Below are 57,671 nucleotides of genomic sequence, written 5' to 3'. Positions count from 1 at the left end.
TTGTTTCTATGCAACCGTCAAGACGATGACACGAAAGAATGGTGGGATGAAAGCCTCCAAAAAGCATCCGTCAATCAGTCAAAAAAATACGTTAAAACAAATACTTATAACGCGTACCCACTTTCATTATTTCTAGTTCTGGAAAAGCTTATTTCTTTATTTGCAGATCGCGCCCCTAGGGTACACCCCTAAACTCACGGTTCCCAAACGGGCAACTATCCGGGCGCGGCCAGAAGGACCGATGGCGTTCCCGGGCGGTTGCAGACCGTTTATGAACAAGGTCGCGAGACCTGCCTCTTTTTAGAAGGGAGCTCCACGAATGAACAAGACTCTGATCGTTGCAGCAGCTGCAGCATCGTTCGCTACCGTCGCTCACGCGCAAAGCAGCGTCACGCTGTACGGCGTGCTGGACGCAGGCATCACCTACACGAGCAACGTCCAGCCGGCACTCGGCCAAGCTGGCAAGTCGCGTTGGGCAATGGGTTCGGGCATCGACCAGAGCCGCTTCGGCCTGCGTGGTTCGGAAGACCTCGGTGGCGGCCTGAAGGCAATCTTCACGTTGGAAAGCGGCTTCAACATCGGTAACGGCAAGTTCGCGAACGGCAACGGCGGCATGTTCAACCGTCAAGCTTTCGTCGGCCTGTCGAGCCAGTACGGCACGGTCACGCTGGGTAAGCAATACGACGCAACGCAAGACTTCCTCGCGCCGCTGACGGCAACGGGCTCGTGGGGCGGCACGTACTTCGCGCACCCGCTGAACCTCGACCGCCTGAGCACGAACGGTGATGTCGCATCGAACAACACGATCAAGTTCACGAGCGCGAACTACGCTGGCCTGCAATTCGGTGGCACGTACTCGTTCTCGAACAACACGAACTTCGGCAACAACCGTGCGTACAGCGCAGGTGCTGCATACCAGTTCCAAGGCCTGAAGCTGGGTGCTGCATACTCGCAAGCTAACCTGGGTGACGGTACGAACGCAAACGGCGCAACGTCGTCGGCAATCGGCGGCATCGCTAGCCAAGGCCGCGTCCGCACGTACGGTGCTGCTGCTGCGTACGCATTCGGTCCGGCACAAGTCGGCGCTGCATGGACGCAAGCGCGTCTGGACAACAACGCAGTTGCTCTGGGCACCCTGCGCACCGACAACTACGAAGTCAACGCCAAGTACAACCTGACGCCGGCTCTCGGCCTGGGTGCTGCTTACACGTACACGAACGCGAAGATCAACAACGGCAGCACGCACTGGAACCAGTTCGGCCTGCAAGCTGACTACTCGCTGTCGAAGCGCACGGACGTCTACGCACAAGCTGTGTACCAGCGTGCAGCGAAGAACGGCATCGGCGCGTCGATCTACAACGGCGACAGCTTCGCGAACAACCTGCCGAGCTCGTCGATCAACCAAACCGCAGCAACGGTTGGTCTGCGTCACCGCTTCTAAGCGTGACGGCTGGGTAACCAGTCTCGCAGCATCGAAAAAGGCGCCTTCGGGCGCCTTTTTTTTCGACTGTGAAGTGCGTCGACGACAATCCGGATCGTGGAGGCGCAAAAAAAGCGAGGCACACCTCGCTTTTTCGTATTCGGGGCAAGTTGCGGCTGTTCGATGGATCAGCGCGTATATTCGCCGTTGGCTTCCGGCTGGAACACGATCGCCGCGACCTTCATCAGTTTTTCGACGCCACTGGGTTGCAGCACCTTCACCAGCTGACCGCGTTGCGCGCCCAGCAGCGCCATGCCGACCGGCGAGAACACGTTCAGGCGTCCAAGTTCGAGATTGGCCGCATCCGGATAAACGATCGTCCAGGTGGTCTGTTCCTGGGACGCTTCGTCAAGCAGCGTGATCTGCGAGTTCATCGTGACGACGTTTGCCTTGATGGCGTCGGGCTGCACGATGTCCGCGCGCTCGAGCAGCGTGTCGAGCATCGCCTGGAAGCGCGGGTTGTGCTCGGCGTGCTTCTCGAGACGAGCGACATCAAGTTCGGTCAACTGGTAAAGGCGTTGTTTCATGGCAGTTCTCCAAATGATCGGCATGGGGCAGGCGTGGCGTGCCTATGGGGATCGCCCGGAGCCTGTCTGACCTGGCTCCGGAAGGAGGCCGTGCCGTCAGATCAGGCGCCGGGCAGGGGCGAGCGGTGCCTGGGCCGTGCGTCGAAGGCAGAGGTGCGCCGGATGGCCGGCGTGCGCGCGCACGCCGGCGGGGCCGGACGGCGAAACCGAGGAAGGCGTGAGCGCGTGCATGGTGGATACGGTATCGACAGGCGAATAAAACCTTACGATTCTACAACACAACCTTCCGAATTGGTGATCGGGTTGTCGGCCTTTCGTCAGGCATTGTTGTGAAAATGATTTAAGTGATAGAGATCTTGCGTGACGAGAGCGGGCGATTTTTTCCGAAAATGCAACGCAGTATGTTCAAACCAAGGGTTTCCCCTTGGTATGGCGAGCACTACACTTGATCCATCGCTTCAGACAGTCCTGCCGGAAGCGACGCCAAAAGAGAACATATTTCGGAGGTCCATCATGAAGTCGATCATCTACGCAGCGATCGCTGCATCCGTCCTTGCCGCCCCGGTCGCATCGTTCGCGCAGTCCGAGCAGGGCTTGACCCGCGACCAAGTGCGCGCCGAACTCGTGCAACTCGAACAGAACGGCTACAAGCCGCTCGCAAGCGATGCGCAATATCCGCAGAACATCCAGGCCGCGGAACAACGGATGCAACCGAACCAGCCGATGCTCGCCCAGGCCGACACGAGCGGCTACGGTGCGGTGGCGGCAGGCGCAGGCCAGTCGGGCCGCCGCATGACGCGTGAAGCGCCGAACCCCGTGAACTCCGTGTACTTCGGCAACTGAACATCCCCGGGTCTGCCCGAGCACAGCATGTGACCGACCGGACGCGCGCGACTCGCGCGCGTCCGCGTCAGCCGAGCAGAACCTCCGTCGCCGCATTCCGGCGGCTTTTCCGCCCAGACGCTCACGCGTTTGGGCCTTTTTTGCTGAGTCGGGTCAGGCGGACGTGACCGTCGGCGTGCCGTGGATATAGTGTTCGAGCTGGCTGATCGTGAATTGCTGGTCGGCAATCACACTTTTCACCAGGTCGCCGATCGAGATCAGGCCGATGAGCTTGCCGTCCTGGAGGACGGGCAGGTGGCGCATCCGGTGTTCGGTCATCAGCGCCATGCACTCGTCGGTGGATTGCGACGGTTCGACGTAGCGCACCTTGGCCGTCATGATTTCCTCGACGCGGGTGGCTTTCGATGAACGGTCCTGCAGCACGACCTTGCGCGCGTAGTCGCGCTCGGTGACGATGCCCGCGATGTCGTCGCCGTCCATGACCAGCAACGCGCCGATTCCTTTTTCCGCCATCAGCTTGATGGCGTCGTAGACGAAATCGGCTTTCTTGACGGTGTAGATCGTGCGGCCGGAATCCGGCTTGGCTTTGAGAATTTGCGCGACGGTCGTGCTCATTTGCTTTCTCCGTGTGCGGGACGATGCAGGGAAGGCAGGGCGTGATGCGCGGCACCCGACGGGCCCAGTATAGCCGGGCCTGCTGCGGCAGTCGCGTGACGTTTCCAGATTAGCGGTAAACTCCGGTCACGCACTATCCACACAACTCCTACATTCCTGATCGTTTCGATTGAATTCATGATGTCTTCGCGTCCACAATCGCCCGCGCAGGGCAATGGCCAGGCCGACGAGTGCGTGACGCTCGTCGCCACCGCGTCGCTGCCCACGCGCTACGGTACGTTCACGTCATACGCGTTCCGCGTATCGGGCAGCGATGCCGAACATCTCGCGCTCGTGATGGGTGACGTCGCCGGCGATCAGTCCGTGTTGACGCGGCTTCATTCCGAATGCCTGACCGGCGACGTGTTCGGCTCCTACCGCTGCGATTGCGGCGAGCAACTCGATCTCGCGCTGCGTTACATCGCGGCGGAAGGCCGCGGCGTGCTGCTGTATCTGCGCGGTCACGAAGGGCGCGGCATCGGCCTGAGCAACAAGATCCGTGCGTATGCGTTGCAGGAGCAAGGGCGCGACACCGTCGAGGCGAATCTTGACCTCGGCTTGCCCGACGATGCCCGCGAATACGACTCGGCCGCAGCCATCCTGCGGATCCTCGGCGTGACGTCGGTGCGACTGATGAGCAACAATCCGAAGAAGTTCGATACGCTCGTGAAGCACGGCATTCCCGTCTGCGAACGTGTGGCGCTCGCGGTACCCGTACGCGAGGAAAACGAGCGTTACATCCGGACCAAGCAGGCGAAGTTCGGGCATTACTTCGAGGAAAACGAGTAACGGAAACAAGGGGCTCCGCGGAGCCCCTTGATCCATCTGGTTTTCGCACGTCAGAGCCTTTCTGCTAAAGGGTTTGAGCCGAAAGTTGCGTTTGTCAGATGCCTTGTCTGCATTTGACCAAATAGGCGAAAACTTGGCACTCTGGCGTAACATTTTTCTGCGCCAGACCGAAAAAGCTACGCTGCGGTCTCGGCCTACAACAAAAACCTACGCCGACCGCTGAAGAGATTCGACGCACGCACCTCGAGCAAGTTGCCTGCGGGCCAACACATGACCTTTGACGGATTCCCGGGCCTCCGCTTCCAGGCCAGCGAGAGCCGTCGTTCCTGGATCTACCGATACAAGTCCCCATTGACGACCGGATGCGTCAGGTGAAGCTCGGCGAGTGGCCGGCCATGGGATTTTCCGCGGCGATTTCCGCATGGGAGCAAAAGCGAGCGGAGCGCGATGTCGGCGCCGATCCTGCTGCTGCAAAGCGCGAGAAGCTGTGGTTGCCAGTTCCCGCGCCCTCGACGCATACACCGTCAAACAGGTGTGCTTCGACTATATGGGCGGCCAGAAGCAGAGTTGCATGGCGACAAGGACGAGTACAAAAAAATGAAGGCTGGTCAGAGCAAGGACCATCGATGGACCTATTCAGGTATTTGTTATGCCGATCACATTCTCGGAAACTAAGTGGTGGTTGTGTGCGGCGGCGCTTTCGATTGCCGCAAGCGCGTTCGCAGCGACCGCAGCACCTAACTCGATCCGGCTATCAAATGGCCGTGAGATGCAACAAGACGGTAAGCACTTGGTCGAGGTTGATGTTGGACACCACCGCTCAGCGACGGTGCAATTGCCGCCGGCACTTCGTCGGGCCGTAGCTTCCGCATCGAGTATTGGGTTCCCATCGGCGAGCTCGAAGGTCGTCGACGGGAAGGAATTCGTATTGGTTGTTGTGAATCAGTCGTCCAGCAACAATCCGATGGGCTTCTGCGGCTCGGGAGAGGAGGGTACTCTCTACGTTCTCCAAATGAAGGGAAATGTCGCCGCCTCAAAGTATGCGATGCCCGTGCAAAGCTGTTTGAATAGCGTGTCGCTCGACACTGACGTGAACAATCGCTCACCGTACCTTGCGATCGAATGGCTCGACGGCTCGCCCGGTTTCAAGGTTGCATGGACCAATATCGACGATGCTGGTCCCGCCACCCGAGAATATCGTTACAACGGCAGTACATTCGTCGAAAGCAAGAAGTAGTTTTTGCCGAGACCGGCTTGCAAAATTTCTATGACTTCGTCGGCACTGAGCGGGGTAGCATGGTCGGGTCGTCGAGCTCACTTGCAATCAGGCGTCGTACCTCTGAAAGTTGTGCGGTTGCTGCGAGATTGCGCGCACGGCCCGGCGCATCCCGAGCCTCTTCACATCCCGATCACGGTAGAACCCGCATTGAAGATCGAAACCGAACGTTTGACGTTGCGCCGCTGGCGACCGGACGATGCCGGTGCGCTGGCTGCGATGCATGCGGATCCCGACGTGACCGCGTGGCTCGCGCGCGGCCCGATGTCCGTCGATGAGGCGGAAGCCACCATCGAGCGCTTCGAAGCGCATTTCGATGCGAACGGTTTCGGTGTATGGGCGATCGAGCGTCGCGCGGATGGCGCGCTGATCGGACTCTGCGGTCTGTCGCGCGAACTTCGCGACGCGCACCCGATGGCACCGTGTGTCGAGATCGTATGGCGCCTGGCCCGCTCATCGTGGGGGCATGGTTACACGAGCGAAGCGGCCGCCGCGGTATTGGCCGACGGATTCGGCCGGATCGGCCTCGGCGAAATCTTCGCATGGACGGCCGCCGCCAATCAGCGATCGCGACAGGTCGCGCAGCGGCTCGGGATGGCGCGGCAGCCGACGCGCGATTTCGATCATCCTGCGCTCCCGGAGGGACATGCACTGCGGCAGCACGTGGTGTACGTCACGCACGCAACGACCATTCATCTCGACGGTCGCGTCAGCACATGACGGTGGTCTGGGCACGCCTGCCCGTCAACGTCACTTCGCGTTCTACAGCGCGACCGGCAGTATCTGCGTCGTTAAATGTCCGTCCGGAGGCATCCCGTTGCGCATTGATCGGCGTCACGCGCGATAACCCAAGTGCCGCAGCGCATGCGCATGCAGCTTCGGATGCCGGGCGATCGTGCAGATGGCAGGCGCTCAACTCTTCGGCCGTCGGCGACTCACTGCACGCGACGGACAGCGCGTGAATTCGAAGCGATGGTCCAGCCCTTCGGAGCCGAACATTACGCCGGAAAAAGCGTTGTGATCGTCGAAGCCTGCGAGTGCCGATAGTTCGAACGCGTTGCGGGATATGCGTTCGGCCCTGGCGAGGATGGCGACGAGGCGGGCAATGACGACATCGGCTACGTACAAGCGCTTCGTTGATGAGAAGCTACGCGGATGGCCACACGAGTGTACGCGTGGTGAATGACAGGCCCTCGGATACCGCCCTCATTAAATCGCGCGGGCAAGAAAAAGCCCGCTACTGGAGCGGGCTGAATCCATGTTTGGAGACATGGAGGAGACGGATGTAACTTTAAGGGAAAACCCGAGGGCTCGCAAGTCCTAGTTGTAATTGTGCAACGCAACCAAGCCGCCGCTTTCTCTCACAAACGAGCTTTCACATTCCGCCCGCTCGAGCATGTGCGGCAAGCGCACCGAACCGCTCCTGCGCAACCGGTACTGCATACTTGTCGCGCATTTCCGTCTCGATCCACGCGCATGCCTCGCGCGCGCAGTCGGTCAGCGCGTGCCGCGTCGCGTGTCCGTCGATCGCATAGACGAAGCGCACGCCCACCTCGTCGTCGGCGACTTTCCGCTGCAGCTGCTCGAGCTGCAATTGCGGCCCGTGCCGTTGCGACAACGCGCACAGCTCGTCGAAGTGATATTCGAGCCAGTCGGCGAAGAACAACGCATCGCTGTGGCAGCGCAGACGGAACGCCGCACTCCGCGAAGGGCGCTGCGGGGTGCCGCCAACGGCCTGCGACTCGCCGGTCGGCGCCAGCGCCGCATCGACGGGCGCAAGCGGCTGCCCGATCTGCCGGTACGGTTCACGGTCGCGCAGCGCATGCCACAGCAGTTCGTCGCCAGCGGCCCCGGACGGCTGCATCGTCAGGTCGTGCCGTCCGTCGCCGAGGGCGGCGACGTCGCGGATCACGAGACGCAGCGAGCAGAGCGGCTCGTCCGCTACCAGCAGCGTCGCCGCGCGCGGCAACCCGCACACGAGCGGCGCGGCGCCGGTCGCCCGGAACACGAGCCCGTGGCGATCGAGCCGCACGAGCGGCAGCGGCCGCGGAAACGACGGGTAGGTGACCGTGATGCGGGCGCCGCCGGCTCCCGTCAACCCGGGCATCATCGCGCGAAAGACCTGAGACTGGTCCAAGGTGGTTCTCCTTCGTTACGAAGCCGCCCGGCCGGACTACGCGCGTTCCGGCTCAGGCGGCGATGGCCTGCCGGGCGGCCCGTCCCGGCTCAATTCCAAGTGCGGCAAACGTTTGCGGATCGATGTCGATCCAGCACGCGACAACCAGACGGCCATCCACCTGCTTCGGGGGGCCTGCCCGGTGCGCGTGCACGCCGATCCGGCGGAACAACCTTTCCATGCTCGCGAACGTCACGCCGATCAGCTGCCGCGCGCCCAGCTGCGCCGCGCATTCGACGACCGCGGCGAGCATCGGACGCACGGCCCACTCGGCATTGCCCGCGCCGCCTTCGTCGCCGGTCGCCGCGAACCGCGACAGCTCCCAGACGGCCGCCGATTGGGGCAGCGCGACGTCGTCGGCGATCAGGTCGGCGAACAGCGACTTCAGCAAATACGGGCGCGTGGTCGGCAACAGGCGTGCACATCCGCACACTTCGCCGCCGGCATTTCTCGCGAACACGTAGACGGTATCGTCGCGATCGAACTGGTCGCGCTCGAAACTTTCGTTCGCCGACGGGAGCGCCCAACCGAGCTGTTCGACGAACACGCGGCGCCGATAGCGCCCGAGATCCGCTGCAAGTTCGGGTGGCAACCGCCCTTCCTCGTGAACGAAGGTCCGCATGGTGTCCTCGGATCGGTACTTTGGTATGTACGCATTACATCGCGCGTCCCGAGGCGGCGGTAACTAGTAACTCTTACAGGGTGGGGGCAGGCCGATACCATTCGACCGCTGGTATCGGTTTCTTGATCGACGGGATTGAAATACGGGCGGCTTTTGCTTATAAAGAGCGCCAGTCTTGCGGAAATGTCAGAGGAAAGCGCGGCTGGTTGTCACTGGAGCGTAGGACCGGCATGATAGGCGGCGTTGCGATCGAGCAACGACGCCGCGACCGCGGCCGGCCAGTCGATGTGCGCGAGCCGTGCGGCGAGCGCGGCGGCGGTGCGGAACATGCCGAGATCGGCGCCGGCGGCGTCGACGGCCATGATGTTGCTGCGAACGTCGCCGCCCGCAATCACGAACGTGCCCGTTGCGCGCTCGAGATACCAGTCCCAGCCGACCGTCAGGTATGCGACGCCGGCACTGGCCGGGCGATGCCATTCGGTGTAGCCGGCCAGGCGTGCGTCGATGGCGCTGTCGCGTAGTTCGGTGAGCAGCGATGCATCGAGGCCGCTCGCGACGTGGTCGAGGACGAGCGTGGCCAGCGCGCTTTCGGACAGGCGCACATAGCCGTCCGGAGACGGGCCGCGGACCGGATGCAACAAAGGTGAAGTCATGCGCGGAATGTATCAGCCCCGAACCGGTGCTGGCACCTGACAGGTATGACAGCGTAACGTTGTCGGAGAACGAATGGAACTGCGCTGGCAGGATGCCTACCAACAATTCAGCGCCGCGGAAGACGAGCAGCAGCTCTTCCAGCGGATCGCCGCCTATTCTAAACGCCTCGGCTTCGAATATTGCTGTTACGGCATTCGCGTGCCGCTGCCGGTGTCGAAGCCGGCCGTCGCGATCTTCAATACGTATCCGGACGGCTGGATGGCGCACTATCAGGCGCAGAACTACATCGAGATCGACTCGACGGTCCGCGACGGCGCGCTCAGCACCAACATGATCGTCTGGCCGGACGTCGACCGGATCGATCCATGCCCGTTGTGGCAGGACGCGCGCGACTACGGGCTGGCGGTGGGCGTCGCGCAGTCGAGCTGGGCGGCGCGCGGCGCGTTCGGGCTATTGAGCATCGCACGTCATGCGGACCGGCTCACGCCGGCCGAGATCAACATGCTGACGCTACAGACCAACTGGCTCGCGAATCTTTCGCATTCGCTGATGAGCCGTTTCATGGTGCCGAAGCTGTCGCCGGAGTCGAGCGTCACGCTGACCGCGCGCGAGCGGGAGGTGCTGTGCTGGACGGCCGAAGGCAAGACCGCATGCGAGATCGGCCAGATTCTCAGCATCTCGGAGCGCACGGTCAACTTCCACGTGAACAACATCCTCGAAAAGCTCGGCGCGACCAACAAGGTCCAGGCGGTCGTCAAGGCGATCGCGGCAGGACTCATCGATACGCCCTGACGGGGTGCCGGCCGCGCGGCCACCGTGCCGCGCCGGCCGCCGCCGCTCATTCCATCATCGGCTCCGCTTCCTTCGCGGTCCAGCTCACGCTGGAAATGCTCTTCTCCATGCTCATCCGGCTCGCGATCTGCTCGAGCTTCTGCTGATCCTTCGGGTGCAGCTTCAGCGTCGCTGTCACTTTCAGCCGGTCCGGTTGCTCGGGCACGTCCTCGCTCGTCAGGCTCTGGAACGACAGCGGTTTCGCGTACATCGAGTTCGACAGCAGCGTGCGGATGTGCACTTCGTCGGCGGCCAGGCAGATCACGGTGATCTGGTATTCGCGCACGAGATCGGCGTTCGACACGGGGGTCGCGTTGATCGCCTGGCTGACGCCGCGCAGCACCGTGTTGGTGAGCAGCACGACGCCCGTGCCGGCGAGCGCCGGCACGTAATGGCCGGACCCGGCCAGCACGCCGACGGCGGCCGAACACCACAGCGTCGCGGCCGTGTTGATGCCCTGGATCGAGCCCTTGTCGCGCATGATCACGCCGCCGCCGAGAAAGCCGACGCCCGACACGACGTAGGCGGCGATCTGCGTGACGCCGGCCACGCCGTTGCCGGTCAGCACGCCGAGCGTGACGAACAGGCAGGCGCCGCTCGCGACGAGCGTGATCGTGCGCAGGCCCGCCGTGCGTTGCCGCATCTGGCGTTCGAGGCCGATCGCGACGCCGCAGGCGAACGCAGTGAAAAGACGGAGTGCGAAATCGAGAGTCATGGTTGTCCTGCCGTGCCAAGTGCGCATGCCGGCCCGCGTCGCGGCGGCGCGAGGCCGAACGCGGCACGATGGCCGTCGTCGCGCGGTACTGTACCGCGCGAATGCGTCATTCAGTGTGAAACGGGGGGGGGGGCGTGCGGGCTCGCGGAACGCGAGCCGCGGCAGGAGAACTGCGGCGGACAGGCGTTCAGGCGGCAAGCGGCGCACGCAACGAAGTGCTGCAACTGTCCACGATGGTTCCTGAAGGAAGAATGCGCGGCATTCTAGTAGGCCGCCCGCGCGGGCGTCAACCCGTCCGGTGCGCGGCCGCGAACGGCCGGCGCGGCACGGCGACGGTTACTGCGACGTGCCGATCGTCCCCGTGGCGAGCGCGAGTGCGGCGGCGGCCGACAGCGCGCCCGCGTAGCTGTCGACTTCCGCGTTGCGGGCCGCGAGCAGCTGGCTTTGCGCGATCGTCGCATCGGTCACCGAGCCGACGCCGTTGCGATATGCGGTGAGCGCCGCGTCGTAGCTCGTCTGCGCGGCATCGACGAGCGCCTTCGCGGCGTCGTGCGACGCCAGGCTCGTCTGCACCGCGTTCTGCGCGGCGACGACCTGGCGCACCGCTTCCTCCTTGGTCCGCGTGAGGCGCTCGGATGCGCTTTGCGCATCGTTGCGCGCCTGCATCAGCACTGCCGAGCGCAGGCCGCCGTCGTACAACGGGATCGTCACGCCGACGAACACGCCGCCGCCGTAGCGGCTGCCGTTCAGGTTGACGGTCGCCGCCTGGTCGCCGATCGCGGGCAGCGCGGTGATCGCCGTGCCGCCGCTGGCATAGGACGTCGACGCCGACAGGAAAATCTTCGGCATGAACGCGGCTTGCGCGGCCTTGATCTTTGCGCGGTTGGCTTGCTCGAGCGCATACGCGCCCTGCAGGTCGGGGCGGCGCGCGATCGCGTCCGACACGATCGCGTCCACCGACGAAGCGAGCGCGGGCGACAGCGGGCGCTTGGGCAACTCGGCGATCGAAGGCTTCGACAGCGGCGAGATGCCGAGTGCGGAGACGAGCGCGAGGTAGCCGTCGCTTTCCGCGCCGTTCGCCTGCACGAGCGCGAGATTCGCCTGCGCGCGATTCTGCGTCGCCTGCGCGAGTTCGACGACGGTGCCGACGCCTTGCCTGAGCCGCGCGCGCGACGCCGCGAGGATCGCGTCGGCGTTCGCCAGGCCCTGCCGCGCGCTGGCCGCGCGCGAGCGGGCGGCTTCGTACCGGTAATACGCGACGGTCACGTCGTGAATCACCTGCTGGTGCACGGCCGTGAATGCGACATTCGACGCGATCGACGCCTGCTCGGCGGCCTCGACGCGCGCCGCGCGGCCACCGAAATCGAACAGCAACCATTGCAGCGACAGCGCCGAGATCGTGCCGTGCACGGTCGTGTTGCTCGACGAGTCGCCGAGGATCGTCGACGTCGAGCCGTGCTTCGCCTGATATCCACCCATCGCGGTCGCGGACAGGTTCGGCAGATACGCGGTCTTCGCGATGCCGACCGCGAGCGCCGCGTTGCGCGCGTCGTTCCAGGCGATGCGGGTCAGCGGATTCGTCGATTCGGCGAGATCGATCAGCTCGGGCAGCGTATACGGATGCGTGGCATCGAGTGCGGCGGGCGGCGGCACCGACGCGAGCGCGGGGGAGGCCGGCAACGTGTAGTCGTGCGGCGCGCGCTGCGCGGACGCAAGCGGCGGGGCCGGCACGATGTCGCCGGCGGCCGACGTTTGCGGCTGCCACGGGCGGTCGGGCGCCTCTGGCGCGAGGTCGACCGAGGACGTGGCGCAACCGGTCAGCGCGATCGCGGTCGCAAGCGCGGCGGCGGCGATCGACGCGGCCGGCGGTTCAGGGACGCGCATGAGGGGCAGGCTCCTTCGGTGTGGCTTGACGCGCGGCGTCGGCAATGTGCGCGAGCCGCGTGTCGATCAGGTTCAGCAGCGCGTCGCGTGCGGGATCGGCGGAGGTGGCGGCCGGCACGGTCGCTGCGCGTGCCGTCGACGACGGTGGCGCCGAAGCGGCATCGCCAACCGGGGCGCCTTCGCGCGGTTCGACCACGCGCGCGAGGCGCGCATCGATCGCCGCATCGCCCGGTGTGCGTTCGGCGAGCAGGAACAGCGGGCCTTCGAGCGCGCCGAGTTCCGCAAGTGCGCGCCGCCGGGTCGCGAGCCACGTGGCGGCAGGGCGGACCCACGACGGTTCGTAATGGATCAGCCCGAGCTCCTGCGCGATCGCGCCGTGGCGCGCAAAGGCTTCTGCAGCGAGCGTGCGGCGTTCGGCGGGCTGCGCGACCTGCACGATACGGCGCCACTGGTCGCGCAGCGCGGCGAGTGCGACGTCGATTTGCTTGCCGATGCTGACGGGCCAGATGCGTGTGAACACGAGATACACGACGATGTTGCCGAGCAGGATGCCGATCGTGCGATCGCGCGCGAGCGTCAGGTCGAAGCCCGGGGCGGCGCCCTGGATCACGCACAGGAAGAATGCGAATGCGACCTGGAAGCCCGCATACGCGATGCGCGGCGAACCGAATGCGACCCACGCGGACAGCCAGGCGCCGGCGAATACGAGCGCCATCAGCTCGCCGATCGACGACAGTGCCGGCACGACGAACACGAGCGCCGCGGTGCCGATCAGCGCGCCGACGATGCAGCCGGCGATCCGCAGCGTGAGTTTCTCGACCGTCTCGGCCGTCGAGCCGAGCGACACCATGTAGCAGGTGATGAAGCACGTGTGGATGCCGGACCAGTCGAGCTGCGAATACAGCAGGTAGCAGAACATCGCCGCGACGGTCGTCTTCAGCGCGTAGCGGATGTGGTCGGGATTGGTGCGGGCGTCCGGCAGGAAGAAGCCGCCGCGCGGCGCGGGCGGCGCGGCGGGCGCCTTCGTCGGCGAAGCCGATGCATCGGTCGAGGTCGCGGCCGGTGCATCCGGTGTCGCGGGCAGCGGCAGTGGCAGCGGCGGTGGCGGTTCGGCGAAATGCGTGATGGCCGCGTGCAGATCGGTCGCGACGACGCGCGCGAGCGGCGCCAGCGTATCGGCCGGCGGCAGTGCGAGCGTCACGTCGACCGGATAGCCGCCTTGCTCGAGGATGCCGGCCATCTCGTCGAGGGTCGCAGCGGCCGGTTCCGCGAATGCGGCGGGCAGGCGAGCGTCCGGCTCGCGGTCGGCGAGCGCAATCGCCACGAGCAGCGCGGTGCTCGATGCGATGGCGTGTCGCAGCGCGGGCGCGTCGGCGGCCGGCGTCGATCCTTCGAGCGTCGACAGCTTCAGCCACGTGAGCATCTGCTTGTCGCCTTCGCGCAGGCTCGCGTCGAAGGCCGCGCGTGCGTCGTCGTCGTCGCGCAGCCGCCGCGCGGCGAGCCGCAGCCGTGTCGCGAGCTGCGCGAGCGCGAGCTTGCGCGGCGACGGCGCGATCAACAGGTTGACGACGATCGCGACGCCGACCGGAATCGCGACCATCAGCCACGCGTAGAGCAGCGCGCGCGTCGCGGCTTCGCCGACCGGCGCGAGGCCGAGCTGGTCGAGCCCGAAGCCGACGATCATCGCGAGGATCGCGCCGATCGGGCGCAGCTTGCTGGCCGACGTCAGATACAGCAGCGCGACCGACAGCACGGCCATGCATGCGACGCGCAGCACGGAATAGTCGATGCTGAAGATCGCGACGCCGACCACGAGCGCGATCACGAGCGTGACGAGCAGCAGCATCGCGGCCGCGAGCACGACGCTCGTCACGCGATCGGCGCGATTCAGGAAGAACACGACGTAGGCGGAGATCGCGGCTTCCGGCGTGCCGTAGCCGCTCGTCACGAGCACGACGAGCGCGCAGATCAGCGCGACCCGCACGGCCATCGCGGCGCGGCCCGGAAACGGCGCGAGCAGTCGCAGGATTTCGCGCGGGCCGGGCGCGCGGACTTCAGCGGCAGGCTGAGCCATGCCGGACCTCGACGATCGCGCTCGCGCCGACTCGCACGAGCTTGCCGTCGGGTTCGTCGAGCTTCACGCGCACCGGGAAGCGCTGCGCGACGTGCACCCAGTTCACCGAGTTCTGCACGATCGGCAGCGCGCGCGGCAGGTTGATGCGTGCACTGTCCGCGATGCCGGCGCCGATGCCGACGACCTTGCCCGTCAGCGGACGGCTGCGGTCGATCATCGAATAGACCGTCGCGCAGTCGCCGACCGCGATGCGGTTCAACGACGTTTCGCGGAAGTTGCCGACGGCGAACCATTCGCTCGCATCGATCAGCGTGAAGATCGACTGGTTCGGCGTGAGCGTTTCGCCCGCGAGCACGGTCAGGCCCGTCACGAGTCCGTCGTGAGGCGCGCGCACGACCGTATCGTCGAGCGCGTGCTGCGCGCGGGCGAGCGCGGCTTCGCGTGCGTGGAGCGTGGCGATCGCGTCGGCTTCGTCGCCGATCGTCTGCGCGGACGCGCGCTGCTGTTCCTGCGCCTGCGCGAGCGACACGGCCGCGTCGCGCTGCCGGACCTTCGCCTGGTCGAACTGCTGCGCGCTGACGTAGCCTTGCGCCGCCAGCGGCGCGAGCCGGTTCACGTCGCGCGTCGCGAGGTCGTAGTTTTGCGCCGCACGTTTCACCTGCTCGGCGGCCACGGCCGCGTTCGAGCGCTCGCCGATCAGCGACCGGCGGCGCGTGTCGAGCGACGCGCGTGCGAGCTCGAGATCGGCCTGAGCCTGCGCGACCGTCAGCCGGTACGGCACCGGATCGATTTCATACAGCACGTCGCCTTTCGCGACGCGCTGGTTTTCGTGGACCGCGAGCCGCACGATGCGTCCGCCGACGGGCGACGCGACGTGCACGACGTCGGCGTCGATCGACGCGTCGTCGGTGGACGGGTAGGCCGTCGTGCTGTGGTATGCGTACGCGAGCGCCGCGATGCCGAGCGCGACGATCGCCAGCGCGATCACGCGGCCTTTCGTGGAGGGGCGGGCGATGCCGGCGGCCTTCATGCGAACGGCCCCGTGCCGGCGAGCCACACGATCACGGCGACCACAAGGCCGATCGCGGTGCAGACGGCGAGCTGGTAGGGCACGGTGGCGGCCCAGCCGGTCGCGACGAACACGCGGTGCGCGACGATCGCGCCGATGATGCCGACGATCGCGCTGACGAGCCAGAGCGGGAAATACGCGCCGAACAGGACGTACGACGGTGCGCCGCGCGACGTGCAGCCTGCAAGCGGCAGGGCTGGCGCCAGTGTGGCGGCGGCACGCAGGGGCGCGCGCGACGTTGTTTTTCTCATGTGTGACGAGCTCGACGTTGGAGGTGAATGCCGGGCGCGGCGCAATGCGGTCCGTCGCCGCGACGACGATTCCGCGATACGGAGCCGATCATAAAACAGCGCGATGCGGACCGCCAGCGATGCCCCGCGTGCAGGCGGCTCGCAACGGGCGCGCGGCCGGCGCTTCGGGATGGTCGGTGACGATCGCGATTCTGCCAGCGACTGCGCTCGCAGGGTTGCCGACCCACTGCAAAAGATCGTCAGATGAAACCGGGCCGATACAGTTTGCATGCCGATGCAACGGGAATCGCCGAGTCGAATGCCGGATTACAGCGCAAACGCGGATGAATCCGCATTCCGGCCGCGCCGTGCGTTTGCCGTGGCCGCGATCCGTCGTGCCGCCCGGTATCTGTGTACCATCGTGCGGACAGCGCGACGCGTGACGGAAACCGACGCCCGGTTTCGTCCGATGCGCGGCGCGGAAGCGGTAGCGGTACCGCAACGAGGATGAACGTTCCATGCGAAGTTTCTTTGTCCGGTTCATTGCGATCGGCGTGCTGTTCCACTTGTACGTCGGACTGCGGATCATTCCCGACGCCTTCGCGTCGCCGCTCGCGCGCACGCTCGCGGCGCTCGTGCTGGCGAGCTTCGTCGTGCTGATTCCGGTCGGCATGTTCTCGCGCCGCTTCGACGAAGGCTGGGCCGCGACGCTGGCCGGCTGGGCCGGCTCGCTCGCGATGGGTTTCTTTTCGTCGCTGCTGGTGCTGACGTTCCTGCGCGATCTGCTGCTGCTCGGCGTCGTTGCATGGCGGCATCTGGGGCATGACGGCGCCTGGAGCGGCGCGGCATCCGACACGGCGCTCGGCGTGCTGGCGGGCGCGGTGCTGGTCAGCGCGATCGGATTCGTCGGCGCGCGCCGCACGGCGGCGGTCAAGCGAGTGTCGATTCCGGTCGACGGGCTGCCGGCCGCGCTCGACGGGCTGACGATCGTGCAACTGTCGGACATTCACGTCGGGCCGACGATCAAGCGACCTTATATCGAGCGGATCGTGCGCGCGGTCAATGCGCTCGACGCCGATCTCGTCGTCGTGACGGGCGACGTGGTCGACGGCCCGGTCAAGCGGCTGCGCGAGCACACGGCGCCGCTTGGCCGCATGCAGTCGCGGCACGGCAGCTTCCTCGTGACGGGCAACCACGAGTACTACGCCGGCGCGCATGCGTGGATCGACGAGTTCCGGCGGATCGGGTTGAAGGTGCTGCTCAACGAGCATGTGCTGATCGAGCACGACGGCGCGCGCGCGGTGCTCGCGGGCGTCACCGATTTCACGGCGGGCGGGTTCGATCCCGCGCATCGCAGCGACCCCGAGCAGGCGCTGGCGGGCGCGCCGCACGACGTCGCCACGAAGATCCTGCTCGCGCACCAGCCGCGCAGCGCGGAAGCGGCGAGTCGCGCCGGTTTCACGGTCCAGCTGTCCGGCCATACGCACGGCGGCCAGTTTCTGCCGTGGCCGCCGTTCGTGCGCCTGCAACAGCCGGTGATCGGCGGGCTGAGCCGGTTCGGCGAAATGTGGCTCTACACCAGCCGCGGCACCGGCTACTGGGGGCCGCCGAACCGTTTCGGCGTGCCGTCCGAAATCACGCTGATCCGGCTGGCACGCGGCCGCTAGCGCGCGTCAGACGATGCGCGCGATATCGTCGAACTCGAAGCGCGGGCTGCGCGGGAACAGGCCGGCCGGATCGCCGTAGCCCAGATTCACGAGGAAGTTGGTTCGGATCGCGGTGCCCGCGAAGAATTCGGCGTCGACCTTGGCGGCATCGAAGCCCGACATCGGGCCCGCGTCGAGGCCGAGTGCACGGGCCGCGAGGATCAGGTACGCGCCCTGCAGCGACGAGTTGCGGAACGCCGTGGCTTCGATCAGTGCGTCGTTGCCGGCGAACCAGCTGCGCGCGTCGGCGTGCGGGAACAGGCGCGGCAGGTGCTCGTGGAACGCGAAGTCCATGCCGACGATCACGGTGACGGGCGCGGCCATCGTCTTCGCGAGATTGCCTTCGGACAGCGCCGGTTTCAGGCGCGCCTTCGCTTCCGGCGACTTGACGAACACGAAGCGCGCGGGGCTCGCGTTCGCCGACGTCGGGCCGAATTTCGTGAGGTCGATCAACCGGTGCAGCAGCGCGTCGTCGACGGGTTTGTCCTGCCATGCGTTGTGGGTGCGTGCGGTGAGGAACAGCTGGTCGAGGGCGGAATCGGAGAGCGTCATGGTGGGTCCGTGAAGAAATCGGCCGGGTCGTGCCGGCCGGCATTGCGGAAGAACGCGGCGCCCTGGATAAGGGCGCGTTGCGATACGCCGCGATGATAGCGTGGCCTGCTGAAACGCACCGGCCTCGCTCTCGGCGATTCGGGGCGCCCGGCGCTCGGGCATGTGGCGCGACGGAATGACAGCGCATGGCGGCACGCGTCGCCGTTGGCTACCATGCAGACATGGTTCGCCCGTCTCATTGACTCTTGCCCGATTCCGACATGTCGACGCCCGATCTTTTCGCCGATACGCCCGCGCCCGACGTGGACTGGTACCCGGGCTGGCTCGCGGCGGCCGACGCCGATCGTATGCTGGCCGCGCTGATCGACGAGGTTGCTTGGCGGCAGGACACGATCCGCACGCCGCGCGGGCGCATTCCGCTTCCTCGGCTCACCGCGTGGCAGGGCGAGCCGGACGCCGTCTACGTGTATTCGGGAATCCGCAACGTGCCCGCGCCGTGGACGCCGGCCGTGCTCGACCTGAAGCGTGCGGTCGAGGCGACCTGCGACGCGCGTTTCAACAGCGTGCTGCTCAATCGTTATCGCAACGGGCAGGACAGCCTCGGCTGGCATGCGGACAACGAGCCGGAGCTCGGCGACGCGCCGGTGATCGCGTCCGTCAGCCTCGGCGCGATGCGCGTGTTCGACTTGCGTCATCGCGCCACCGGCGTCGTGCATGCGTACCGGTTGACGCACGGCAGCCTGCTGGTGATGCGCGGCCGCACGCAGGCCGAATGGCAGCACCGCGTGCCCAAGGCGCCGGCGGTGCAGGGCGAGCGGATCAACCTGACTTTTCGGCGAGTAATGACGGGCGAGGCGGCACGCTAGCCGCGCCGGCCGGAGGGCTTGCATCGCCCAGGGTCGCGACCCGTTTTTCAACCGATCCAATGAAGCGCTCGTCCATGCGGCACGTTGACGCACAGGTGCTGCGCACGCCGGGGGAATCGGCGGCGAGGCCCGCGCCACAAGGGTTTCAGTTGGATTTCATCGACCACCCGGTTCTGATAGGCAGGTGTAAGCCCTGATGGTGCGTCGCAACAATCATTGACTAAACTGTCGAATGGCTGAAACGCGCCGCGAACCGGCGCATCTTTTCGACATGCACGACGCGTTGCCGATGCGACGCGTAGCGCAGGAGCATAATTCTTGACCGTACTGGACTCATCCCTCGAACCCTCGCTGCACGTCTTCGAACAAGACGGCGCATGGCAATGGGCGCTGACGGTGAAGCGGGTGTCCGGCGTCGGTGTGAAAGTCGTCGCATTCAGCACGGACGGCTTCCCCGCCGAAGCCGACGCGCATGCCGCCGGCCAGCTTGCCCGTGCCGAGTATGACGACGCCGTGCCGGCCTGACGTCGCGCCGCGCCGACCCGTGCGCGGATCGGCGTGATCGTCCGTTCCCGGCCGTTTTTCTTCTTCCTTTCCGTTTTCCTCCGTTTCCCCGGCTTCGCCGTCGCGCACCGCGTGATGCACCGGCGTGGCCGCGCCATGCGTCGATCACGACAAATGGTCCGTACCTTCCGACACGCACTTGCCATACGCGCCGCTTAACGTGCATGCGCGGCGTCCGCCGTGGCGGCGATGCGCGATGCATCGCGCGGCGAACGGCGACGACTCATCGACAAGAGCGCAGGTCATGTGCGACGACAGAACCGATTTTCACCGCGCCGCACGGGCGCCGCTACGGGGATTCACGCTGATCGAGGTGCTGATCGCGCTGGCGATCGTCGCGGTGGCGCTCGGCGCCGTGATGCGCGCGATCGGCGCGCTCGCGTCGGACACCGATACGGCGCGCATGCGGTTGCTCGCGCTCTGGAGCGCCGACAACGCGCTCGGCGAAATCCGCATCGCGTCGAGCTGGCCGGACGCGGGCACGCAGACGTTCGCGTGCCCGCAGGGTCGTTACCGGTTCGTGTGCCGGCAGTCCGTGGCCGCGCTGCCGAGCCCGCTCGTGCGGCGCGTGACGGTCAGCGTCTATCCGTCCGCATCGAGCCGCAACGTGCTCGCCGAAGTCGTGACGGTGATCCAGAATGAAGCGCGGCGCTGACCGGCGCGCGCCGGCGCGCGCGCGGGGCTTCACGCTGATCGAGATGCTGGTCGCGATCGCGCTGCTGGCCGTGATCGCGCTGCTGTCGTGGCGCGGCCTCGATGCGACGATCCGCGGCCGCGACGATATCGCGTCGAATCTGGCGCAAACGCGTCTGCTCGGCCGCTATTTTTCCCAGCTGCAGTTCGACCTGATGAACCTGGTGACGGCCGACGAAGTGTTCGGGCCGCCGCTGCGGATCCGGCCGAACGATCTCGTGATGGTGCGGCATCTGGGCGTCGGCGCCGGCCCGGCGCACGTGCAGGTCGTGCGTTACCGGCTCAAGGGGCGCGAGCTCGAGCGCAGCGCGTCGCAGCCGCTCGCGTCGCTCGCCGAGGTCGAGGCGGCGCTGCAGCAGATGGACGCGTTCCCGCGCGTGGTCGTCAGCAACGATGCGCGCTCGATGCAGCTGGCCGTATGGATTGCGCCGGGCGGCTGGACGAGCAGCCAGACGGCGATCGAGCAGGCCTATGCGCAGTTTCTCGCGCAGCACGGCATCAGCAATTCGACGTCGCTCGGGATGCCGCTGCCGCGCGGGGTGCGGTTCGCGGTGACGCTTGGCGCGCCGCCGGTCGAATACGTGCGGACGATCCCGATCGGCCAGTGACGGCGGCCGGGCGGGCATCGGGGAGCGAGGTCGGTCTCGCCGAGACAAGCGCTTTGCCGCCCGGCACAAAATGGTCCGTAACTTTCGTCATACGTCTGTTATTGGGCGTCCGTTAGTCTCGTGCCGAGCATGATTGCCGCGACGGGCCGCTCCGGCCCGTTCAGCGGCGCATCGGCAAACGGGAAGGGGGCGAACGTGACGGTCGAGCACCGGCATGATGCACACGCGGGCGCATCGGGGAACGGCGCGCGCGGGCAATGGCAATCGGCGGCGATCCTCGGCCGCGCGCAGCAATCGCACGGCGCCGGGCGCTTCGACGACGCGGCGCGCGACTATCTCGCCGTGCTCGCGAACGAGCCCGATCATCCGCAGGCACTGCATCTGTACGGCGTGCTGCAGTTCCAGCGCGGCGCGGTCGGCGAGGCGGAGGCGCTGCTGCGCCGCTCGATCTCGATCGACGCGAGCGCGCGGGCATTGTCGGATCTCGGTGCGATCGTCGGCGAGAGCGGGCGCGTCGACGAGGCGCTGGACCATTTCGCGGCGGCGCTGCGTGCGGCGCCCGACGACGTGCAGACGCTCGTGCGTCGCGGTAACACGCTGATCGCGCAGCATCGCTACGACGACGCGCTCGCGGCGTTCGACCGCGCGCTCGCGGTGTCGCCGCTCGTGCTCGATGCGCTGTGCAATCGCGGCGCTGCGCTGCGGGCGCTCGGCCGCCTCGACGACGCGCTCGACACCTACGATCGCGCGCTGATGGTCGATCCGCGCTCGTGCGAGTCGTGGTTCAACCGCGGTCTCGTGCTGCGCGCGCTTCAGCGGCCGGCCGATGCGCTGCACTGCTTCGACCGCGCGAATGCCCTTCGGCCCGGCGTGGCCACGATCCAGGCCGAACGCGGCCGCGCGCTCGTCGATCTCGACCGCGTGAACGAAGCGCTCGCGGCCTTCAACGACGCGATCGCGGCCGATCCCGCACGGCTCGACGTGCTTCACGACAGCGCGGTCGCGCTCGAAAGGCTCGGTCGCGCGGACGAAGCGCTGCTTCGCTGCGAACGCGTGCTGGCGCTCGACGCGAACCACGTGCCCGCGCTGGCGAGCCGCGGCAACGCATTGCTGCAAATGCGCCGCTACGACGACGCGCTCGACAGCTATGCGCGTGCGCTCGCCATCGAGCCTCGTTCCGCCGACCTCCTGTGCAATCGCGGCACCGCGCTGCGCCACCTGAAGCGCTTCGACGAAGCGCTGTCCTGCTACGACGCGGCGCTTGCGATCGACCCGCATTTCGCCGAAGCGTGGACTAACCGCGGCAGCGTGCTGCAGGACCTGCACCGCCGCGACGAAGCGGCCGCCTCGCTCGATCGCGCGCTCGCGCTGCGTCCGGAGCATGCGACGAACTGGCTCAACCGCGGCAACCTGCATGCCGACCACGCGCAGGCGGACGACGCGCTTGCCGCTTACGAACGTGCGCTCGCGTTGCGTCCCGACTATGTCGACGCTCATGTCGCCCGCGCATCGCTGCATCTGATGGAGGGCGATTTCGAACGCGGCTGGCCGGCGTACGAATGGCGGCTGCACGACGCGCAGCTCGCGCGGCAGGTGCGTCCGTTCACGCAGCCGGCCTGGCGCGGCGACGAACCGCTCGACGGCAGGACGATCCTGATTCACGCGGAGCAGGGCTACGGCGACACGCTGCAGTTCTGCCGCTACGTGCCGCTCGTCGCCGCGCGCGGCGCCCGCGTCGTGCTGGAGGTTCAGCCGCCGTTGCGCGCGCTGATGGCATCGCTCGACGGCACCGCCGCGGTGGTCTCGCGAGGCGAACCGCTACCCGCGTTCGACTGCCACGTGCCGCTGCCGAGCCTGCCGTATGCGTTTCGCACCGACGCGCGGACGATTCCATCGGCTGCCGCCTATCTGCATGCGGACCCGCACCGCGTGCGCGAATGGGAAGCGCTGCTCGGCGCACGACGCCGGCCGCGCATCGGGCTCGCGTGGGCCGGCAATCCGGAACACCGCAACGACCACCATCGGTCGATCGATCTGGCGCGGTTCGCGCCGCTGTTCGATCTCGACGTCGACTGGGTCAGCCTGCAGAAGCCGGTTCGTGAGCGCAACCTCGGCGAGCTGGCGGATTCGCCGCTGCGCCGCGTGGACGACGCGCTCGGCGATTTCGCGGATACGGCCGCGTTGATCGGCGCACTGGATGTCGTGATCGCGGTCGATTCCGCCGTTGCGCATCTGGCGGGCGCGCTCGGCCGCCCGGTGTGGATATTGCTGCCCGACCCGCCGGAATGGCGCTGGATGCGGGCACGCGGCGACAGCCCCTGGTATCCGTCCGCGCGGCTGTTTCGCCAGTCGTCGCCGGGACACTGGCGCGCCGTGATCGACGCGGTACGCGATGCGATCGCGGCGATGACGCGTTAGACGCGACGAAACGAACCAGAACGATCACCCAGGGGCCACACGATGACATTGAACGGGGAAGGGACGACACTCGCGAGTGCGCCGGCCGCGTCACGATCGCCGGATCGCCGTCCGCCCGATGCCGCGCAGCTCGAGCGGCTGCTCGCATGCGCGCGCATCGCGCACCGCGACGGCGCGCTGCAACAGGCGGAGCACGCGTACGCGGAATTGCTTGCACTCGATCCCGACCATCCGGAAGCGCTGCATCTGCTCGGCGCATTGCGATTCCAGCAGGGCCGTCTCGAGGATGCCGAGCCGCTGATGCGGCGCTCGATCGAGCGCCAGCCGATGCCGCTCGCGCTGGCGAACTACTCGGCGGTGCTCGCCGGACTCGGCCGCACGCACGACGCGCTCGCTCGCCTCGACGATGCGCTCGCGATCAATCCCGCGCATCAGCGCGCGCTGTTCCAGCGTGCCGGCCTGCTCGCGCAACTCGGGCGCCACGACGAAGCGTGCGCATCCTACGACCGGCTGCTCGAACTGACGCCCGGTTTCGCCGACGGCTACGTGAAGCGCAGCGACACGCAGCGCGCGCTCGGCCGCCACGACGCGGCACTCGCCGACTGCGACCGGGCGGTCGCGCTCGCGGGCCGCTCGTTCGATGCGATGCGCGCACGCGGTCTCGCGCTGCGTGAGCTCGGCCGCTTCCGCGATGCGGCGCTCAGCTACGACCATGCGCTCGCGCTCGCACCCGGCAGTGCCGAAGTGCTGTTCCTGCGAGGCGTCGCGTATCTGGATCTGCACGAGCCCGAGCGCGCGCTCGCGGATTTCAATGCGGCGATCGCCGCAAGCCCGACGTTCGTCGATGCGATCGTCAACAGTTCGATCGCGCTCGAGCAGCTCGGGCGGCACGAAGAAGCGCTGGTGCGCTGCGATCGCGCGATCGCGCTCGATCCGCGTCATGCACGCGCGCTCGCGAATCGCGGCAACGCGGCGAGCCACGTCGGGCGCTACGCGGAGGCGGTGGACAGCTATGCGCGCGCGCTCGACGTCGAGCCGGACAACACCGCCGTGCTGTGCAACTTCGCAAGCGCGCTGATGCACGTCGGTCGCCACGACGACGCGCACGCGATGTGCGACCGCGCGCTTGCGGTCGATGCGCACTGCACCGCGGCGTCGTTCACGCGCGCCGTTGTCAGGCTCGAAACGCATCGTTACGACGACGCGCTCGCCGATCTCGCGCGCGTGATCGACACAACGCCGCACGACAAGCTCGCGCACTTTCATCGGGGAAACGCGTTGCGTGCGCTGCGCCGCCACGACGACGCGCTGGATGCCTATGCGCGCGTGCTCGACATCGATCCGGACGACGCGCCCGCGCACTGCATGCGCGCCTTCCTGTGCCTGTCGACCGGCAATTTCGAAGCCGGCTGGGCCGAGTACGAATGGCGCTGGCGCGACCGCCAGCTCGACGGCAGCCGGCGCGATTTCGCGCAGCCGCGCTGGACGCACGGCACGCCGCTCGACGGCCGCACGATCCTGCTGTACCCGGAACAGGGGCTTGGCGACACGCTGCAGTTCTGCCGCTATGTGCCGCTGGTCAAGGCGCTCGGCGCACGCGTCGTGCTGGAGGCGCCCGTCGAATTGAAGTCGCTGTTCGCGACGCTCGACGGCGTGGATGTGCTCGTCGCGCGCGGCGATCCGCTGCCGCCGTTCGACCTGCATTGCCCGCTGCTGAGCCTGCCGCTGGAGTTCCGCACGGACCTGTCGTCGATTCCGGCGGACACGCCGTACCTGAGTGCCGATCCCGAGCGGGTCGAACGCTGGCGCGCGCGTCTCGGCACGACGGGCCGGCCGCGCATCGGCCTCGTCTGGACGGGCAATCCGCTGCACCTGAACGATCGCAACCGCTCGATGATGCTGACCGACCTGTTGCCGCTGCTCGACGATCGCTACGAGTGGATCAGCGTGCAGAAGGTGATCCGCGACGACGATCGTGCGGCGCTGCAGGCGAGCCCGATCCGCTTCGTCGGCGACGACCTGACCGATTTCGCGGAGACGGCCGCGTTGATCGGCGCACTGGACGCGGTGATCAGCGTCGATACGTCGGTCGCGCACCTGGCCGGTGCGCTCGGTTGTCCGCTCGCGGTGCTGCTGCCGCACACGCCGGATTTCCGCTGGTTGCTCGATCGCGACGACAGCCCGTGGTATCCGGGGGCGACGCTGTTCCGCCAGCCGCAGGGCGGCCGGTGGGCGCCGGTGGTCGAGCGCGTGCGCGGCGCGCTGCCGGCGCTCGTGGCGAGCGCGACGCGATGAGCACGGTGCATGCGCTGCCGCTGCGGGCTGCCGTCGACGATGCGCTGCGCCAGGCACGCGCGAAGCTCGAGCAGCGCGATTTTGCCGGCGCGGCGCGGCTCTACGAAGGCGTGCTGGCGATGATGCCCGATCACGTCGAAGCACTGCACCTGCTCGGCGTCGTGCATCTGGCGCGCGGCGACGCGTTGCGCGCGGAGCCGCTGATCGCGCGCTCGATGCGGTTCGGACTCGACCAGCCGTGGAATTTCGCCAACCATGCGGCGGCGCTGACCGGCACGGGCCGCCATCGCGAGGCGCTCGACGCGGCGGCGCAGGCGCTCGCACGCGATTCCGGGCATGCGCCCGCGCATGCGGCACGCGGCGACGCGCTACGCGCGCTCGGCCGGCACGGCGAAGCGGTCGGCGCGTACGATCTCGCGCTCGCGCGCGAGCCCGGGCGCGCCGCGACGTGGGTGCGTCGCGGCGAGGCGCTGCGCGCGATGGGCCGGCCAGCCGACGCGTTGATCAGCATCGAGCGCGCGCTGCGGATCGATTCGAACGATGCGCTCGCGCTCGCGGAACGCGGCCATGCGCTGCGTGCGCTCGGGCGCGGCGACGAGGCCGTGCATTGTTTCCGGCTTGCGATGGTGGTGCGCGGCAAGACTCCCGAACTCGTCTATGCGTGCGGCTATGCGTTGATCGAACTGGGCCGCCCGGCCGAAGCGCTCGCGTGCGTCGACGAAGCGCTGGCGCGCACGCCGGACGATGCGCAACTGTTGTTCGTCAGTTGCGTCGCGCTCGACCTGCTGCATCTGCGCGACGAATTGCTGAAGCGCGCCGACCGCCTGCTCGCGCTAGACCGCGACAACGTCGGCGCATGGATCGGCCGCGGCAACGCGCTGCTGGGGCTGCGGCGTCACGAGGAAGCCGTGCGCGCCTACGGCGAAGCGCTCGCGCGCGCGCCTGCCGATTTCGATGCGCTGCGCAATCGCGCCGGAGCGTTGCGGGCGCTCGGCGCCTGCGACGACGCCGTTGCGGATTACGACCGGGCACTCGCCGCACGCGGCCCGCATGCGGAAGTGCTGTGCAATCGCGCGATCGCACAGCAACTGCTCGGCCGCTACGACGACGCGCTCGCGAGCTACGCGGCCGCCACCGCCGCGCCCTGCGGTACCGCGCAGGAGTTCTACGCGCGTGCGGTCGCGCGCCAGCAGGTCGGCGATTATGCGGGCGCGCTCGCCGATTTCGCGCTGGCCTGCCGGCACGATGCGAATCACGGCATCGCGCGCCGCTCCGAGGCGTTCTGCCGCCTGTTGACGGGCGACTTCGACACGGGCTGGCGGCAGCACGAAGCGCGCTGGGATGCCGCCGACGTGATGCTGCACCGCCGTCACGCGGACCGCCCGCAATGGACCGGCGACGAACCGCTGGCTGGACGCACGCTGCTGCTGCATGCGGAGCAGGGTTTCGGCGACACGCTGCAGTTCTGCCGCTACGCGAGCCTCGCGCACGATCGCGGCGCGATCGTGACGATCGACGCGCCTGCTGCGCTGGCCGAACTGCTCGGCACGTTGCGCGGTGTGAGCCGCGTCGTCGCCGACGGCCAGGCGTTGCCGGCGTTCGATCTGCATTGCCCGATGATGAGCCTGCCGTTCGCATTCCGCACGACGCTCGATACGGTGCCGGCCGACGTGCCGTACCTGCATGCCGATCCGCGGCGGCGCGCGGCATGGCTCGAGCGGCTCGATGCAGCTGCGCCGCCGGGGCGCCTGCGTGTGGGCGTCGTGTGGTCCGGCAACCCGCATCACGCGAACGACGAGAACCGGTCGATGACGTTTGCCGCGCTCGCGCCGCTCGTCGCGCTCGACGCGACGTTCGTCAGCCTGCAGGTCGGCGTGCGCGCGCGCGACGCCGACGCGTTCGCGGCCAGCGGCGTGCTGTCGTTCGAGGCGGCGTTGACGGATTTCGCGGAGACGGCCGCGCTCGTCGACACGCTGGATCTGGTGATCGCCGTCGATACGTCGGTCGTGCACCTGGCCGGCGCGCTCGGCCGGCCGGTGTGGGTGCTGCTGCCGCGCGTGCCGGACTGGCGCTGGCTGCTCGAGCGCGACGACAGCCCGTGGTATCCGACCGCGACGCTGTTCCGGCAAGGGCGGCCGGGCGATTGGCCGGCATTGGTCGAACGCGTCGCGCAGGCGCTCGCGGCTCGCATCCGCGCGCACCGCGAGACGGCGTGAGCCGCCGACTGTGACAAAAGCTACGGACCATTCGCGCGCGCCCGGAATGGTCCGTAACACCCGCCACGCCGCTGCCATCGGGCCTTCGTATGTTCTCGAGATTCCGGTGGCCGGGTGTCGGCCCACGCGCAACGATCAGGCGCGGCAACGGATCGGCGTCGCTTGCGGCGCGGTCGTCGCCGAGCGCCATTTCAAAGGATTCGGGGTGAAGAATGGCAGCACGCGCACGCATCGCACGACAACCTGACGCGACGGGGTCGCGCTCCGTCCTGACATCGGAACTGCGGCCGCTGGTGCGTGCCGTCGCGCTGATGTTGCTCGCGGCAGCGTCCGCGCATGCGCATGCGGCCGGCATCATGAACCTCGGCGCGGCCACCGCGCGCGCGTCCGGCGGTGGCGCGGGCGGTGCCGGTGTGCCGGGCATGCCGAATCTCGGCGTGTCGCCACAGCAGGCGGCGCAGGCGAGCCAACCGTCGATCCGCAACCTCGGCTACGCCGCCCATGCGATCGCCGCGCAGATCGCCGCGCAGCAGAACGCGGCCGCGGCGGCGGCGAAGCTGCCTTCGACCGTGCCGAACGGGCTCGCGCCGGGCGGGCTGGAGGTGGCGCCGGGCATCGCCTTCGCGAAGGACGGCAACGGTAACCTCGTCAGCCAGAATACCGACACGGGCAATCCGCTGCTGTGGGTCAACGCGAATGCGCCGCAGCAGACGGTCGACAACAGCGGCCGCGTGAACGTCGACGTCAAGCAGACCGGCCAGAACGCGGTGCTCACGTGGCAGACGATGAACGTCGGCCGGCAGACGACGCTGAACTTCGATCAGTCGGCCGGCACGCAGACGAACGGCGCGAACAACTGGGCCGTGCTGAACCGCATCAACGATCCGAGCGGGCGGCCGAGCCAGATACTCGGCAACGTCACCGCGCAGGGCGCGGTGTACGTGATCAACCGCAACGGCGTGCTGTTCGGCGCGGGGTCGCAGGTCAACGTGCATTCGCTGATCGCGTCGTCGCTGAACCTGCTCGACATGAAGAACCAGCTCGTGCCGACGGCCGCGGGTATCGTCGCGAGCAATCAGCAGTTCCTGAGCCTGCCGGCGGGGACGACGGGCGGGCTGGCTTATCCGGAGTCGGGGAGTTCGGGCGGCGTGGCGGGCGCGGTGGGGCGCCCGAACGAGGTGCTCGGGCTAGGGAGCCCGGCGCTGCTGACCGGTTCGTACCAGGCGCCGGGCGACGTCACGATCGAGCAGGGTGCCTCGATCACGACGCACACGAACGGCACGGCGAGCGACGGCGGATTCGTGCTGGTCGCGGCGCCGAACGTGACGAACGCGGGCAGCATTTCGGCCACGGCGGGGCAGGTGGTGCTTGCGGCGGGCGTGGGCGTGAGCCTGCGACCCAACGGAAACGGGGCGACGGGCAATCCGCAGGTGCTGTTGCCCGAGTTGAGCGGGCAGATCGTGACCACGGATCTGCAGACCGGCAAAACGATCGACGTCACGCCGGCCGGCACCTTGACCAATACCGGCATCGTGCAGGCTGCGCGCGGCAACGTGAACCTGCTCGGCAGCCGCGTCGCGCAGAACGGCGTGGTGGGTGTCACGACGAGCGTGAACACGCCGGGCACGATCACGATTTCGACGGCCGACGAGTATGCGTCGAACAATCCGCTGGGCAATCCGTATACCGGCTCGACGCCGGTCACGGGCAACGGCGGCGGAGGCGACAACGTCAATCGCGCCGGCCTGCTGAGCTTCGGCCCGGGATCGGTCACGACGGTGCTGCCCGACAACAACGGCCAGACCGCGACCTCCACGCCCGGTACGACCTTCACGCCGGGCGGCATCACGATGACGGCCGGCTCCGTCTGGTTCCAGGGCGGCTCGCTGATCGAGGCGCTTGGCTCGAACGTGTCGGTGACGGCCTACGTGCCGTCGGTGGTGACGAACCAGGCACCCGGCCAGACCGCGGTGCCGGGCCGGATCTACGTGGATGACGGCGCGACGATCGACGTGTCGGGGCTCGCGGATGTCCAGGCGCCGATCTCGCAGACGCTCGTGACGATCGACCGGATCGGCCAGAACGAACTGGCCGATTCGCCGCTGCTGCGCAACAGTTTCCTGTTCGGGCTGAAGGGCGTCGTCGTCGACAGCACGCTGACGGGCACGCGCAGCGACGGCGTGCAGTGGGTCGGCAGCCCGATCCTGAACCTGTCGGGCTACGTGAACCTGATCCCGCGCACCGTCGACCAGTTGCTGACCAACGGCGGCACGATCACGCTGTCGGGCAACGAGGTGATGACCGCGGCCGGTTCGTCGATGAACCTGAACGGCGGATACGTGCATTACAACGGCGGGATGGTCAACACGACACGGCTCGTCGATGCCAACGGCGCGATCGTGCCGATCGGGCAGGCGAGCCCGTACGACAACTATGTCGGCATCGCCGGCCAGTTCGTCGAGAGCCATCCGCGCTGGAACGTGACGAAGTCCTGGTACAACCCGCTGCAAACGGGCGGCACCTACCAGTCCGATTACATCGTCGGCGGCAATGCGGGCACGCTCGACCTGTTCGCGTCGCAGGCGCTGGTGCTCGATGGCGACATCAGTGCGCAGGCGTTCGGCGGCGCGAAGCAGATGCAGGGCAACAGCCTGCCGTCGGGCGGCACGTTCAACCTGGGCGCGGACCCGAAGCTGGCCGGCGGCACGCTGGCCGGGATGGCCTGGAATGCCGCCGCCAATCCGCTGCTTCCGATCAGCGCGATCTCGGGACTGACGATTCTGCAGGACGACGCACCGCAGCTAGGCGCGTTGATGCCGGGCTTCTCGATCGATACGCCGCTGGACAAGAACGCTTCGGCGACGCTTGCCGCCAACGATCCGAACAATCTGCCGACGACGCGGGTCGTGCCGGTCGCGACGCTGAACAACGGCGGCTTCGCGAAGCTGAACGTGACCGAGGACAAGAATGCGGGCAAGGGCATCGTGGTCGCGCAGGGCACGCAGCTGAACCTTCAGCCGGGCGGTGCGATCTCGCTGAACAGCCCGGCCGTCGGCGCCGACGTGAATGTCGCGGGGCGGTTGTCCGCACCGTCGGGTTCGATTTCGATCACGAGCGGCGGCAATGTCGTCGTCGGGCCGCAGGGCGCGCTGAGCGCGGCCGGCCAGTGGGTGAACAACGACGTGCAGGCCGCGCCGGGCACGGCGCCCGGCAACAGCCAGTTCATCAACGGCGGCAGCATTTCGCTGTCGGCGACGCAGGGATCGACGTTCGTCGACGGCAACGCCGTGGACGCGACCGGTTCGATCCTGCTGCAACCGGGAAGCGTGCTCGATGTATCGAGCGGCGGCGAAATGCTCGCGAACGGCCAGTTGCTGATGCAGAACGGCGTGCCGGCAGGGCGCGGGGGCAACGTGGCGTTGCAGACCTATGCGGTACCTGCGGGCGGTGCGCAATTCGGTCATACGACCGACGGTGGTGCGAACCTGCCCGGCACTCAGCCGACCGCCGGCACGATTGCCATGGGTGGCACGATCCTGAGCGAAGGCTTCTCCGGCGGCGGCACGCTGACGCTGAATGCGCTCGGCTTCCGGATCGGCGGAGATCGCGCGGCGGCGGCACCGTGGGATGTGTATCTGCCTGAAGGCTTCTTCTCGCAGCAGGGCTTCGGCAAATACGTGTTGAACGCGTACTACGATTCGACCATCGCGCCGGGCGCAACGGTTGCGCTCACGCAGAAGAACCTGCTTCCCGACGTGTTGGCACTTCAGCGGACGAGCTCGGGTGCGAACCTGTCTGCCGGCAGTCTGACGACGGTTGGTCAGCTTGACGCATATCACCGGCAACCCGCAGGGCTCGAGCTGACCGGCGGTAACGCCGTATCGTGGCTGACGGCGGCGAGTAACGGCGTGATTCCGTCGTATCCGGGCGTGACCGGCGCGGTCACGCTTTCGGCCGGTGCGTCGATCGATGCGGACGCCGGTGCGAGTATCGTGCTCGCGTCGCCGAAACAGGTGACCGTGCTCGGCTCGGTGGTCGCGCCGGGCGGGTCGATCGTGCTGAGTGCGGATACCGGAGCCACGACCGCCCAGCCGGGGCAATTCAATGTGTTCACGCCGAGCAACAGCCGCTCGGTATGGCTCGGGGCCGACGCGACGCTCGACGTATCGGGCGTCGCGCTCGCCAACCCGCTTGCCGCACCGGTGAAGATTGGCGCAACGACGGTCATGCCGAATACCGGCAAGGTGCTGCCGGGCGGTTCGGTGACGCTGTCGAGCGATACGGGCTACGTGGTCGCGCAAGCCGGCTCGAAGATCGACGTATCGGGCGCATCGGCGAACTTCGATCAATTGCAGGCGAACGGCACGTATGCATCGCACCCGGTATGGAGCGACGCCGGTTCGATCACGCTGTCGGCCGCGTACGGGCTTTTCGCGGACGGGACGCTCAGCGGCCATGGCGGTGCATCGCAGGCGCGCGGCGGCACGCTGACGGTTCTGCCGCATCAGAACGGCAATGCGTCCGGCGCGACCGCGCTCGTCGTCCGGCAGAGCGGTGCGCTCGTGCCCGCCGGCCTTGCGCCGGGCGAGGATTTCCCGACGCCGGTGGATCCGGCCACCGGGTTGCCGAGCGGTCAGCCGACCGGCGTGATCCAGTTCTCCGCCGATCGCCTGAATGGTTCGGGGATCGCGAATCTCGTGCTCGGCGACAGCACGCCATCCCCGATTCCGGCGCCGGTACCGACGATCGCATTCGCCGGTAACGTGAACCTCGCGCTGCCCGAGTCGGTAACGCTGAATACCGGACGCATCGCCGCGATCGGCATGGACCAGTTGGCGACGCTCCTGTCGACCCCCGCCCAGCCGAGCGGCGGCCCTTCCGCGCTCGACATCCTTCTGTCGCAGCCGCCGGCCCATCCGCTCGGCACGAAGGTGACGATCAACGCACCGTATGTCGCGCTGGCGGGACCGGTGGCAACGTCGTCGACGCCCGCGTTCGCGCCGGTCGCGACGCGCTCGGACGCGACGCTGAACGTGAATGCGTCGTTCCTCGATCTGCGCAATCAGTTCCAGCTCAACAACTTCGGTCAGGCAAACCTGAACAGTCGAGGCGATATCCGCCTGAGTTCGACGAGTGTGTCGCCGACGAGCAATGTGCTGTCGCCGGGCGTGCTGTATACGCCCGGCAACGTCACGTTCAACGCGGCCAGCTTGTACGCTGCCACCGGCAACACGTTCATCATCGACGCGGTCGGCCCCGCCGATCCGGTGACGGGCACACTCGCTCCGACCTCCGTCACGTTCGGTTCGACCGGGTCGTCCGGCACGCCGCTGTCGGCCGGCGGCACGCTGCTCGTCGATGCGACGAACATCGTGCAGGGCGGCAACGTGCGTGCGCCGTCCGGCGCGCTCGTGTTCGGCGTCGGCGATCCGGCGAACAGCGCGACGCAGAAGCAGTTCGGCAACCTGCCGCTCGTCGCGACGGATTCGGTGACGTTCGCGAACGGCAGCGTCACGTCGGTTTCGAACGGCGGATCGATCATTCCTTACGGCACGACGGTCGACGGCGTCCAATGGCAGTTCAATCCGCTCGCGGGCGCGACGGCTTCCAACCTCAATGCGCCGCCGGCGAAATACATTGGCGTGAACGGCACGCGCGTCGCGCTGAACCCGGGCGCGACGATCGACCTGTCCGGCGGCGGCGACCTGCAGGCGGCCGAATGGGTGCCGGGCACGGGCGGCACGCGCGACGTGCTGTCGCAATACAACGTGAGCTACGCGAACGGCAAGGGTGCGACGGCGGTGCCGGTCAATGCGGGGGCCGGCAGCGTCTACGCGATCGTGCCGGGCAAGCAATCGCCGGTCGCCGCTTACGACCCGTCGTTCGCACAGACGGTGCAGCCGGCCGTCGCGGGCAACGGCACGGCAACCACCACGACCGCGACGCTCGGCGTCGGCCAGGCCGGGATGAACGACGCGATCGGCAAGGCCGTCTACCTGTCCGGCGTGCCCGGCCTCGCGGCCGGCTACTACACGCTACTGCCGGGCAAATACGCGACGCTGCCGGGCGCGTATCGCGTGACGGTGTCGAGCACGGGCGGCAACGTCGTGCCGGGCGCATCGCAGGTGCTGCCGGACGGCACCGTGATGACGGCCGGCTACTTCGCCGATGCGGTGACGGGCGGCCGCAGCGCGACGCCGACGCTCTTCAACGTGCAGTCGGGCAAGGTGTGGCAGCAATACTCGCAATACACGCTGAAGGGCGCGAACGACTTCTTCACCGCGCAGGCCGCGAAGCAGGGCAATGTGACGCCGCCGCTGCCGGTGGACGGCGGTCAGCTCGTGCTGGCCGCGACCAAGGCGCTCACGCTGGGCGCGACGCTGAACGCGGCGGCGGGTGCGGGCGGCGCGCCGGCCGAAGTCGACGTCGCGTCGCAGGACATCCAGATCACCGGCAACGGTAGCGCGGCACTGCCCGGCTATCTGCAGATCGGCGGCGATGCGCTCGATTCGCTGAACGCGGGCAGCCTGCTGATCGGCGGCACGCGCGCGGCGACGACGAAGGGCGTGACGATCACGCCGATCGCGAACAGCGTGGTGGTGTCGAACGACGCGAACACGTCGCTGAAGGGCCCCGAGATCCTGCTCGTGACGAAGACCGATGCAACGGGCACCGATCCGAACGCGGCGAACGGCCTGCGCGTGGACGCAGGCGCGTCGATCGCGGCGGCGGGCGATTATCCGGCGGCGAAAGATCAGCCGATCGCGATCGCCGGCGACGGTGCGCTGCTGCGCGTGTCGAACGGCGCGATGGCGCCGCTCACGCGCACGGGCGGCACGGGTGCCGGGTTGCTGACGGTTGGCGCCGGAGCGACGCTCACGGGCGGGCAGGCGCTGATGCTCGATTCGTCCGGGGACCTGAAGGTCGACCCGAGCGCGGTGCTGTCCGCGAAGGCGATCACGGCCGACGGTTCGGCGATCACGTTCACCAATGCGAGCGGCGCCGCCGCGGCGAACCTGCCGGGCTTCGTGATCGATCCTGCCGGCCTCGCGCAGTTCGCGAATGCGGATCTCGTCACGCTGCGCAGCTACGGTGCGATCGGCTTCGTCGGCGACGTGACCGCGACGTTCGGCAAGCGCGTCGATCTGAGCGCGGGCACGTTTGCGAGCGACGGCGGCCACGTGACGCTGAACGGTCAGCAGATCGCGTTCACGAACGAGACGGGCGCGCCCAGCGGCGCGTCCGCGTCGGGCAACGGCACGTTGACGGTCAACGCGAAAGAGATTGACCTCGGCACGGGCACGAAGACGCTGAACGGCTTCTCGTCGGCGAACCTGACCGCGAGCGGCGGCATCGTCGGGCAGGGCACGGGGACGTTCGATTTCGGCTCGCTGCCGGTGACGCTGAGTGCGCCAGTGTATCTCGCCGATACGAGTTCCGCATCGACCGTGAAGACGACCGGCGCGCTGACGCTGAACGGCGCGGCGGGCACCGCATTGACGAAAACGGCGGTCGGCGGCGCGTGGAAATTCGTCGGCGGCACGCTGGCCGACAACGGCGCGACGATCGCCGCACCGGCCGGCAACGTGAGCCTCGACGCGACGGCAGGCAACCTGACGATCGGCAGCGGCTCGACGGTCAGCTCGGCGGGCGTGTCGAAGCAGTTCTTCGATGTGACGCAGTACGCGCCGGCCGGCTCGATCACGCTGACCGCCGATGCGGGGACCGTCGATGTGCAAGCGGGCACGACGCTCGACTTCTCGGGCGCGAACGGTGGCGGCGCGGCAGGCAGCCTGACGCTGTCCGCGCCGAAGCAGGTCGTGAATCTGAACGGCACGATCAAGGGCGGTGCGGCGAACGGCTACGCGGGCGGTTCGCTGTCGCTCGACACGGCCGGCGCGGCCGATCTGGATTCGCTCGCGAAGACGCTCGCATCGAGCGGCGTCAACCAGTCGATTTCGGTGCATACGAAGTCGGGCAACCTGACGCTGTCGGCCGGCAATGCGCTGACTGCGCGCTCGGTATCGCTGACCGCCGACGGCGGCGCGGGCAATGCGCGGGATACGGCAAATGGCAACGTGAACGTGCTGGGGACGATCGATGCGTCGGGCAAGGCGGGCGGCGAGATCGACCTGTACGGCCGCAGCGGCGTCGACGTGGAGGGCACGCTGCTCGCGCGCGGCTCCGATCCGACGCAGCGCGGCGGCAAGGTCAACATCGGCACGAGCGCGGTGTTCGATCCGACCGTCGCGAATCCGTACAACGCGACCTACGGCTACGAGAACATCGATCCGTCGCGTTCGGGCGCGATCCGGGTCGGCGCGAATGCGCTGATCGACGTATCGGGCGGCACGGCAGGCGGATTGTCGGGCGGCACGGTGAATTTCCGCGCGCCGCTGCTCGCGGACGGCAGCGTCGACGTCCAGTTCCCGACTGAATTCAACAGCGGCAAGGGCATCGTCGGTTCGCGCGCGACGACGCTCGAAGCGTATGCGGTGTGGAGCACGACCGACGCGTCGCCGGGCGGGCAGCATTTCGACGGCATCGTCGATCCGGCCGGCTGGTACGACGGCAACGGGCATTTGCTGGCCGGCACGTTCACCGCGCAAGGCACCAATCCGCCGACCTTCACGTTCGCGCCGGATGCGAACGGCGACGGCGGCGGCACGCTGACGAACAACGCGACCGGCGCGCAGGTGACGCTGACCGGCAGTCAGAGCGATCTTGCTTCGTTGTACACGGGGATCCCGTCGATCGGCTTCCCGGGCATGGACAGCGCGTACTTCGTGCCGACCACGGCGAACGCCGATCACCAGACGTTCTACGGCGGCCAGATCGTCAAGGCGAGCGACGGCACGCTGTCGATGACGCCAGGCACGCTGATGGGATTCATCCAGAGCGGCCTCGGCGCAAACGGGCCGACGCTGCAGGGATCGACGGCGAACATCGCGAATTTCCGCGTCGCGCCCGGTGTCGAATTCGACAACCCGAGCACGGCGATCAACGGCGGCAATATCTCGATCCTGTCGAACTGGAATCTCGGCGCGGGGCTGCCGAACAACAGCGGGACGATCGTGCCTTCGTATCGGTACAACGGCACGGTCGCGCCGATGCTGACGTTCAGGGCGACGAACAATTTCGATGCGCAAGCGAGTATTACCGACGGGTTTTTCCAGAATCAGGTCGCGACGATTCTGGGGGCGGCGGGGAGTGCGACGGCTACGGGGACGTATGCGGGCGCGCTGGCGTTGTATAACAACCTGATGTCGCTTGATGATCCTGCATCGGTAACCGTGCAGTTCTACAACGGGACGAGTCGGCCGCTGGCCTCATCCGCCGGCGATCAAAACGATCCGCTGTATGACCCCAACGTCTCGTTGAGTGCGCCGTTGACGAATCAGGCGGCTCAGTATTATTCCAACTATATTGAGTATGCGAATTCGTGGGGGACGTATTACGGAGATTGGGCGAGTGGAACCTACACGTCTCATGTCTTGCCTTATAGTCCGTTAAATAAGTCTGCGCCGGTTGTTTCGGACTATTCGTCGTATCAGCAATATCTTGATGCATATCTGACGCCTCTTCCTTTTTCTGGGTGGTTGGCTGGCTATACCAAACTTTCTATCGTTGGATTCGTCAAAAATGGTGTGACGGTTATTCCAAAATTTGGAACGCCGACGCCGCCAATTGCATCGACACATGCGGAAGACTACAGCGCCTATATAAGCATATATAACGGCTACCTTGATCGGGTAGCTCATACGACGACCATGCCTTCTCCTCTCTTGCAACCACAGGGAGTTTACAGTTTCTTCTTTGCGCCCACGGCACCGTTGTCGATTCCATTTTCCGGGGTGAATATTGGGGTGTTGTCCGGTAATCTGCCCGCTAACATTGCCACGGTAAATAATCCATTGCCGATCAGCTTTGCGGCACTGTTGGGTGGCCAGAGTTCGTCGTATCGCATCGTCGGCGGTGCCGATCCCGCCAGCGCGAATCCGCTTGCCGTGCAGCCTGTCGCTGCATTCGCCGCCGGCAGTGCGCCGGCCGGCAACGTGACGTTGAACCAGCACACCGCTTACGTCGATTCGAACGGATTGACGTTGTTGCAACCGACAACGATCCGAACCGGCACCGGGTCGATCGATATCGCGGCCGGCAATAACTTCACGCTGGCGGATACGACTGCACCGGGCGTCGTGTATACGGCGGGTGCGCCCACGCAGGGAAATCCTGTGTTGGGTCTTGCCACAGCGGTCGCTCATGGCAGCGTGCCAGGTCTGCAAGACATACTGGTCACACCGACCGTGAATCCTGATTCGGCCGGCGATATTTCGCTCCACGTGCAGGGCGATATCAACGGTGTCCAGAGTGTGACCGACGCGACGGGCGCCGTGACGGGAGCGGCAGGCAACAGGATCAGCCAGTATTGGTGGCAGTGGATGCAGATCACGCCGGGAACGACCAACGACGGTGGAACCATCGTTGCTCCGTTGACCCAGTCTTCGATTGATTTCGGCGCGTTTGACCAAGGTGTGATGAGCGTCGGCGGCAACGTGTCGATCAGTGCCGGCGGCAATATCTCGGATCTGGCCGTGTCGTTGCCGACCACGTGGTACCTGGACGGAAACAATAAACCTGTCACCGTCGGCGGCGGAAATCTGACGGTGCACGCCGGCGGCGACATTTTGAGCGGCGACTACTTCGTCGCCAAGGGAACGGGGAGCATATCGGCAAGCGGGAGCATCGGGTCGGATATTGCCGCGACGTCGTGGACGCCTGGGGCGGCACCGATCGCAGTGTCGACGGTACTCGCGACTCAGGACGGGATATTCGACGTTGTCGCGCGCCGGGGTGTGGATATTGGCGCGGTGCTGAACCCGTCCTACTCGAACAGCTATACGCAGAGCGCAGGGCTGCCGACTAGCATCGTCAATCTTTTCAGTTACGGCCAGTACGCCGACAGCCAGGGTTACGGGCAGACCTCCGCGGTCAACGTCTTGTCCACGACCGGCGATGTCCGGCTCGGCACGCTCGGCGGCATGTTGACCGGCGCGAACGGCGTGCTTCCCGCCAGCATCAATTTGACCGCGTTCAACGGCGCCATTGATGTTCCATCGGGAGGCGTTCTCTATCCGTCGGCCGTCGGCCAGTTGAATCTGGTTGCGGATCAGTCGGTGTCCCTTTCCAATGTATCGTCCAACGCGACCGGTGTCGCATTGCCAAATACATTTGGCCTGTCCGACGCCGATCCGTCGCAGATGCCTTCGCCGACGAATCCGCAAGCCACGATTCCGGCATTGACGGATACGACGCTCGCTGCACATGCGCTGACTGCGCTCCATGATGGTGACTTGCAGCCCGCGCGCATCTACAGCCTGAACGGAAGCATCGTGAACGGCACCGTCGATACGTCCGATGATGGTGACGGCTTTTATCGGAACCTCGTCACGCTGTCGATCGACAAGCCGGCGTTCATGCAAGCCGGGCAGGATATCGTCAACCTGGCGTTCTGGGGGCAGAACCTGCGCAGCTCGGACACAACGCGTATCGTGGCGGGGCGAGACATTTACGACACGCCGATTCCCCACAACGGTGGTGGTGCAGTGCCGGTGTTGTCGGTCGGCGGCCCAGGCTGGTTCGACGTGCAGGCGGGACGCAACATCGGCCCGCTGACGAGCCAGGCCGAGTTGTACAACCAGCAAGCCAATACCGGCGGCATCGCACACGTTTTCACGGGCATCGACGCAGTCGGCAACGCAAACAATCCGAACCTGCCGCACGAGAGCGCGAACGTCAATGTGCTGTTCGGTGTCGGGCCGGGCGTCGATCTGCCGGGATTCATCGCGACTTATGTCGCGCCGGGCAGTGCGGTTGCCGGCGTGCCGAGCGCGGCGCCTGCATTGATCGCGTTCATGGAGCAGTACGACGCGGGACTTGGTGTCGATACTGGATTGCAAGTGGACAAGGACAACGCACTGGCGAAGGTCGGCTCGTTGACGGCCGATGAAGCATGGAAGCAATTCCAGGCGTTGCCGTCCTACGTCCAGCAAATCTTTGCGGAAAAGGTGCTGTTCGGCGTGCTGGCGCGAGTGGGCGCGGACTTCAACGATACATCGAGCCCGTACCACGGCCAGTACGCACGAGGCTATCAGGCAATCAATACGCTGTTCCCCGCGTCCTATGGCTATACCGCGAACAATCTCGGTGGCGGTTCAAACGGCGCGAACAAGTCGGTCAGCACGGGCGATCTCGACATCCGAAGCACGACGATTCAGACGCAGCAGGGCGGCGATGTCACGATCCTCGGGCCGGGCGGGCAGGCGCTCGTGGGTAGCACGACGGCGCCGCCGCAGATCGTGGACAGCAGCGGCAATGTTGTAGCAGGCCCGGGCACGATGGGGATTCTGACGCTCGAGAAAGGCAATGTCGACCTGTTCACGGATCAAAGCGTGCTGCTCGCGCAAAGCCGGATCTTTACCGAGCAGGGCGGCGACATGACGATCTGGAGTTCGAACGGCGACATCAACGCGGGCAAGGGCGCAAAGACGTCCGCCGATACGCCGGCGCCGCAGTATGTTTGCGATGCCAACCATTACTGTACGGTCGATTCGCGTGGTCAAGTGACGGGGGCGGGCATCGCGACGCTGCAGAGCATACCGGGCGCGCCGAAAGGCACGGTAAATTTGATCGCGCCGCGCGGTACCGTCGATGCGGGCGACGCCGGCATTCGTGCCGGCAACCTCAACGTTGCCGCGTTGCGCGTGGTGAATGCGGACAACATCCAGGTGACGGGCAAGGCAACCGGCATTCCGCTTGTGCAGGCGGTGAACACCGGCGCGCTGACGGCCGCGAGCTCGGCGGCATCGGCGGCGAGCCAGGTCGCGCAGGATATCGCGAAGAACAACGCATCGGGTGTCGCGCCACGTCGCTGGACGATCAGCGTGCAGGTGGAGGGCTTCGGGGATAACGGCCCGGATGGCGGCGCGAAGCGGCACAAGTCTGCACAGGTCGGCTACGATTCGTCGAATTCGGTGTCGCTGCTCGGGTTCGGTGCGGCTGGGCCGACCCAGCGGACGTTGCTCAGCAAGGAGGAGCTTGGGAAGTTGAACAGGTTCTGAAAGCGGCTGATTCGATTGCGTCGAATGGAAATCCCTCGCTTTCTTGTGTGCGAAGCGGGGGATTTTCGTTTCAAGTTTCCGGATCGAACAGGTTCTGGATAGTGTTGCGATTGTCGGCGACCGGCCGCGCGATGGTGGCGCTGCATAAAAACCGGCCTCGATTGCTCGAGGCCGGTGGGCGGTATTGCTGCGAGTCAGAGAGTTTGTTGCTGACTATCGGCCGGTGACGACGGCACAGGTCGACGCGTCGTTGATATCGAGCCCATACCCGCTGCTGTTGCTCAGGAAATCGGCAACAATCGCGGTCTTGAAGCCCGACGGGACGGTGTCGAAACCATTGCCGTGCACGACCGATGCGTAGCTGGCGTTCGTGTAGTGATTATTCAGGAAGCTCTGAACGTTCGACGCCACCGTGGCGTTCGCATAGCACTGGCTCAGGATGATCTGGCTCGTGCCCGAAACCGGGTAGCCGGCAGACGGGTTGGCCAGGGCGGTGTAAGCAGTGCCGGAAACCGGTACCCACTGCGTCGGATCTGCTGCAGCGGTCGAGGTCGACGGTGCCGAGATCGTGCCGATTGCCGTCGTCGCGTTCGCGTACGTCGGAGCGTAGTACGCGTTGGCCTTCGTGTTGTAAAGGCTGGCGAGCGGAAGCTGCAGCGCGCCCGACGACGTCACGACCGCGCTTTGCGATGCGATGTACGTGTTCGTGTAATCCGGGCTCAGGTACGCGACAGCGGCCGTGCCGGCCGACGACAGCGACGTGAGCGAACTGCGGACGCCGCCGCTGCCCGATGCCGCGATGAAGTTCGACGGCACACCCGTCGGGAATGCCGACGTGTTCGCGAAGGTCAGCGAATCGATGAACTTGACACCCGAAGCCGTGTTGGTGGTCGTGCAGACTGCGGCGAGGTGGCGGGTCAGCAGTTCGGTCGTGCCGCTGCCGTCTGCGCGATAGACGACCTTGATCGGCGCATTTGCCGTATAGAAGCTCTTCGTTTCGGGGTTGGTGACCTGGTTCCAGTTCGTCAGCTTGCCCGAGAAGATGCCGCACAGATCGTCGTCGTTCAGCGCGATGCTGTGTGCCTGACCCGGCGTCGTTTGCGGCGTGGTCGTGCTCGTCACGGTCGGGCCGTTGACGACCGGCACCGTGATCGCGGTCACGATGTACGGGATCTGGATCAGCGGGCCGCTGTTCGAGCCGACCGTGCTTGCGTTATACGACGTGACTTGCGCGGTCGTGAGCGCGGCATCGCTGTTCGCGAAGTGGACCGTGCCCGTGACACCCGAGCCGAAGTACGTCGGCTGGTTGTTCAGGAACGCGTTCTGGCCGGCGCCCGAGCCGACCGAGTAGTACGTGAACGTGCCGTTCGCGGTGCCGTACAGGCCGATTTCGCCGGAAGCCGGCGAAGCGGCGCCGATCGTCGGCGCGACGAGCGACGAACCGCCACCTTGAATCACCGGGCCTGCGGCCATCGCGAGCGATGCGCCCATGCCCGAAACGACGAGAGCCAGGACCTGACAGATCTTGCGCTTGCTGGATTTCATGAGAAATTTCCTTGGACGAAGATAAACGGGAACCCCTGCTACTGCGGTTGGAATACGTGTGGACCGCCGGGTAAATGTAGGTGGATTTCCGAATGACGCGTGTGAATTTTTCATAACGAATGGTGCGTAACATTTCGATCGACCGAGGCATTGCGTTATTGGAATTGGTAAATCCGATATTCGGAGGATATTCAATGCTCATCGGGCATCCCGGATATTGGGATGTGCTTGAGTGCAGCGGGAGCCGTGGGCGGCGCCTGGAGCAGGGCGGCCGTACAAGTCGAATCGCCCTAGCCCAACTCCAAGTCAGTTTCGTGGCGGATGCTACGGAACATTTCGCACGTTATCCATTGGATGATGTTTTTGTCGCCTTGTTGAAATAGGCCGCGTATTCACATCGGGTAATCAACGAAATAATTATCGAACGGTTAATGTTTGAACGGATGCAAATGCCATAAACGATGAAATCGTTTCTGCGTCATGTGAGAAATATCCGTGAGTAATAAAGCCCGCTCGAAAAGGTAGCCCAACATCCGTCATAAATTTGCGCCGGTTCGATCCTTAGTCTTTCCCGGGCGACTCCCTCCGCCACGCCGCGCGCAGTCATCGAAGGACGCAGTCGCGCACGTGACAGGAGACTCCGGCATGTCGGCATTCCGCTACGAAGCGATCGATCCCACCGGCCGCACGCTGAAAGGCGTGCTCGAAGCCGACAGCGCGCGCTCAGGCCGCAGTCAGTTGCGTACGCAAGGACTCACGCCGCTCGTCGTCGAACTGGCTGCGCAGCGGCTGCACGGCGAGCGCCATCAGCGCCTGTCGCTCGGCCGCAAGCTGTCGCAGCGCGAGCAGGCGATCATCACGCGCCAGCTCGCGAGCCTGCTCGTCGCGGGGCTGCCGCTCGACGAATCGCTGTCGGTATTGAGCGAACAGGCGGAACGCGAATACGTGCGCGAACTGATGGCGTCGATCCGCGCGGAAGTCGTCGGCGGTCATTCGTTCGCGAACGCGCTGACCCAGCATCCGCGCGATTTCCCCGACATCTATCGCGCGCTCGTCGCGGCCGGCGAGCATACGGGCAAGCTCGGCGTCGTGCTGTCGCGCCTCGCCGATTACATCGAGCAGAGCAACGCGCTGAAGCAGAAGATCCTGCTCGCGTTCACGTACCCGGGCATCGTCACGCTGATCGCATTCGGCATCGTCACGTTCCTGCTGAGCTACGTGGTGCCGCAGGTGGCGAACGTGTTCACCAGCACGAAGCAGCAGTTGCCGACGCTGACGGTCGTGATGATGGCGCTGTCGGATTTCGTGCGTCACTGGTGGTGGGCGTCGCTCGCGGCGACGATCGCGATCGGCTATGCGATCGGCAACGTGCTGTCGCGCGACGGGCCGCGCATGCGCTTCGACCAATGGCTGCTGGGCGCGCCGCTCGCGGGCAAGCTGGTGCGCGGCTACAACACGGTGCGCTTCGCGAGCACGCTCGGCATTCTCACTGCCGCCGGCGTGCCGATCCTGCGCGCGTTGCAGGCGGCCGGCGAAACGCTGTCGAACCGCGCGATGCGCGCGAACGTCGACGACGCGATCGTGCGCGTGCGGGAAGGCTCCGCGCTGTCCCGCGCGCTGGCCCATACGAAGACGTTCCCGCCGGTACTCGTGCACCTGATCCGCTCCGGCGAGGCCACCGGCGACGTGACGACGATGCTCGATCGTGCATCGGAAGGCGAGTCGCGCGAGCTGGAGCGGCGCACGATGTTTCTGACGAGCCTGCTCGAACCGCTGCTGATCCTCGCGATGGGCGGCGTGGTGCTCGTGATCGTGCTGGCCGTGATGATGCCGATCATCGAGCTGAACAACATGGTGCAGTGATGCGCGCGTCAGCGCACGAACGCGTTGGCCTTCTCGGTGGCGGGCAGCGCGATTTCGCGTTGCAGGCCGTTGCGGTCGACGACGATCGAGCGCGCGCGCACCTCGGCGAGCTTCGCGGCTTCGCCGATCGCGGCGCCGAGCGACACCACGCGCGACCCATCGCCGCCGACGCTGACGATCGCGGCCGCGCGACGCGCGTCGAACGCGAGCACGCCGAGCAGGTGGATCGCGTCGCGGCCGTTGTCGGGTTTCGCGCCGAAAAGTCGTGCGCCGGCGGTGACGTCGATCGGCACGGGCGGTGCGGGCGCCGCAACGGGCGTATCGGCCACGGTCAGCACGTGCGCGGCCCACAACGACACGGCAACGAGCGCGCCCGCGGCGGCGAGCGTCGCGGCAAGCGGCACGAGACCGGCGCGGGACGCCACGGTACGGAGCAGGGCGAGCGGTTTCATGACGATCGATCGGTTCGGATGACGGAAGACGCTTTCCATTCTTCGACGCAAGGGTGAATGCATGATGACGGGGCACGATGAAACGCGAACATCGGATGCGGCACGCGTGCGGGAAAACGTGCATCGTCGCCCGCAACGCGGCTTCACGCTGCTCGAGATGCTGGTCGTGCTCGTGATCGTCGGGTTGCTGGTCGCGGTCGTCACGCTCGCGCCGTCGCGCAATCGCCGCACCGATCTCGCCGAGGAAGCGCAGCGTCTCGCGAACCTGCTCGAATCGGCCGGCGACGAGGCGCAGGTACGCTCGATGCCGATCGCATGGCAGCCGGTCGGTGGCGGCTACCGGTTCGTGCAGCGCACCGCGAACGGCGCGTGGGCACCGATGACCGACGACCTGTATCGCGCGCGCCGCTGGGGCACCGAAGTGACGGCCGTGTCGGTGCGCTACACCGGCGGCGGCGACGCACCGTCGCGCGTCGTCCTCGGCAATGAGAGCATCGACGTGCCGGTGACGATCACGCTATGGTCGGGCGACGTGCGGATGGCGGTCGTCGGCACGGGCATCGGCAACTTCGTCGTGCGCCGGCCATGAGCGATGCGATGCCTCGGCCGTGCATCGATTCGTTGCGCTGCATGCTTCACCTGACTGTCACAGTGCCCGATCACAATCTGACGTTCGCTTGCGACCGAACCGCTCACGGGGTGCGCGTTCCGGCACGCAGCGTGCAACTCCACTTCCGATCAGGGATTCATGACTCGTTCACGGGCGCCGACCGGTGTCCTGGCGCTCGTCGCGTGGCTCGTATTCGTCGTGCTCTGCATGCGCGACGCATACGCGCAGGAGACCGGTTCCACCGGCCGCGCGCCGGGCAGCGTCGTGCATTTCGATCTGCCCGCGCAGCCGCTCTCGAAGGCCTTGCAGGACTTCGCGCGGCTCACCGAGCTGATCGTGCTGGCGCCGGCGCCGCTGCTCGACGCGCGCACGAGCGCGCCCGTGCAGGGCGACTACGTGCCGCGCGACGCGCTCGAGCGCATGCTGGCAGGAACGGGGTTGCGTGCGGAATTCTCGCGGCCGGACGAAGCGATCATCGTCGCGCAGCCGGCCGCCGACGCGGTGCCCGCCACGGCCGACACGCCGGCGGACGCCGCGCTGCCGATCGACGGGATCGGCGATTCCGGCGAGCGGCGCACGTTCGCGGGCGTGCTGCAGGCGCATCTGATCGATGCGCTGTGCGCGCAGCCGGCGGCGGTGCCGGGCAGCTATCGACTCGTCGCGCAGGTGCGCATCGACAACAGGGGGGCGGTGGTGGCGGTCAACATGGTGGCATCGAGCGGTTCGGCCGCCCGCGACGCGGCGGTGATGCGCGCGCTGCGCGCGCTGAAGCTGGACGATGCGCCGCCGGCGGACCTGCCGCAGCCGGTCACGATCCTGTTGCGACCGGCCGGCAACGGCGTGCACTTCCGCTGTCCGCCGACGGCGTCGCGAGGCTAGCCCGCCATGTCCGACACCACCCGCACCGGGCTCAGGAAGCTGCTGGCGACGCGCTATGCGTATCTGGTCAGGCGTCTCGAACGCGTGACGGGGTCGAAGGACGGCGCGGCCGATGCGCTGCACGAGACGTGGCTGCGCCTCGAGAACGCGAATGTGTCCACGCAGGTGACGAACGCGGACGCCTATATACTCGGGATGGCGAACAATGTCGCGATCGACCAGCATCGCCGCGAGCGCCGTCATCTGCACGACGACGATGTCGAGACGCTGCTCGAGACGCCCGACGAACTGGCCGATCCCGAGCGGATCGTCGCGGCGCGCCGCAAGGTCGATACGCTGAAGGACGTGCTGCGCGGGCTGCCGCCGCGGCGCCGCGCGATCCTGCTGGCCGCGCGCGTGGACGGCCTGCTGAACCGCGAGATCGCCGAGCAGTTCGGCATTTCGCTGCGGCTCGTCGAAAGCGAGCTGAGCGCGGCGATGAAGTACTGTCTGCAGCGCATGCAGGAAGATGGCGACGCGTACACGGGCTCGCGAGGCGGGCCGCGTAAATTTTGAGTACCCGGACGATGACGAAAGCCCAGGCAGAACCCGCCCACGACGCACTCGACGAAGCGAGCGCGTGGCTGCTGCGTCTGCGCTCGGGCGAGGCAAGCCAGGCCGAGGCCGACGCATTCGCGCGCTGGTGCGCCGACCGTCCGCAGGCGGCCGCGCTGTTGCGCGACACCTGGGGCTCGCTGCGCACGGCGGCAACCGAACTCGCGCACGAAGAGCGCACGGCCGCTGCCTGGGCAGACGTGGCACGGCGCGAGCGCACGATGCGCACGGGCCGCCGCGCGTTCATCGGATTCGCGGTGGCGGCCGGCGCGTCGTGGCTCGCGGTGCGTCCGCCGCTGCAGCTGTGGCCGTCGCTCGGCGATCTGGCCGCCGATTACCACACCGGCACCGGCGAGCAGCGCAGCGTCGCGTTGTCGTCGCGCGTGACGGTGGCGATGAACACGCAGACACGCGTCGACGTACTGCCCGCAAGCGATGCGGCGCACGGCATCGAAGTCGTCGCCGGCGAGGCGGAAATCGACGCGGCGACGCCGCCGGCCGGCCGCGCGACGCCGATCCAGCCCGTGACCGTGGTCGCAGGCAAGGGCCGCATGCAGGCGACGGTTGCGCGCTTCAACGTGCGGCGTACCGGCTCGCAGGTGTGCGTGACCTGTCTGTCCGGCACGGTCGCGCTCGCGCATCCGCGCGGCCCGCGCACGCTGAAGACGGACGATCAGGTCGTCTACGACGATCGCGGCGTGCAGCCGGTGACGCGAACCGATCCCGCCGCGATCAGCGCATGGCGGCGCGGGATGCTGGTATTCAACGGCGTGCCGCTGTCGGATGTCATCGACGAAATCAACCGCTATCGTCCGGGCCGGGTCGTGCTGCGGCGTGCCGCGCTCGGCGCGAACCGGATGCAGGCGCAGTTTCCGATCACGCGGCTCGACGACGTGATCGACATGGTCGGCCGCCTGTATGGCGCGCACATCACGCGGCTGCCCGGCAATATCGTGCTGCTGAGCTGACCGGCTTTTTCCTCTCTTTCACTTTCTCCTTCTCCCGTGTCCCGCCGGCGATCCGTTCGCGCGGCCGCGGGCTACCCGCGTACTGCGGGTTACGGCCCTCCGATACGACCTGATCAATGAGGGCCGGCAAACGCCGGGCTGCCGCTCGCGGCGGCCCGGTGGAGCGTCGTCGGATCCGAGGCGTGGGTGGCAAGCGCCCCGGCCGCGCAGCGGTGCGGGGGATGGGTGTCGAAGGAGCTTCGGGCGGTGGCGTGACATGAACGAATCGCAACGGGATGCGGATTCCGGCGACGCGAACACGCGCGCCGACGCGATCCGCGAAGGCGCGGTGCGCTGGTTGTTGTGGCTGCGGGCCGGCGATACGACGGAGCGCGAACTCGCCGCGTTCCGGCGCTGGTGCGCGCAGAGCGACGAGCATGCGCGCACCGTCCGCGAGCTGATGTGGATGTGGGCGGTGCTGGAGACGGTCGGGCGCCAGGAACCGGGCGGGCCGCCGCGCACGCACTGAGCGGCCGAACGACGCGGGCATCGCGGCGCACGGCGGAATCGTTTTCATCCGCGCGCATCCGGGTGTCGCAAGAAATTCTGCGGGTTACGCGCGCCCGCTTCGACCTTGTATACGAGAGAGCGAGGGGGCCGTGGAGCGGAACCGGGGGCCGAGGCCGGCCTGCAGATTGCCGCCGGCATGCGGCGACGGCCGGCGATCAGGATGCCGCGTCGCCGTCGCGGCCCGCACGGGCGCCGCGCCAGGCGGCGTCGAGCGGGTCGTCGGTGTCGCGCAGCGGTTCACGCAGAAACGGAAAGCGTTCGTAGAACGGTGCGGATTCTTGCAAGGCCACGATATGGTTGATCATCCATTGCAGCAACTCGCCGCCGTGCCGGACCTGTTCCGGGCGCCAGTCCGGCATCGTCGCGAAGAGGGCCGCGAAGCCGCTCCAGCGCGACGGACGATCGTTGTCGCCGGGCCGGAAATACGTGTTCATCGCGACGTCGTTCGCGTCCGTGAGCGTGCCGACGAACAGCCCGCGGGGTGTCGGTACGCCGATCTGCTGCCAGTGTTCGGCGATCGCGAGCGAGCGCATCACACGCGCCGTGACGAACGCGATGCGGGTTTCGTGCTCGATGTCCGCCAGCGTCATCACGCCGTTGCGCTGCATGCAGCGCGCGACCGCATGCGGCCGAATCGCGTTCGATGCGAAGCTGCGCAGCACGAGGTCGGGTACCGTCAGCTGCAACTGGAATTCGCGCAGCCCGTGCGCGGCGCTCATCGTCGAGAAGTTGACGAACAGGCCTTCGGCACGGCCGAGCACGCCGACGAACGGCTCGAGGCCGAGGCGCGCGAGCCTGGGCGCGATCTGGCGCGCAAGCAGCCGCATCAGGTTGCGGCGGTTGCGCACGCCGGTGAAATCGTCGAGGGCGCGCGTGACGAGGTCGCTGATCTCCCAGCGGCGTTCGTCGGCGAGCAGGCGCGGCGAGCGGCTCAGGTCGAACCGGGCGCGGCCATGCGCCACGCGTGGATCTACGTACATGCCGGGGCCTCGTGCATCGATTGCGGACGGAGCGCCGCGACGGCATGCGGCCGTGCGTGCCCGGTTGCCCACGATGCTGCGGCGTCGACGGTGGCGCGTCAAGTGCGTTCGCGCGGTGACGGCCGGTTGCGGACCGGTCGTTGCAAACGACACGGGGTGTCCCGATGATGCGCGCGGTGGTGGAACGCTTCGTCGAGCAGAGTCCGATGGCGATCATGACGCGGCTCGTGCTGCAGTGCGCGCTGCACGACGACTGGCTCGACACGGGCGCCGGCACCGACGGCGAATCCGACGACGAACCGATCCGCGAGGCGCTGTTCGCGCTAGCGGTCGACGCGATCGCGGCGATCGCGGCGCGCGCGCGCGCGCCGTCCGACACGGCGGGCTTCGCGCCGACGGGCGTCGGGGCCGCCGTCGCCGCGCTGCACGACGGGATGAGCCGGCTGCGCGCCGGCTGGGGGCGTGCGCTCGTGAAGGACAGTGCGGAGCTGCTGCTGCCGATCGCGACGGCGCGTGCCGACGACCGCGGGTTCGGCGGAATGCGGCTGCGCGTGCTCGATGGCGCGGGCGGCGCATGCACGCCAGGGCTGGCGGCTTGCGATTGCGGGCGGGCTTGCGACGATCCGGTGCGCGAAGGGGGCGTCGGTGCCGTCGGTGCGGGCACTCGCGTGTTGCCGGTCTTCGATCCCGATCTCGGCTTGGTCGTCGACCTGTTGCCCGTCGAGCGCGGCCGGCAGCATGCGCGCGCACTCGTTGCGGCACTGCTTGAAACCGTGCGCCCCGGCGAGCTGTGGATCGTCGACGCGCGCTTCGATGCGGATACGATGCTGTCGAGCTGGCCGCGTCGCGGCGGTGCGTTGATCCTGCGCGAGTATGCTCGAGCGAGCGTGTGCCGCCCGCTCGGTGAATGGCATCGCGCAGGCATGTTCGACGACGGGATCGTGCACGAACAACCGGTTGGCATGACCGGCGACGCTGGAGCGCACGATGTGTTGCGGCGAATCGAATGGCGCCGCATGGCAGCTGACGGCGAACCGGGCGACACGGTGACGCTGCTGACCGACTTGCCGCCCGAGCAGTTCGATGCGGTGCGGATCGTGCAGCTGTCGTGCCGCCGCTGGCGCGACGCATTGCCGTTGCCGCTCGAACCGGTGCTGGAAGGCGCGCCGTTCGGCGACGCGCCGGCGCGTGCGTCGCTGCTCGCATGCGGAATCGCCGCACTCGCGTATAACGCGTTCAGCGTGATGACGCAGCTGGTCGGCACGGTGCTCGATCTCGACGTGCGCGACGCCGAGCGTCTTCCTGCGCATATCGCCGATGGCGTCGCGTCGATCTACGCCGGGATGATGATCGCGCTGCCGCCCGATTGGTGGCGCCGCTACGACCGGTTGCCCGCAACCACCCTCGGGCAGATCGTGCGACTCCTGGCCGTGCATGTCGATCCGCGCAGCGAGCGGCGCAGGCGCCGCGACAACCGGCTGTCGGCGAAATCGCAGACATTGTTGCGCGCGGCGACGCTCGAGCGGCTGCTGCACGACGACGGCGACGATGCCGCCGCGAACGTGTTCAGCCTGCGCACGATCGCGATGGCGACGCGCGACTTCAGCAGCAATCCGTCGAAGGCGCTCCGGCACGCGGCCGAGGCGCTGGTGATGGTCACGAAATACAACCGGCCGATCGCGTTGCTCGTGTCGATCGACGACTGGAACCGGCTGCTCGGCGAAGTGCGCGAGACGAGCCTCACGCGGCTGACGTTCGATTGCGCGGTGACGTCGCAGGGCACGCGCGCGGTCGGGTTGAGCGAGTCGTCGATGGCCTAGATCGTCCATCCGCGCTGCGCTGCATCGACGTGAACGCAGGCGACGCGCGTACAAGTCTTCAACTCGTCAGCCGCCGCACCCAGATTACCGACGTCCACGTGAAGTTGCCGCTGCCGTAGCGCGCGATGAGCGTGTCGACGCGCGCGTTGATCCGAGCCGAATGCACGCGGCAATGCACGATGAAATACCCGCTGCTGACGCCTACAGCCGAGCCGTCCGGCAGCGTCGGATTGCCGCCCTGCGCGGGCAGCAGGTACTCGGCGATGTCCCCCGTGCTGACGAAATACGCGCTGCCGCGCCGATCGACGAGCCGCTTGGCCTGGCTCTTCGACAGCGTCGGAATCGCGGCGACCAGCACGGGCTCGGCCGCCGTGTTCGCGTTCACCACCGTGAGGTCGGGCAGCACCGTCACGTATGGCGCGAGTGCGTCGATCGCGCGCGTGTCGTAGCCGGGAATGCGGGCGAGATCGTCGACGGTCACGAGCTGCAGCGGCCAGCCGTCGGGGCCGTTGGTCTCGCGTAGCGAGCGCAGCATGTAGTCGGCCGTCTGTTGAGCGAGCGCCGGGTCGAGCCCGAGCTCGCCGAGCAGGCGCCGGTAGGCGAGCACGCCTTCCGCGTTCGCCTGCCAGGGATTGCCCGGCGCGATGCGCGACACGAGGTTCATCAGGTTGAAGCGCGCTTGCGCATCCTCGACGTTTCCGGAGATCGATGCGCGTGCAAGCTCCGCGTTGACCGCGACCGCATCCGGCGGCAGCAGGTCGGACAGCGGCACGTCGGCGAACGGCGCCGACCAGGGCTGGCCCTCGAACGTGACGTTCGACGTCGCATTCTGCGCGCGCAGCGTCGCCCGCGCCCATTCGACCGCGGCGCGCTCGACCCACATCGTCTGTGTCGCGAGCCGCTGGTTCTCGACGTCGCGCGTCGCGACCTGCTGGCGCCACAGCACGCTGGCCGCAAGCGTGGCCGCCAGCGCGACGACGAGCAACACCGTCACGATCGCGATGCCGTGTGCGCGCGCCGCGCGTGTCGCGCCGGACCTTCCGTATCGATGCATTCGCGTGCCCCCGCTATATGGGCGCGGCCGCATTTACGCCTCGAACGCCAGCCACGCATGCGCGATGCTCGCATGCGCGGATGACGTGACGCCGAACATCGCGGCAAGGCCCGCGACCCAGACTGCGACAGTCGCAGGGCGTGCGTCGTCGGCTTCGACCGCGAGCGGGCCGACCAGCGCGGCGATCGAATGCGAGCGCCACAGCAGCAGCACGAACAACGTGCAGCCGATCGCCATTGCAACGAAGAACATGAACAGCGCGACCGTCGAGCGTCGCGTGAACGGCACGCGGTGATGACGCTGGTTCGTCGCAACGATCGCCAAGCCGTTCGCGACCGGCACGATCGCGATCGCAAGCGTCCAGAACAGCGGCTGATCGCTCGACGCATTGATCAGCAGCAGCGTGCCGATCGTCCAGGTCGGCGGAGCCAGCAGCGTGAGCACGCACCACGACAGCAGCTGCCACGCGAGCCACGGTGCGCGCCAGCGCAACGGGCGGCGCGGCATGGCGTGACCGGCGGCGGCGTGCAGCGGGTTCGGCGGCGCGGCGGTGCCGGACAGCCTTCCGGCGAGCCAGCGTACGAGCATCGTGGCAAATGACATGGATCGGACCTCGTCGTCGACGTGTTTTTCTCATTAGTTAGGACGGAACGGGCCGCGCGAAACCGCAGGTTTTCGTGATGTCCGTGTGCTTGCCGCGCGGCGACAGTGCCGGTCGTCCCGCGTAAACGATATCGGGCCGGTGGTCGCACCCGGTTTCGTGAATATCTTCAGCGGAATGTCACAAAAACTTCCCGGTACAAACCCGACGATTGTCGGGCCGCCCGCAGGCGCATCGCGATTCGCGCGCTACGCGTCGGGCGGCCAACACGTTTGCCGGTGACGCACGCAAGTGCAACGCCGTAGAGCCGTTACGGCCGTGCAGGCGATACGCACACGAAACGGGGGCCACGCACATTCCTGTACGGCATCCCGCGCGAGCGCGCGCGGGTTTCCGCCGTGCGCGCATTGCAGGCCGCACGCCATTGGCGTCGCGCGGGTGGTCCGCGCAAAAAAGTTTGCGGCAATGCGTGCTTCGTTCCGTCTAGGTAGGTGAGAGCGGCAAGCAGGTGTGCCGCGCGAGATTGCCGCGTGTTTGCGTCCGACGCAGCGGCGTCGGCGATTGCGGGTTTTCCGACGACGTTTCGTCCTTTCCGGTAGACACGGTCAAGCCTGTCCGAACAGCGCTTCCGTTATCGCGGCATGGCGGCGAACACGCGAACGGTGCATCGATCGTAGCGACGGATGCCGGTGATGCAAATCGAGGAAGCGCATCACGCGGACCATGATAAGGATGGCGAATAAATCGTCATCAAAGTGAAACAGGCATTTGATAGCGGGGCGGCCGCTCGTACAGCGCGGCCGTCCGGCGATCCGGAACAACAAAGGGGAATGGCGCATGCCGCCGAGAGTAGACCGCAAGTCACGCGAACGATGGCGGCTGAAATGCCGATGTCTGGCCTGCGCCGTGCTGGCCGGAGGGCTGTGCGTCGCATCGGGCGTCCGCGCGCAGGAAGCCGCCGCGACGCCGGCCGCAAATGCCGCGGCGTCGGGATCGTCGGCGCCGCAGACGTTCGACGTGAACGCGTTCGTCGTGCGCGGCAACACGACGCTGCCGACGCTCGAGATCGAGAAGGCCGTCTATCCGTTCGAAGGGCCGGGCCGTACGCTCGCCGACGTGAACGCGGCGCGCGACGCGCTGCAGAAGGCCTATCAGGAGCGCGGCTACCAGTCGGTTGTCGTCGAGCTGCCGCAGCAACAGGTGAAGAACGGCGTGATTTTGCTGCAGGTGACCGAGGCGAAGGTGGGCAGGCTGCGCGTCGAGGGCGCGCAATACAACTCGCCGCAAAACATCCGCGACGCGGTGCCCGCACTCGCCGAAGGCAAGGTGCCCGACTTCAACGAGGCGCAGCAGCAGCTTACCGACCTGAACCGTTCGGCGGACCGCCAGGTGATTCCGGTGCTCAAGCCGGGCGCGATGCCGCAGACGGTCGACGTCGATCTCAAGGTCGACGATCACAGCCCGTTGCACGGCACGCTCGAGCTGAACAACGACAACAGCCCCGGCACGTCGACGCTGCGCACGAGCGCAAGCCTCAGCTATTCGAACCTCTGGCAGCTCGGTCACGTGATTTCCGGCACCTACGTGATCGCGCCGCAGCACCCGAACGATGCGCGCGTGTACGCGTTCTCGTATCTCGCGCCGATCAAGGACACGCGCTGGAGCTTCCTCGCCACCGTCGTGCACTCGGACAGCAACGTCGCATCGGTCGGCGGCACCAACGTGCTCGGCAAGGGCACGACCTACGGCTTCACCGCGATCTACGCGCTGCCCGCGTCGGACACTTACGCGCACTCGGTCAGCATCGAGATCGACCGCAAGCATTACGACGAGAACGTGAGCCTGGTGGGCCAGACGTCCACCGCGCCGCTGACCTACGTGCCGGTGACGTTCTCGTACAACGGCCAGCTGAGCCTGAAGAACTCGCAGACGTCGTTCTCCGCGTCGCTGACCACCAACATCCGCGGCCTCGGCAGCGACTGGGGCGCGTGGGACAACAAGCGCTACAACGCGACGCCGGATTTCGTGTACGGCAAGTTCGACATCAACCATACGCAGCGTTTCGCGAACGACATGCAGGCCAACGCGCATGTGAGCGCTCAGATCTCGAACTCGCCGCTCGTGTCGAGCGAGCAGTTCGCGGCCGGCGGGATGAATAGCGTGCGCGGCTACATGCAGGCGGAAGACACGGCCGACAGCGGCGTGATCGCGTCGCTGGAGCTGCGCAGCCCGTCGCTGTCGAAGTGGCTCGGCGGCGCCGTCGGCAGCCGCGTGAACGAGTGGCGGTTCCACGCGTTCTTCGATGCCGCGCATCTGTGGCTGCTCAGCCCGCTGCCGGAGCAGACGTCGCGCTTCAACCTGATGAGCGTCGGCGTCGGCACGCGACTGCAGCTGATGAAGTACGCCAGCGCGGACTTCGAGGCCGGCTGGCCGTTGAAGGCGGGCGTCTATACGCGGCAGTACAGCCCGCGCTTCGATTTCTACGTACGGCTGGGGTTCTGACGAATTTTTTTTGATCGTGCCGGGGCGATGCGGCGAGCGCTGCGCCCGCACATTCGGGGAGTGGATCGTGAAGCGAGTCTTGTTTTTCCTGTTGGCGGTGATGCTCGGCGTGTTGCCCGGCATCGCGAACGCATGGTGGCAGAACGACTGGTCGTACCGAAAGGCGATCACGATCGACGCGAGCCCGAAAGGCGCGAACCTCGCGGATTCGGCGGGCCGCGTGCCGCTGCTGATCCGCCTGCATTCGGGCAACTTCCAATTCGACGGGCTGGCCGACAACGGCGCCGATATCCGCTTCGTCGCGGCCGACGACAAGACGCCGCTGAATTACCACGTCGAACAGTACGACCCGGTGCTCGGCGTCGCGCTGATCTGGGTCGACGTGCCGAAGATGCCGGCAGGTGCCGCGGAATCGATCTGGATGTACTACGGCAACAAGAAGGCGCCGGACGGCGGCAAGCCGGCCGAGACGTTCGATCCCGACTACACGCTCGTCTACCACTTCAACGGCGCGTCGGGCACGCCGCCGAAGGACATGACCGCGTATGCGAACAACGCGCAGAACGCGACGTTCCGCACGGTCGAGGACGGCATCGTCGGCAAGGGCGCGCGCTTCGACGGCAATGCATCGCTGACGCTGCCCGCGAGCCCGTCGCTGAACCTGCCGGCAGGCGGCAGCTTCACGTTCAGCGCGTGGGTCAAGCCGGCCGCGCTCGCGCCGAATGCGCTGCTCTACAGCCGCCGCGACGGCGCCAACGCGCTGCTGATCGGCCTCGACAACGGCGTACCGTTCGCGCAAGTCGACGGCGCGGCCGGCAGCGCGGCGCCGGTGCGCACGCCGGCCGCGTCGCCGGTCGCCGCGAACCAGTGGACGTACGTCGCGGTGACGGCCGACGGCAAGAACCTGACCGTCTACGTAAACGGCAAGCAGGCCACGCAGGTCGCGGCAGCACTGCCCGCGCTGAACGGCGTGGCGACGGTCGGCGCCGATGCAGCGGGTGCACCGGCGGGCTTCGCCGCGTACACGGGCACGCTCGACGAACTGCGGCTGTCGAAGATCGCGCGTTCGCCCGCCGCGCTCGCGGTCGATGCACTGGCCCAGGGCTCGGAATCGAAGCTGGTCGCTTACGGCGCCGACGAAAAGCAATCGGGTTTCGGCTTCGGTTACTTCGGCGTGATCGTGCAGTCGGTGACCGTCGACGCGTGGGTCGTGATCACGATCCTGCTCGGCATGGCGCTCGTGTCGTGGATCGTGATGTGGACCAAGGCGCGCTACGTCGGCACGGTCGACAAGGCGAACCAGTATTTCGTGCAGCGCTTTCGCGAAGTGGCGGGACGCCATCTGGTCGGTCTCGCGCATGTCGATGAGGCGAGCGCCGAAGGGCGCCGGTTGTATCAGTCGTCGCTGTACCGGCTCTACAAGGCCGGCGTGCACGAGATCCACAGCCGCGTGGACGGCAACGGCCGCACCGTGATCACGAGCGAGTCGATCGAGGCGATCCGCGCGTCGATGGACGCGACGCTCGTGCGCGAGAACCAGCGGCTGTCGAAATCGATGGTTTTGCTGACCATCGCGATCTCGGGCGGCCCGTTCCTCGGCCTGCTCGGCACCGTGGTCGGCGTGATGATCACGTTCGCGGCGATCGCGGCAGCCGGTGACGTGAACGTGAACGCGATCGCCCCGGGTATCGCGGCCGCGCTGCTCGCGACCGTCACCGGCCTGTTCGTCGCGATTCCCGCGCTGTTCGGCTACAACTACCTGCTGATCCGCAACAAGAACGTGACCGCGAACATGCAGGTGTTCGTCGACGAATTCGTCACGCGCCTCGCCGAAGCGCATCGCGCGCCGGATCACGCGGTGCTGGCCGACTGAACGCACGCAGGAGACCACCATGCAGGTTCAGGACGACGACAAGCCGTACGACGACATCAACATCACGCCGATGCTCGACCTCGCGTACGTGCTGCTGATCATCTTCATCATCATGACGACCGCGTCGGTGCAGGGCATCAAGGTCGATCTGCCGAAGGCGAGCTCGTCGGCGAGCCTCGCGAAGCCGAAGACGAAGGCGATCACCGTGGCCGATTCGGGCCAGGTATTCCTCGACGCGTACCCGGTGACGATGGACGAACTCGAGAGCCGGCTGCGCACCGAGAAGGCGAGCAATCCGGAATTCCCGATCGTGCTGAAGGGCGACGCGGCCGTGCAGTACCAGAAGGTCATGGACGTGCTCGACCTGCTGCGCCGCCTCGATCTGTCGCAGGTCGGCCTCGTGACCGGCAAGGCGAAGCAGGGCGGCTAGCGCGATGGAAATGACCTACAACGGCGGCCCGCCTGACAAGGGCCCCGGCCGCTACGTGAAGCCCGTCGCGATCGCGCTCGTGCTGGCG

Annotated in this window: 44 protein-coding genes and 1 pseudogene (1 of these 45 only partly in view); 27 read left to right on the top strand and 18 right to left on the bottom strand. The window is 67.0% G+C overall.

Features of this window, described 5'->3' with window-relative positions; translation table 11 throughout:
• The first annotated feature begins 319 nt into the window (after window positions 1-319).
• Window positions 320-1,441, top strand: coding sequence for a porin (locus WS51_RS07070; RefSeq protein WP_059451674.1), 1,122 nt, complete (start codon window positions 320-322; stop codon window positions 1,439-1,441).
• 167 nt (window positions 1,442-1,608) lie between these two features.
• On the opposite strand, the gene WS51_RS07065 is transcribed toward WS51_RS07070, so the two are convergent.
• A complete protein-coding gene (locus tag WS51_RS07065) occupies window positions 1,609-2,007 on the bottom strand; it encodes a GreA/GreB family elongation factor (protein WP_059507687.1) in 399 nt (132 codons plus the stop codon).
• 513 nt (window positions 2,008-2,520) lie between these two features.
• Between WS51_RS07065 and WS51_RS07060 the strand changes: the two genes are divergently transcribed.
• Window positions 2,521-2,850: a DUF4148 domain-containing protein gene (locus WS51_RS07060; RefSeq protein ID WP_059774243.1), complete on the top strand. Its 330-nt coding sequence runs from the start codon at window positions 2,521-2,523 to the stop codon at window positions 2,848-2,850.
• Between the two features lie 153 nt (window positions 2,851-3,003).
• Here the strand turns inward: WS51_RS07060 and WS51_RS07055 are convergent, their stop codons facing one another.
• A complete protein-coding gene (locus WS51_RS07055; protein WP_059451671.1) occupies window positions 3,004-3,465 on the bottom strand; it encodes a CBS domain-containing protein in 462 nt (153 codons plus the stop codon).
• 177 nt (window positions 3,466-3,642) lie between these two features.
• On the opposite strand from WS51_RS07055, the gene ribA reads away from it, so the two are divergent.
• From ribA to WS51_RS07045, 4 genes and pseudogenes are all read left to right on the top strand, one after another.
• Window positions 3,643-4,293, top strand: coding sequence for a GTP cyclohydrolase II (gene ribA, locus WS51_RS07050; protein ID WP_059451670.1), 651 nt, complete (start codon window positions 3,643-3,645; stop codon window positions 4,291-4,293).
• A gap of 270 nt (window positions 4,294-4,563) precedes the next feature.
• Window positions 4,564-4,849: pseudogene (locus WS51_RS33150) on the top strand (integrase arm-type DNA-binding domain-containing protein); the annotation flags it as partial.
• A gap of 93 nt (window positions 4,850-4,942) precedes the next feature.
• On the top strand, window positions 4,943-5,530 hold the full coding sequence (locus tag WS51_RS31980; RefSeq protein WP_155773568.1) for a hypothetical protein: 588 nt from the start codon (window positions 4,943-4,945) through the stop codon (window positions 5,528-5,530).
• 189 nt (window positions 5,531-5,719) lie between these two features.
• Entirely contained in the window at window positions 5,720-6,289 is a 570-nt protein-coding gene (locus WS51_RS07045; RefSeq protein WP_418219683.1) for a GNAT family N-acetyltransferase, read from the top strand.
• Between the two features lie 192 nt (window positions 6,290-6,481).
• On the opposite strand, the gene WS51_RS32820 is transcribed toward WS51_RS07045, so the two are convergent.
• The 4 genes from WS51_RS32820 to WS51_RS07025 all read right to left on the bottom strand — a co-directional run bounded on the left by WS51_RS32820 (window position 6,482) and on the right by WS51_RS07025 (window position 9,020).
• Window positions 6,482-6,697 (bottom strand): hypothetical protein, encoded by a 216-nt coding sequence (locus WS51_RS32820; protein ID WP_069228854.1) that lies wholly within the window; start codon window positions 6,695-6,697, stop codon window positions 6,482-6,484.
• A gap of 247 nt (window positions 6,698-6,944) precedes the next feature.
• On the bottom strand, window positions 6,945-7,706 hold the full coding sequence (locus WS51_RS07035; RefSeq protein ID WP_208606670.1) for a hypothetical protein: 762 nt from the start codon (window positions 7,704-7,706) through the stop codon (window positions 6,945-6,947).
• Window positions 7,707-7,758: 52 nt separating this feature from the next.
• The gene (locus WS51_RS07030; RefSeq protein ID WP_059507682.1) at window positions 7,759-8,367 is read right to left on the bottom strand and encodes an acyl-homoserine-lactone synthase; all 609 of its coding nucleotides are present in this window, start codon (window positions 8,365-8,367) and stop codon (window positions 7,759-7,761) included.
• A 209-nt stretch (window positions 8,368-8,576) separates the two neighbouring features.
• On the bottom strand, window positions 8,577-9,020 hold the full coding sequence (locus WS51_RS07025; protein ID WP_059798344.1) for a DUF4902 domain-containing protein: 444 nt from the start codon (window positions 9,018-9,020) through the stop codon (window positions 8,577-8,579).
• Between the two features lie 73 nt (window positions 9,021-9,093).
• On the opposite strand from WS51_RS07025, the gene WS51_RS07020 reads away from it, so the two are divergent.
• Window positions 9,094-9,813 carry an autoinducer binding domain-containing protein gene (locus tag WS51_RS07020; protein ID WP_059451666.1) on the top strand — a complete coding sequence of 240 codons (720 nt, stop codon included), beginning with the start codon at window positions 9,094-9,096 and terminating at the stop codon, window positions 9,811-9,813.
• A gap of 46 nt (window positions 9,814-9,859) precedes the next feature.
• Here the strand turns inward: WS51_RS07020 and WS51_RS07015 are convergent, their stop codons facing one another.
• The 5 genes from WS51_RS07015 to WS51_RS06995 all read right to left on the bottom strand — a co-directional run bounded on the left by WS51_RS07015 (window position 9,860) and on the right by WS51_RS06995 (window position 15,845).
• A complete protein-coding gene (locus tag WS51_RS07015; protein WP_040140256.1) occupies window positions 9,860-10,567 on the bottom strand; it encodes an MgtC/SapB family protein in 708 nt (235 codons plus the stop codon).
• Window positions 10,568-10,903: 336 nt separating this feature from the next.
• On the bottom strand, window positions 10,904-12,451 hold the full coding sequence (locus WS51_RS07010) for a TolC family protein (RefSeq protein ID WP_059792866.1): 1,548 nt from the start codon (window positions 12,449-12,451) through the stop codon (window positions 10,904-10,906).
• On the bottom strand, window positions 12,438-14,525 hold the full coding sequence (locus WS51_RS07005) for an FUSC family protein (protein WP_069228852.1): 2,088 nt from the start codon (window positions 14,523-14,525) through the stop codon (window positions 12,438-12,440). Before WS51_RS07005 ends, WS51_RS07010 begins: the two co-directional genes overlap by 14 nt.
• On the bottom strand, window positions 14,506-15,555 hold the full coding sequence (mdtN, locus tag WS51_RS07000) for a multidrug transporter subunit MdtN (protein WP_069228851.1): 1,050 nt from the start codon (window positions 15,553-15,555) through the stop codon (window positions 14,506-14,508). Before mdtN ends, WS51_RS07005 begins: the two co-directional genes overlap by 20 nt.
• Window positions 15,552-15,845, bottom strand: a complete 294-nt coding sequence (locus WS51_RS06995) for a hypothetical protein (protein WP_059451662.1) — start codon at window positions 15,843-15,845, stop codon at window positions 15,552-15,554. The genes mdtN and WS51_RS06995 overlap by 4 nt, the downstream gene beginning before the upstream one ends.
• 497 nt (window positions 15,846-16,342) lie before the next feature.
• Between WS51_RS06995 and WS51_RS06990 the strand changes: the two genes are divergently transcribed.
• Complete coding sequence (locus tag WS51_RS06990) at window positions 16,343-17,491, top strand: metallophosphoesterase (protein ID WP_059507677.1); 1,149 nt, start codon at window positions 16,343-16,345, stop codon at window positions 17,489-17,491.
• 6 nt (window positions 17,492-17,497) lie between these two features.
• Here the strand turns inward: WS51_RS06990 and WS51_RS06985 are convergent, their stop codons facing one another.
• Window positions 17,498-18,082 carry a malonic semialdehyde reductase gene (locus WS51_RS06985; RefSeq protein ID WP_059507676.1) on the bottom strand — a complete coding sequence of 195 codons (585 nt, stop codon included), beginning with the start codon at window positions 18,080-18,082 and terminating at the stop codon, window positions 17,498-17,500.
• A gap of 260 nt (window positions 18,083-18,342) precedes the next feature.
• On the opposite strand from WS51_RS06985, the gene WS51_RS06980 reads away from it, so the two are divergent.
• The 8 genes from WS51_RS06980 to WS51_RS06945 all read left to right on the top strand — a co-directional run bounded on the left by WS51_RS06980 (window position 18,343) and on the right by WS51_RS06945 (window position 40,863).
• Window positions 18,343-18,948 (top strand): alpha-ketoglutarate-dependent dioxygenase AlkB family protein, encoded by a 606-nt coding sequence (locus WS51_RS06980; protein ID WP_059451659.1) that lies wholly within the window; start codon window positions 18,343-18,345, stop codon window positions 18,946-18,948.
• 318 nt (window positions 18,949-19,266) lie between these two features.
• Window positions 19,267-19,473 carry a hypothetical protein gene (locus tag WS51_RS06975; RefSeq protein WP_069228850.1) on the top strand — a complete coding sequence of 69 codons (207 nt, stop codon included), beginning with the start codon at window positions 19,267-19,269 and terminating at the stop codon, window positions 19,471-19,473.
• 283 nt (window positions 19,474-19,756) lie between these two features.
• Window positions 19,757-20,167: a type II secretion system minor pseudopilin GspI gene (gspI, locus tag WS51_RS06970; RefSeq protein WP_059451658.1), complete on the top strand. Its 411-nt coding sequence runs from the start codon at window positions 19,757-19,759 to the stop codon at window positions 20,165-20,167.
• Window positions 20,151-20,813 carry a PulJ/GspJ family protein gene (locus WS51_RS06965; protein WP_059451657.1) on the top strand — a complete coding sequence of 221 codons (663 nt, stop codon included), beginning with the start codon at window positions 20,151-20,153 and terminating at the stop codon, window positions 20,811-20,813. Before gspI ends, WS51_RS06965 begins: the two co-directional genes overlap by 17 nt.
• Before the next feature lie 129 nt (window positions 20,814-20,942).
• Complete coding sequence (locus WS51_RS06960; protein WP_081333530.1) at window positions 20,943-23,231, top strand: tetratricopeptide repeat protein; 2,289 nt, start codon at window positions 20,943-20,945, stop codon at window positions 23,229-23,231.
• Between the two features lie 42 nt (window positions 23,232-23,273).
• Entirely contained in the window at window positions 23,274-25,526 is a 2,253-nt protein-coding gene (locus WS51_RS06955; RefSeq protein ID WP_069228849.1) for a tetratricopeptide repeat protein, read from the top strand.
• Window positions 25,523-27,742, top strand: a complete 2,220-nt coding sequence (locus WS51_RS06950; RefSeq protein WP_069229153.1) for a tetratricopeptide repeat protein — start codon at window positions 25,523-25,525, stop codon at window positions 27,740-27,742. Before WS51_RS06955 ends, WS51_RS06950 begins: the two co-directional genes overlap by 4 nt.
• A gap of 311 nt (window positions 27,743-28,053) precedes the next feature.
• The gene (locus tag WS51_RS06945) at window positions 28,054-40,863 is read left to right on the top strand and encodes a filamentous haemagglutinin family protein (protein WP_069229152.1); all 12,810 of its coding nucleotides are present in this window, start codon (window positions 28,054-28,056) and stop codon (window positions 40,861-40,863) included.
• Window positions 40,864-41,076: 213 nt separating this feature from the next.
• On the opposite strand, the gene WS51_RS06940 is transcribed toward WS51_RS06945, so the two are convergent.
• Window positions 41,077-42,408 carry a substrate-binding domain-containing protein gene (locus WS51_RS06940; RefSeq protein WP_059868243.1) on the bottom strand — a complete coding sequence of 444 codons (1,332 nt, stop codon included), beginning with the start codon at window positions 42,406-42,408 and terminating at the stop codon, window positions 41,077-41,079.
• Window positions 42,409-43,053: 645 nt separating this feature from the next.
• Here WS51_RS06940 and gspF point away from each other — a divergent pair.
• A complete protein-coding gene (gspF, locus tag WS51_RS06935; protein ID WP_059943259.1) occupies window positions 43,054-44,271 on the top strand; it encodes a type II secretion system inner membrane protein GspF in 1,218 nt (405 codons plus the stop codon).
• A gap of 8 nt (window positions 44,272-44,279) precedes the next feature.
• On the opposite strand, the gene WS51_RS06930 is transcribed toward gspF, so the two are convergent.
• Window positions 44,280-44,723, bottom strand: a complete 444-nt coding sequence (locus WS51_RS06930) for a type II secretion system protein N (protein ID WP_081333550.1) — start codon at window positions 44,721-44,723, stop codon at window positions 44,280-44,282.
• Between the two features lie 106 nt (window positions 44,724-44,829).
• On the opposite strand from WS51_RS06930, the gene gspH reads away from it, so the two are divergent.
• From gspH to WS51_RS06905, 5 genes are all read left to right on the top strand, one after another.
• A complete protein-coding gene (gspH, locus tag WS51_RS06925; protein WP_059507757.1) occupies window positions 44,830-45,312 on the top strand; it encodes a type II secretion system minor pseudopilin GspH in 483 nt (160 codons plus the stop codon).
• A 159-nt stretch (window positions 45,313-45,471) separates the two neighbouring features.
• Window positions 45,472-46,212, top strand: a complete 741-nt coding sequence (locus WS51_RS06920) for a TonB C-terminal domain-containing protein (protein ID WP_069228848.1) — start codon at window positions 45,472-45,474, stop codon at window positions 46,210-46,212.
• Window positions 46,213-46,218: 6 nt separating this feature from the next.
• Entirely contained in the window at window positions 46,219-46,767 is a 549-nt protein-coding gene (locus WS51_RS06915; RefSeq protein WP_059451052.1) for an RNA polymerase sigma factor, read from the top strand.
• An 11-nt stretch (window positions 46,768-46,778) separates the two neighbouring features.
• Complete coding sequence (locus tag WS51_RS06910; RefSeq protein WP_069228847.1) at window positions 46,779-47,774, top strand: FecR family protein; 996 nt, start codon at window positions 46,779-46,781, stop codon at window positions 47,772-47,774.
• A gap of 256 nt (window positions 47,775-48,030) precedes the next feature.
• Window positions 48,031-48,282 (top strand): FecR/PupR family sigma factor regulator, encoded by a 252-nt coding sequence (locus tag WS51_RS06905; protein ID WP_059507670.1) that lies wholly within the window; start codon window positions 48,031-48,033, stop codon window positions 48,280-48,282.
• A gap of 196 nt (window positions 48,283-48,478) precedes the next feature.
• Here WS51_RS06905 and WS51_RS06900 read toward each other — a convergent pair whose 3' ends face one another.
• Window positions 48,479-49,303: a hypothetical protein gene (locus WS51_RS06900; protein ID WP_059507669.1), complete on the bottom strand. Its 825-nt coding sequence runs from the start codon at window positions 49,301-49,303 to the stop codon at window positions 48,479-48,481.
• Between the two features lie 140 nt (window positions 49,304-49,443).
• On the opposite strand from WS51_RS06900, the gene WS51_RS06895 reads away from it, so the two are divergent.
• Window positions 49,444-51,123 carry a type II toxin-antitoxin system Phd/YefM family antitoxin gene (locus WS51_RS06895; protein ID WP_236872343.1) on the top strand — a complete coding sequence of 560 codons (1,680 nt, stop codon included), beginning with the start codon at window positions 49,444-49,446 and terminating at the stop codon, window positions 51,121-51,123.
• Between the two features lie 58 nt (window positions 51,124-51,181).
• Here the strand turns inward: WS51_RS06895 and gspK are convergent, their stop codons facing one another.
• From gspK to WS51_RS32815, 3 genes are all read right to left on the bottom strand, one after another.
• Window positions 51,182-52,177 (bottom strand): type II secretion system minor pseudopilin GspK, encoded by a 996-nt coding sequence (gspK, locus tag WS51_RS06890; protein ID WP_069228845.1) that lies wholly within the window; start codon window positions 52,175-52,177, stop codon window positions 51,182-51,184.
• Window positions 52,178-52,210: 33 nt separating this feature from the next.
• Window positions 52,211-52,780 (bottom strand): hypothetical protein, encoded by a 570-nt coding sequence (locus WS51_RS06885; protein WP_069228844.1) that lies wholly within the window; start codon window positions 52,778-52,780, stop codon window positions 52,211-52,213.
• A gap of 603 nt (window positions 52,781-53,383) precedes the next feature.
• Window positions 53,384-53,824, bottom strand: coding sequence for a hypothetical protein (locus WS51_RS32815; protein WP_236872342.1), 441 nt, complete (start codon window positions 53,822-53,824; stop codon window positions 53,384-53,386).
• Between WS51_RS32815 and WS51_RS06880 the strand changes: the two genes are divergently transcribed.
• The 4 genes from WS51_RS06880 to WS51_RS06865 form a co-directional block, all read left to right on the top strand.
• A complete protein-coding gene (locus WS51_RS06880) occupies window positions 53,796-55,280 on the top strand; it encodes a ShlB/FhaC/HecB family hemolysin secretion/activation protein (protein WP_236872341.1) in 1,485 nt (494 codons plus the stop codon). The two genes, WS51_RS32815 and WS51_RS06880, sit on opposite strands and share 29 nt — an antisense overlap.
• A 67-nt stretch (window positions 55,281-55,347) precedes the next feature.
• On the top strand, window positions 55,348-57,153 hold the full coding sequence (locus tag WS51_RS06875; RefSeq protein ID WP_069229149.1) for a DUF2341 domain-containing protein: 1,806 nt from the start codon (window positions 55,348-55,350) through the stop codon (window positions 57,151-57,153).
• A gap of 19 nt (window positions 57,154-57,172) precedes the next feature.
• Window positions 57,173-57,583 (top strand): ExbD/TolR family protein, encoded by a 411-nt coding sequence (locus WS51_RS06870; protein ID WP_059451059.1) that lies wholly within the window; start codon window positions 57,173-57,175, stop codon window positions 57,581-57,583.
• Between the two features lie 4 nt (window positions 57,584-57,587).
• On the top strand, window positions 57,588-57,671 hold the start of the coding sequence (locus WS51_RS06865) for an energy transducer TonB family protein (RefSeq protein WP_059507665.1). Its footprint extends 615 nt past the window's final position; 84 of the gene's 699 nt are visible here — the first part of the coding sequence; it begins with the start codon at window positions 57,588-57,590; the stop codon falls past the right edge of the window.

Origin of the sequence: Burkholderia territorii (assembly GCF_001718335.1) — a bacterium.
Classification (GTDB): Bacteria; Pseudomonadota; Gammaproteobacteria; order Burkholderiales; family Burkholderiaceae; genus Burkholderia; species Burkholderia territorii.
The sequence above is the reverse complement of the archived record's forward strand: the minus strand, read 5'-3'. Positions and strand labels throughout refer to the sequence as shown.

Excerpts from the sequence above, each read along its gene's own strand:
- WS51_RS06985 (WP_059507676.1), bottom strand. The coding sequence starts at position 18,082 with ATGACGCTCTCCGATTCCGCCCTCGACCAGCTGTTCCTCACCGCACGC.
- gspK (WP_069228845.1), bottom strand. The coding sequence starts at position 52,177 with ATGCATCGATACGGAAGGTCCGGCGCGACACGCGCGGCGCGCGCACAC.
- WS51_RS07070 (WP_059451674.1), top strand. The coding sequence starts at position 320 with ATGAACAAGACTCTGATCGTTGCAGCAGCTGCAGCATCGTTCGCTACC.
- WS51_RS07020 (WP_059451666.1), top strand. The coding sequence starts at position 9,094 with ATGGAACTGCGCTGGCAGGATGCCTACCAACAATTCAGCGCCGCGGAA.
- WS51_RS06885 (WP_069228844.1), bottom strand. The coding sequence starts at position 52,780 with ATGTCATTTGCCACGATGCTCGTACGCTGGCTCGCCGGAAGGCTGTCC.
- WS51_RS07060 (WP_059774243.1), top strand. The coding sequence starts at position 2,521 with ATGAAGTCGATCATCTACGCAGCGATCGCTGCATCCGTCCTTGCCGCC.
- WS51_RS07065 (WP_059507687.1), bottom strand. The coding sequence starts at position 2,007 with ATGAAACAACGCCTTTACCAGTTGACCGAACTTGATGTCGCTCGTCTC.
- WS51_RS06945 (WP_069229152.1), top strand. The coding sequence starts at position 28,054 with ATGTTGCTCGCGGCAGCGTCCGCGCATGCGCATGCGGCCGGCATCATG.
- WS51_RS06900 (WP_059507669.1), bottom strand. The coding sequence starts at position 49,303 with ATGTACGTAGATCCACGCGTGGCGCATGGCCGCGCCCGGTTCGACCTG.
- WS51_RS06980 (WP_059451659.1), top strand. The coding sequence starts at position 18,343 with ATGTCGACGCCCGATCTTTTCGCCGATACGCCCGCGCCCGACGTGGAC.
- WS51_RS07055 (WP_059451671.1), bottom strand. The coding sequence starts at position 3,465 with ATGAGCACGACCGTCGCGCAAATTCTCAAAGCCAAGCCGGATTCCGGC.
- gspF (WP_059943259.1), top strand. The coding sequence starts at position 43,054 with ATGTCGGCATTCCGCTACGAAGCGATCGATCCCACCGGCCGCACGCTG.
- WS51_RS07005 (WP_069228852.1), bottom strand. The coding sequence starts at position 14,525 with ATGGCTCAGCCTGCCGCTGAAGTCCGCGCGCCCGGCCCGCGCGAAATC.
- WS51_RS06990 (WP_059507677.1), top strand. The coding sequence starts at position 16,343 with ATGCGAAGTTTCTTTGTCCGGTTCATTGCGATCGGCGTGCTGTTCCAC.
- WS51_RS06905 (WP_059507670.1), top strand. The coding sequence starts at position 48,031 with ATGAACGAATCGCAACGGGATGCGGATTCCGGCGACGCGAACACGCGC.
- WS51_RS06915 (WP_059451052.1), top strand. The coding sequence starts at position 46,219 with ATGTCCGACACCACCCGCACCGGGCTCAGGAAGCTGCTGGCGACGCGC.
- WS51_RS31980 (WP_155773568.1), top strand. The coding sequence starts at position 4,943 with ATGCCGATCACATTCTCGGAAACTAAGTGGTGGTTGTGTGCGGCGGCG.
- WS51_RS06870 (WP_059451059.1), top strand. The coding sequence starts at position 57,173 with ATGCAGGTTCAGGACGACGACAAGCCGTACGACGACATCAACATCACG.
- WS51_RS06920 (WP_069228848.1), top strand. The coding sequence starts at position 45,472 with ATGACTCGTTCACGGGCGCCGACCGGTGTCCTGGCGCTCGTCGCGTGG.
- WS51_RS06995 (WP_059451662.1), bottom strand. The coding sequence starts at position 15,845 with ATGAGAAAAACAACGTCGCGCGCGCCCCTGCGTGCCGCCGCCACACTG.
- WS51_RS06955 (WP_069228849.1), top strand. The coding sequence starts at position 23,274 with ATGACATTGAACGGGGAAGGGACGACACTCGCGAGTGCGCCGGCCGCG.
- WS51_RS06950 (WP_069229153.1), top strand. The coding sequence starts at position 25,523 with ATGAGCACGGTGCATGCGCTGCCGCTGCGGGCTGCCGTCGACGATGCG.
- WS51_RS06940 (WP_059868243.1), bottom strand. The coding sequence starts at position 42,408 with ATGAAATCCAGCAAGCGCAAGATCTGTCAGGTCCTGGCTCTCGTCGTT.
- ribA (WP_059451670.1), top strand. The coding sequence starts at position 3,643 with ATGATGTCTTCGCGTCCACAATCGCCCGCGCAGGGCAATGGCCAGGCC.
- WS51_RS06910 (WP_069228847.1), top strand. The coding sequence starts at position 46,779 with ATGACGAAAGCCCAGGCAGAACCCGCCCACGACGCACTCGACGAAGCG.
- WS51_RS06965 (WP_059451657.1), top strand. The coding sequence starts at position 20,151 with ATGAAGCGCGGCGCTGACCGGCGCGCGCCGGCGCGCGCGCGGGGCTTC.
- WS51_RS06960 (WP_081333530.1), top strand. The coding sequence starts at position 20,943 with ATGATTGCCGCGACGGGCCGCTCCGGCCCGTTCAGCGGCGCATCGGCA.
- WS51_RS07010 (WP_059792866.1), bottom strand. The coding sequence starts at position 12,451 with ATGCGCGTCCCTGAACCGCCGGCCGCGTCGATCGCCGCCGCCGCGCTT.
- WS51_RS07025 (WP_059798344.1), bottom strand. The coding sequence starts at position 9,020 with ATGACTTCACCTTTGTTGCATCCGGTCCGCGGCCCGTCTCCGGACGGC.
- mdtN (WP_069228851.1), bottom strand. The coding sequence starts at position 15,555 with ATGAAGGCCGCCGGCATCGCCCGCCCCTCCACGAAAGGCCGCGTGATC.
- WS51_RS07030 (WP_059507682.1), bottom strand. The coding sequence starts at position 8,367 with ATGCGGACCTTCGTTCACGAGGAAGGGCGGTTGCCACCCGAACTTGCA.
- WS51_RS07015 (WP_040140256.1), bottom strand. The coding sequence starts at position 10,567 with ATGACTCTCGATTTCGCACTCCGTCTTTTCACTGCGTTCGCCTGCGGC.
- gspI (WP_059451658.1), top strand. The coding sequence starts at position 19,757 with ATGTGCGACGACAGAACCGATTTTCACCGCGCCGCACGGGCGCCGCTA.
- WS51_RS06930 (WP_081333550.1), bottom strand. The coding sequence starts at position 44,723 with ATGAAACCGCTCGCCCTGCTCCGTACCGTGGCGTCCCGCGCCGGTCTC.